The organism is Limimaricola variabilis, from assembly GCF_014195545.1.
Lineage (GTDB): Bacteria > Pseudomonadota > Alphaproteobacteria > Rhodobacterales > Rhodobacteraceae > Limimaricola > Limimaricola variabilis.
The window spans coordinates 55,964-112,098 of sequence record NZ_JACIBX010000007.1 but is presented as its reverse complement, the minus strand read 5'-3'; the positions used below and the strand labels follow the sequence as shown (position 1 = coordinate 112,098).

51 protein-coding genes and 4 tRNA genes (2 of these 55 running past the window's edge) are annotated in these 56,135 nt (G+C 68.4%); 24 read left to right on the top strand and 31 right to left on the bottom strand.

The window, feature by feature from the left end:
• The 3 genes from FHS00_RS10605 to FHS00_RS10595 form a co-directional block, all read left to right on the top strand.
• On the top strand, positions 1-276 hold the 3' portion of the coding sequence (locus FHS00_RS10605) for a cupredoxin domain-containing protein (RefSeq protein WP_183472867.1). The gene continues 90 nt to the left of window position 1, outside the view; only the last 276 of its 366 coding nucleotides appear in the window; the start codon falls outside the window, past its left edge; it ends in the stop codon at positions 274-276.
• A 67-nt stretch (positions 277-343) separates the two neighbouring features.
• The gene (locus FHS00_RS10600; protein WP_183472864.1) at positions 344-1,495 is read left to right on the top strand and encodes a carboxylate-amine ligase; all 1,152 of its coding nucleotides are present in this window, start codon (positions 344-346) and stop codon (positions 1,493-1,495) included.
• 67 nt (positions 1,496-1,562) lie between these two features.
• A complete protein-coding gene (locus tag FHS00_RS10595) occupies positions 1,563-2,216 on the top strand; it encodes a hypothetical protein (RefSeq protein WP_183472861.1) in 654 nt (217 codons plus the stop codon).
• Positions 2,217-2,285: 69 nt separating this feature from the next.
• Here the strand turns inward: FHS00_RS10595 and uvrA are convergent, their stop codons facing one another.
• From uvrA to FHS00_RS10560, 7 genes are all read right to left on the bottom strand, one after another.
• A complete protein-coding gene (uvrA, locus tag FHS00_RS10590) occupies positions 2,286-5,150 on the bottom strand; it encodes an excinuclease ABC subunit UvrA (protein ID WP_183472858.1) in 2,865 nt (954 codons plus the stop codon).
• 154 nt (positions 5,151-5,304) lie between these two features.
• Positions 5,305-5,655: a peptidoglycan-binding domain-containing protein gene (locus tag FHS00_RS10585; protein ID WP_183472855.1), complete on the bottom strand. Its 351-nt coding sequence runs from the start codon at positions 5,653-5,655 to the stop codon at positions 5,305-5,307.
• A gap of 105 nt (positions 5,656-5,760) precedes the next feature.
• Positions 5,761-7,155, bottom strand: a complete 1,395-nt coding sequence (gene lpdA / locus FHS00_RS10580) for a dihydrolipoyl dehydrogenase (protein WP_183472852.1) — start codon at positions 7,153-7,155, stop codon at positions 5,761-5,763.
• A gap of 99 nt (positions 7,156-7,254) precedes the next feature.
• The gene (locus FHS00_RS10575) at positions 7,255-7,866 is read right to left on the bottom strand and encodes a DUF924 family protein (protein ID WP_183472849.1); all 612 of its coding nucleotides are present in this window, start codon (positions 7,864-7,866) and stop codon (positions 7,255-7,257) included.
• 108 nt (positions 7,867-7,974) lie between these two features.
• The gene (locus FHS00_RS10570; RefSeq protein ID WP_183472846.1) at positions 7,975-9,252 is read right to left on the bottom strand and encodes an MFS transporter; all 1,278 of its coding nucleotides are present in this window, start codon (positions 9,250-9,252) and stop codon (positions 7,975-7,977) included.
• Positions 9,253-9,352: 100 nt separating this feature from the next.
• Complete coding sequence (gene queA, locus FHS00_RS10565; protein ID WP_183472843.1) at positions 9,353-10,411, bottom strand: tRNA preQ1(34) S-adenosylmethionine ribosyltransferase-isomerase QueA; 1,059 nt, start codon at positions 10,409-10,411, stop codon at positions 9,353-9,355.
• A gap of 13 nt (positions 10,412-10,424) precedes the next feature.
• Positions 10,425-13,727, bottom strand: a complete 3,303-nt coding sequence (locus FHS00_RS10560; RefSeq protein ID WP_183472840.1) for an AsmA-like C-terminal region-containing protein — start codon at positions 13,725-13,727, stop codon at positions 10,425-10,427.
• A gap of 94 nt (positions 13,728-13,821) precedes the next feature.
• Between FHS00_RS10560 and bcp the strand changes: the two genes are divergently transcribed.
• From bcp to FHS00_RS10540, 4 genes are all read left to right on the top strand, one after another.
• Positions 13,822-14,307, top strand: coding sequence for a thioredoxin-dependent thiol peroxidase (gene bcp, locus FHS00_RS10555; RefSeq protein WP_183472837.1), 486 nt, complete (start codon positions 13,822-13,824; stop codon positions 14,305-14,307).
• Positions 14,304-15,131 (top strand): DUF455 family protein, encoded by an 828-nt coding sequence (locus tag FHS00_RS10550; RefSeq protein ID WP_183472834.1) that lies wholly within the window; start codon positions 14,304-14,306, stop codon positions 15,129-15,131. Before bcp ends, FHS00_RS10550 begins: the two co-directional genes overlap by 4 nt.
• Positions 15,132-15,341: 210 nt before the next feature.
• Positions 15,342-16,673 carry a DUF5930 domain-containing protein gene (locus tag FHS00_RS10545; protein ID WP_183472831.1) on the top strand — a complete coding sequence of 444 codons (1,332 nt, stop codon included), beginning with the start codon at positions 15,342-15,344 and terminating at the stop codon, positions 16,671-16,673.
• Positions 16,663-17,172 (top strand): bactofilin family protein, encoded by a 510-nt coding sequence (locus tag FHS00_RS10540; protein WP_183472828.1) that lies wholly within the window; start codon positions 16,663-16,665, stop codon positions 17,170-17,172. Before FHS00_RS10545 ends, FHS00_RS10540 begins: the two co-directional genes overlap by 11 nt.
• Positions 17,173-17,706: 534 nt before the next feature.
• Here the strand turns inward: FHS00_RS10540 and prfB are convergent.
• Both prfB and FHS00_RS10530 read right to left on the bottom strand, forming a co-directional pair.
• Positions 17,707-18,831: a peptide chain release factor 2 gene (prfB, locus tag FHS00_RS10535; protein ID WP_183472825.1), complete on the bottom strand. Its 1,125-nt coding sequence runs from the start codon at positions 18,829-18,831 to the stop codon at positions 17,707-17,709.
• Positions 18,832-18,923: 92 nt separating this feature from the next.
• Entirely contained in the window at positions 18,924-21,446 is a 2,523-nt protein-coding gene (locus tag FHS00_RS10530) for a PBP1A family penicillin-binding protein (RefSeq protein WP_183472822.1), read from the bottom strand.
• Between the two features lie 154 nt (positions 21,447-21,600).
• Between FHS00_RS10530 and FHS00_RS10525 the strand changes: the two genes are divergently transcribed.
• Positions 21,601-22,281: a class I SAM-dependent methyltransferase gene (locus FHS00_RS10525; RefSeq protein WP_246391251.1), complete on the top strand. Its 681-nt coding sequence runs from the start codon at positions 21,601-21,603 to the stop codon at positions 22,279-22,281.
• A gap of 57 nt (positions 22,282-22,338) precedes the next feature.
• Here FHS00_RS10525 and FHS00_RS10520 read toward each other — a convergent pair whose 3' ends face one another.
• Positions 22,339-23,493, bottom strand: a complete 1,155-nt coding sequence (locus FHS00_RS10520; RefSeq protein ID WP_183473174.1) for an N-acetylmuramoyl-L-alanine amidase — start codon at positions 23,491-23,493, stop codon at positions 22,339-22,341.
• 56 nt (positions 23,494-23,549) lie between these two features.
• The gene (locus FHS00_RS10515; protein ID WP_183472819.1) at positions 23,550-24,710 is read right to left on the bottom strand and encodes a pyridoxal phosphate-dependent aminotransferase; all 1,161 of its coding nucleotides are present in this window, start codon (positions 24,708-24,710) and stop codon (positions 23,550-23,552) included.
• A 136-nt stretch (positions 24,711-24,846) separates the two neighbouring features.
• On the opposite strand from FHS00_RS10515, the gene FHS00_RS10510 reads away from it, so the two are divergent.
• Positions 24,847-25,596 (top strand): DsbA family protein, encoded by a 750-nt coding sequence (locus FHS00_RS10510; RefSeq protein ID WP_183472816.1) that lies wholly within the window; start codon positions 24,847-24,849, stop codon positions 25,594-25,596.
• Positions 25,593-26,042, top strand: a complete 450-nt coding sequence (locus FHS00_RS10505) for a GNAT family N-acetyltransferase (RefSeq protein WP_183472813.1) — start codon at positions 25,593-25,595, stop codon at positions 26,040-26,042. The genes FHS00_RS10510 and FHS00_RS10505 overlap by 4 nt, the downstream gene beginning before the upstream one ends.
• Before the next feature lie 62 nt (positions 26,043-26,104).
• Here FHS00_RS10505 and FHS00_RS10500 read toward each other — a convergent pair whose 3' ends face one another.
• The 4 genes from FHS00_RS10500 to hemA all read right to left on the bottom strand — a co-directional run bounded on the left by FHS00_RS10500 (position 26,105) and on the right by hemA (position 30,821).
• Positions 26,105-26,833, bottom strand: coding sequence for a DUF1236 domain-containing protein (locus FHS00_RS10500; RefSeq protein WP_183472810.1), 729 nt, complete (start codon positions 26,831-26,833; stop codon positions 26,105-26,107).
• A gap of 157 nt (positions 26,834-26,990) precedes the next feature.
• Positions 26,991-28,124 (bottom strand): flavodoxin-dependent (E)-4-hydroxy-3-methylbut-2-enyl-diphosphate synthase, encoded by a 1,134-nt coding sequence (gene ispG / locus FHS00_RS10495; RefSeq protein ID WP_183472807.1) that lies wholly within the window; start codon positions 28,122-28,124, stop codon positions 26,991-26,993.
• A 49-nt stretch (positions 28,125-28,173) separates the two neighbouring features.
• Positions 28,174-29,478: a helix-turn-helix domain-containing protein gene (locus FHS00_RS10490; RefSeq protein ID WP_183472804.1), complete on the bottom strand. Its 1,305-nt coding sequence runs from the start codon at positions 29,476-29,478 to the stop codon at positions 28,174-28,176.
• A 119-nt stretch (positions 29,479-29,597) separates the two neighbouring features.
• Positions 29,598-30,821 carry a 5-aminolevulinate synthase gene (hemA, locus tag FHS00_RS10485; RefSeq protein WP_183473171.1) on the bottom strand — a complete coding sequence of 408 codons (1,224 nt, stop codon included), beginning with the start codon at positions 30,819-30,821 and terminating at the stop codon, positions 29,598-29,600.
• 205 nt (positions 30,822-31,026) lie between these two features.
• Here hemA and FHS00_RS10480 point away from each other — a divergent pair, with 205 nt between their 5' ends.
• The gene (locus tag FHS00_RS10480; protein WP_183472802.1) at positions 31,027-32,409 is read left to right on the top strand and encodes a M20/M25/M40 family metallo-hydrolase; all 1,383 of its coding nucleotides are present in this window, start codon (positions 31,027-31,029) and stop codon (positions 32,407-32,409) included.
• A gap of 212 nt (positions 32,410-32,621) precedes the next feature.
• Here FHS00_RS10480 and FHS00_RS10475 read toward each other — a convergent pair.
• The 6 genes from FHS00_RS10475 to soxR all read right to left on the bottom strand — a co-directional run bounded on the left by FHS00_RS10475 (position 32,622) and on the right by soxR (position 35,129).
• A tRNA-Asp gene (locus FHS00_RS10475) sits at positions 32,622-32,698 on the bottom strand.
• 30 nt (positions 32,699-32,728) lie between these two features.
• Positions 32,729-32,805: transfer RNA gene (locus FHS00_RS10470), tRNA-Asp, on the bottom strand.
• A gap of 158 nt (positions 32,806-32,963) precedes the next feature.
• Positions 32,964-33,890 (bottom strand): pirin family protein, encoded by a 927-nt coding sequence (locus FHS00_RS10465; protein WP_183472799.1) that lies wholly within the window; start codon positions 33,888-33,890, stop codon positions 32,964-32,966.
• A 90-nt stretch (positions 33,891-33,980) separates the two neighbouring features.
• Positions 33,981-34,056: transfer RNA gene (locus FHS00_RS10460), tRNA-Val, on the bottom strand.
• A 12-nt stretch (positions 34,057-34,068) separates the two neighbouring features.
• Positions 34,069-34,665, bottom strand: a complete 597-nt coding sequence (locus FHS00_RS10455; protein ID WP_183472796.1) for a histidine phosphatase family protein — start codon at positions 34,663-34,665, stop codon at positions 34,069-34,071.
• Positions 34,662-35,129 carry a redox-sensitive transcriptional activator SoxR gene (gene soxR / locus FHS00_RS10450; protein WP_246391248.1) on the bottom strand — a complete coding sequence of 156 codons (468 nt, stop codon included), beginning with the start codon at positions 35,127-35,129 and terminating at the stop codon, positions 34,662-34,664. Before soxR ends, FHS00_RS10455 begins: the two co-directional genes overlap by 4 nt.
• Before the next feature lie 78 nt (positions 35,130-35,207).
• On the opposite strand from soxR, the gene FHS00_RS10445 reads away from it, so the two are divergent.
• The gene (locus FHS00_RS10445) at positions 35,208-35,465 is read left to right on the top strand and encodes a hypothetical protein (protein WP_183472793.1); all 258 of its coding nucleotides are present in this window, start codon (positions 35,208-35,210) and stop codon (positions 35,463-35,465) included.
• 79 nt (positions 35,466-35,544) lie between these two features.
• The gene (locus FHS00_RS10440; RefSeq protein WP_183472790.1) at positions 35,545-36,477 is read left to right on the top strand and encodes a 5'-methylthioadenosine/S-adenosylhomocysteine nucleosidase; all 933 of its coding nucleotides are present in this window, start codon (positions 35,545-35,547) and stop codon (positions 36,475-36,477) included.
• A 41-nt stretch (positions 36,478-36,518) separates the two neighbouring features.
• On the opposite strand, the gene FHS00_RS10435 is transcribed toward FHS00_RS10440, so the two are convergent.
• From FHS00_RS10435 to FHS00_RS10425, 3 genes are all read right to left on the bottom strand, one after another.
• A tRNA-Val gene (locus FHS00_RS10435) sits at positions 36,519-36,593 on the bottom strand.
• A gap of 106 nt (positions 36,594-36,699) precedes the next feature.
• Positions 36,700-39,111 carry an endopeptidase La gene (gene lon, locus FHS00_RS10430; protein ID WP_183472787.1) on the bottom strand — a complete coding sequence of 804 codons (2,412 nt, stop codon included), beginning with the start codon at positions 39,109-39,111 and terminating at the stop codon, positions 36,700-36,702.
• Positions 39,112-39,303: 192 nt separating this feature from the next.
• Complete coding sequence (locus FHS00_RS10425) at positions 39,304-40,401, bottom strand: alkene reductase (RefSeq protein WP_183472784.1); 1,098 nt, start codon at positions 40,399-40,401, stop codon at positions 39,304-39,306.
• 212 nt (positions 40,402-40,613) lie between these two features.
• Here FHS00_RS10425 and FHS00_RS10420 point away from each other — a divergent pair, with 212 nt between their 5' ends.
• On the top strand, positions 40,614-41,057 hold the full coding sequence (locus FHS00_RS10420; protein WP_183472781.1) for a GNAT family N-acetyltransferase: 444 nt from the start codon (positions 40,614-40,616) through the stop codon (positions 41,055-41,057).
• 19 nt (positions 41,058-41,076) lie between these two features.
• Here FHS00_RS10420 and tgt read toward each other — a convergent pair whose 3' ends face one another.
• A complete protein-coding gene (gene tgt / locus FHS00_RS10415; protein ID WP_183472778.1) occupies positions 41,077-42,201 on the bottom strand; it encodes a tRNA guanosine(34) transglycosylase Tgt in 1,125 nt (374 codons plus the stop codon).
• A gap of 82 nt (positions 42,202-42,283) precedes the next feature.
• Here tgt and FHS00_RS10410 point away from each other — a divergent pair, with 82 nt between their 5' ends.
• From FHS00_RS10410 to tpiA, 8 genes are all read left to right on the top strand, one after another.
• Positions 42,284-42,604, top strand: coding sequence for an ArsR/SmtB family transcription factor (locus tag FHS00_RS10410; protein ID WP_183472775.1), 321 nt, complete (start codon positions 42,284-42,286; stop codon positions 42,602-42,604).
• On the top strand, positions 42,601-43,275 hold the full coding sequence (locus FHS00_RS10405) for an aquaporin (protein ID WP_183472772.1): 675 nt from the start codon (positions 42,601-42,603) through the stop codon (positions 43,273-43,275). The genes FHS00_RS10410 and FHS00_RS10405 overlap by 4 nt, the downstream gene beginning before the upstream one ends.
• Positions 43,272-43,694 carry an arsenate reductase (glutaredoxin) gene (gene arsC / locus FHS00_RS10400; protein WP_183472769.1) on the top strand — a complete coding sequence of 141 codons (423 nt, stop codon included), beginning with the start codon at positions 43,272-43,274 and terminating at the stop codon, positions 43,692-43,694. Before FHS00_RS10405 ends, arsC begins: the two co-directional genes overlap by 4 nt.
• A gap of 202 nt (positions 43,695-43,896) precedes the next feature.
• Complete coding sequence (locus FHS00_RS10395; protein ID WP_183472766.1) at positions 43,897-44,253, top strand: SUF system Fe-S cluster assembly protein; 357 nt, start codon at positions 43,897-43,899, stop codon at positions 44,251-44,253.
• A gap of 102 nt (positions 44,254-44,355) precedes the next feature.
• On the top strand, positions 44,356-45,999 hold the full coding sequence (locus FHS00_RS10390; protein WP_246391246.1) for a mechanosensitive ion channel family protein: 1,644 nt from the start codon (positions 44,356-44,358) through the stop codon (positions 45,997-45,999).
• A 66-nt stretch (positions 46,000-46,065) separates the two neighbouring features.
• Positions 46,066-46,446 (top strand): HesB/IscA family protein, encoded by a 381-nt coding sequence (locus tag FHS00_RS10385; RefSeq protein ID WP_183472764.1) that lies wholly within the window; start codon positions 46,066-46,068, stop codon positions 46,444-46,446.
• A 183-nt stretch (positions 46,447-46,629) separates the two neighbouring features.
• Positions 46,630-46,812 (top strand): hypothetical protein, encoded by a 183-nt coding sequence (locus FHS00_RS10380; protein ID WP_183472761.1) that lies wholly within the window; start codon positions 46,630-46,632, stop codon positions 46,810-46,812.
• 70 nt (positions 46,813-46,882) lie between these two features.
• On the top strand, positions 46,883-47,632 hold the full coding sequence (gene tpiA, locus FHS00_RS10375) for a triose-phosphate isomerase (RefSeq protein ID WP_183472758.1): 750 nt from the start codon (positions 46,883-46,885) through the stop codon (positions 47,630-47,632).
• A 66-nt stretch (positions 47,633-47,698) separates the two neighbouring features.
• Here tpiA and FHS00_RS10370 read toward each other — a convergent pair whose 3' ends face one another.
• The 5 genes from FHS00_RS10370 to FHS00_RS10350 form a co-directional block, all read right to left on the bottom strand.
• Entirely contained in the window at positions 47,699-49,126 is a 1,428-nt protein-coding gene (locus FHS00_RS10370) for a TRAP transporter large permease (protein WP_183472755.1), read from the bottom strand.
• 2 nt (positions 49,127-49,128) lie between these two features.
• Entirely contained in the window at positions 49,129-49,821 is a 693-nt protein-coding gene (locus FHS00_RS10365; protein WP_183472752.1) for a TRAP transporter small permease, read from the bottom strand.
• An 88-nt stretch (positions 49,822-49,909) separates the two neighbouring features.
• Entirely contained in the window at positions 49,910-50,914 is a 1,005-nt protein-coding gene (locus FHS00_RS10360) for a DctP family TRAP transporter solute-binding subunit (RefSeq protein WP_183472749.1), read from the bottom strand.
• Between the two features lie 217 nt (positions 50,915-51,131).
• Entirely contained in the window at positions 51,132-52,379 is a 1,248-nt protein-coding gene (locus FHS00_RS10355; protein WP_183472746.1) for a sigma-54-dependent transcriptional regulator, read from the bottom strand.
• Complete coding sequence (locus FHS00_RS10350) at positions 52,376-54,091, bottom strand: sensor histidine kinase (RefSeq protein WP_183472743.1); 1,716 nt, start codon at positions 54,089-54,091, stop codon at positions 52,376-52,378. The genes FHS00_RS10355 and FHS00_RS10350 overlap by 4 nt, the downstream gene beginning before the upstream one ends.
• Before the next feature lie 59 nt (positions 54,092-54,150).
• On the opposite strand from FHS00_RS10350, the gene FHS00_RS10345 reads away from it, so the two are divergent.
• Positions 54,151-55,317: a cytochrome P450 gene (locus FHS00_RS10345; protein ID WP_183472740.1), complete on the top strand. Its 1,167-nt coding sequence runs from the start codon at positions 54,151-54,153 to the stop codon at positions 55,315-55,317.
• On the opposite strand, the gene FHS00_RS10340 is transcribed toward FHS00_RS10345, so the two are convergent.
• Complete coding sequence (locus FHS00_RS10340; RefSeq protein ID WP_183472737.1) at positions 55,314-55,775, bottom strand: Lrp/AsnC family transcriptional regulator; 462 nt, start codon at positions 55,773-55,775, stop codon at positions 55,314-55,316. The genes FHS00_RS10345 and FHS00_RS10340 overlap by 4 nt on opposite strands.
• A gap of 139 nt (positions 55,776-55,914) precedes the next feature.
• Between FHS00_RS10340 and FHS00_RS10335 the strand changes: the two genes are divergently transcribed.
• Positions 55,915-56,135: the 5' portion of a DUF2849 domain-containing protein gene (locus FHS00_RS10335; protein WP_183472734.1), read on the top strand. It continues 79 nt past the right edge of the window; only the first 221 of its 300 coding nucleotides appear in the window; it begins with the start codon at positions 55,915-55,917; its stop codon lies beyond the right edge, outside the window.

The window sequence follows — 56,135 nt, the reverse complement described above, 5'->3', positions numbered from 1 at the left end:
TCCCTGCCCCCGACCCCGGTCATGGGCCAGATGCACCAGGTCGACATCCAGGGCTTCGCCTTCCAGCCCGCCACGCTGACCGTCGCGCCGGGCGACACGGTGGTCTTCACCAACCGCGACGCCGCGCCGCATACCGTTACCGCCGATAGCGGCGCCTTCGACAGCGGCCGCCTCGCGACCGGGCAGACGATCGGGATGAGCTTCAACGCCCGCGGCGACTACAGCTATTACTGCGCTCTCCACCCCCGCATGCGCGGCAGCATAACGGTGGCCTGAGCCTTCTCGCGGACCTCGGACGCGCCGCGCCGCGTTGGCCCCGGACAACAATCCGGAGGCCCGCCCCATGTCAGATCCCGCCTTCAGCCTCGGCATCGAGGAAGAGTATCTCGTCGTCGACGCCGAGACGATGGAGCTCGCCGCCGTGCCCGATGAAATGCTCGCCGCTGCCAAGAAGCGGCTGGGCGACAATGTCAGCCCCGAATTCCGCGACTGCCAGATCGAGATCGGCACCTCTGTCGCCGCCGACATCTCCGAGGCGCGGGCCGATCTCGCGCATCTGCGCGGCGGTCTGGCCGAGGTGGCCGATGATTACGGCCTCGCCCTCGTCGCCGTCTCCTGCCACCCCTGGGGCGATCCCGAGAGCCGCGGCACCGGCAAGGGCGCGCGCTACGACAAGATCGCCGAGGATATCGGCGGCATCGCCGACCGTCTGATGACCTGCGGCATGCATGTGCATGTGGGTCTGGGCGAAGATCCGGAGCTGCGCACCGACCTGATGGCGCAGGCGAGCTACTTCCTGCCCTTCGTGCTGGCACTCTCCGCCTCATCCCCCTTCTGGCGGGGCGAGGACACGCGGCTGTCCTCCTGGCGGCTCAACGTCTTCGACCAGTGCCCGCGTTCGGGTCTTCCGCCGAAGATCGAGAGCTGGGCCGAGTACCGCAAGATGGTCGACACGCTGGTGAAGGCGGAGATCATCGAGGACGCCTCCAAGATCTGGTGGGACCTGCGCCCGTCGGAGGCTTGGCCGACGCTGGAGACCCGCATCGCCGACGTCATGCCGCGCATGGAAGAGGCGCTGTCGGTCGCGGCCTTCGTGCAATGCGTGATGCGGATGCTGTGGCGGCTCAAGACCGAGAACAAGCGGTGGCGCGTCTATGAGCGGTTCCTGATCGAGGAGAACCGCTGGCGGGCCCAGCGCTACGGCACGGAGGGTACGCTGCTCGACCTCGGGCAGGACCGTCTGCGCCCGATGGAGGAGCTGCTCGGTGAACTCGAGGAGATGATGGAGCCCGACGCCCGGGCGCTGGGTTGTCTCGACGAGCTGCGCGGCACGCGGCGGATCGCGCATCAGGGCTCGTCCGCCGTGCGGCAACGCCGCGCCTTCGATGCCGCCCGGGCCAAGGGCGCCGAGCCGCGCGAGGCGCTGCGCGAGATGCTGCGCGGCGTGTCGCGCGAGTTCATGGAGGGGGTACAGGGCGGAATGCCGCCCATGTGATGAGTGCCAAGGAACGCGGCACGGCACGCGCTGGTTGTCAATGCAAATCGGATCGGAGAGCAGTCTCATGAAGAACTTCATCGGCATCGGCACCGCGCTGACCCTCGCCCTCGCGCCCATGGCGATCGAGGCTAAACCGAAACTGAAGATCAACGGCAATGCCGCGGCGATGCTGCAGCTCCTCGACGCCAATGCTGGCGACAGGGCGAAGAAGGCCGCCAAGATCGAGAAGAAGCTGCGCAAGGCGGCGAAGAAAGCAGGCGTTCCGCTCGCCGTCGGGGCCGGGACCGCCGTGGCGGTCCAGCAGGTCCGCGCCCCCGCAGCGGAGCGGGTCGAGGCGGTGGTGCGCTATGCTCCCGAGACCGTAGGCCAGCGGCCCCGGCTGCGCCCGGAGACGGCCAGCTTTGCCACGCTCAACACCCCCGCCGAGGCGCCGCCGGTGACGACGCTGCAGGATGGCCGGCGCATCGAGACCTCGGAACTTGGCAACCGCACAACGCGGGACGGCGCGCGGGTGACCAGCACCACGACCGCTTCCGCCGGGCCGACGGTGATCACCATCGAGGGCGATCGCGTGTCGACCTCCGATAGCGCCTTCTCCGGCACCACGACCACCCGGACCTCGACCGTCGCCGCCGAGCCCGCATCCGTCACGGCCCCGGCCCAGACGGTATCGCTTGAGACCGACTCGTCGCTGTTCGGTGGCCCGACCGGCTACTGACAGGCCTCACTCCTGAACGCGAAAGGGCCGCCCCCCGGGGCGGCCCTTCTGTCTTGATCGTCGCGCCGGTTATTCGGCGGCCATCTTTCGGGATTTGAGCATCGGGCCGAGGTAGCGGCCGGTATGGCTCGCCTCGACGGTGCTGACCTCCTCGGGGGTGCCGGTCGCCACCACCGTTCCGCCGCCATCGCCGCCCTCGGGGCCGATGTCGATGATCCAGTCGGCGGTCTTCACCACGTCGAGATTGTGCTCGATCACCACGACGGTGTTGCCCGCCTCCACCAGCTCGTGCAGCACTTCCAGAAGCTTGCGCACATCCTCGAAATGCAGGCCGGTCGTCGGCTCGTCGAGGATGTAGAGCGTGCGCCCCGTCGAACGGCGCGCCAGCTCCTTGGACAGCTTCACCCGCTGCGCCTCGCCGCCCGAGAGCGTCGTCGCCTGCTGGCCGACCTTGATGTAGCCCAGACCGACCCGGCACAGGGCGTCCATCTTCTCGCGGATCGACGGCACGGCCGAGAAGAAGGCCTGCGCGTCCTCGACCGTCATGTCGAGCACATCGGCGATCGACTTGCCCTTGAACTTCACCTCCAGCGTCTCGCGGTTATAGCGCTGGCCCTTGCAGGTCTCGCAGGTGACGTAGACGTCGGGCAGGAAGTGCATCTCGATCTTGATGACACCATCGCCCTGGCAGGCCTCGCAGCGGCCGCCCTTCACGTTGAAGGAGAAGCGCCCCGGCTTGTAGCCGCGCGCCTTGGCCTCGGGCAGACCGGCGAACCAGTCGCGGATCGGGGTGAAGGCGCCGGTATAGGTGGCCGGGTTCGAGCGCGGCGTCCGGCCGATCGGCCGCTGGTCGATGTCGATCACCTTGTCGAGATGCTCGAAGCCCTTGATGGTTTCGCAAGGTGCGGGCGCCTGCCGCGCGCCGTTGAGCTTCATCGCCGCGTTCTTGTAGAGCGTCTCGATGGTCAGGGTCGACTTGCCGCCGCCCGACACGCCGGTGACGGCCACGAACTTGCCCAGCGGGTAATCGACCGTGACCTGCTTGAGATTGTTGCCGGTGGCCTTCACCACGGTAAGGGCCTTGCCGTTGCCCTCCCGCCGCTGGGCCGGCACGGCGATCTCGCGCCGACCGCTCAGATACTGGCCGGTGACCGACTCCGGGTCGGCCATGATCTCGGCCGGCGTGCCGTGCGACACGATTGCACCGCCATGCACGCCCGCGCCCGGCCCCATGTCGAAGACGTAATCCGCCTCGCGGATCGCTTCCTCGTCATGCTCGACCACGATCACCGTATTGCCCTGGTCGCGCAGGTTCTTGAGCGTGGTCAGCAGCCGGTCATTGTCGCGCTGGTGCAGGCCGATCGACGGCTCGTCGAGCACGTAGAGCACGCCGGTGAGGCCCGAGCCGATCTGCGAGGCCAGCCGGATGCGCTGGCTCTCGCCGCCCGACAGCGTGCCGGCGTTGCGCGACAGCGTCAGGTAGTCGAGGCCGACATTGTTGAGGAAGCCGAGCCGCTCGCGGATCTCCTTGAGGATGGCGCGGGCGATCTCGTTCTTCTGGTTGGTGAGGCTCGCGGGCACGGTTTCGCACCACTCATGGGCCTCGCGGATCGACATCTGCACCACCTGGCCGACATGCAGCCCGGCGATCCGCACCGCCAGCGCCTCGTCGCGCAGGCGGAAGCCGCCGCAGGCGCCGCAGGCCCGGTTGTTCTGGTACTGCTCCATCTCCTCGCGGACCCAGGAGCTGTCGGTCTCGCAGTAGCGCCGCTCGAGATTGGGGATCACGCCCTCGAAAGGGCGGCTGACCTTGTAGACCCTGCCGCCATCATCGTAGCGGAAGTCGATCTCCTCCTCGCCGGAGCCGCGCAGGAAGACTTCGCGCACGTTCTCGGGCAGGTCTTTCCAGCGCGCGGTCTTGGAGACGCCGTAATGCTTGGAGATCGCCTCGATGGTCTGCAGGAAATAGGGCGTCTTGCCCTTGCGCCACGGCGCGATCGCCCCGTCCGCGACCTTCAGCGTCACGTCGGGCACGACGAGCCGCTCGTCGAAGAACAGCTCGACGCCGAGGCCGTCGCAGGAGGGACAGGCGCCGAAGGGCGCGTTGAACGAGAACAGCCGCGGCTCGATCTCGGGGATGGTGAAGCCCGAGACGGGGCATGCGAACTTCTCGGAGAAGGTGATCCGCTCCGGCTCGCCCTCGCCCTCCTTGGGCGCGGTCTCGAGGATCGCAATGCCATCGGCGAGGTCGAGCGCGGTGCGGAACGAATCTGCTAACCGCGTCTCCAGCCCCTCGCGCACCACGATCCGGTCGACCACCACGTCGATGTCGTGGCGGAATTTCTTGTCGAGCGTGGGCGGGGTCTCGAGTTCGTGGAACTCGCCGTTGACCTTGACCCGCTGGAAGCCCTGCTTCCGGAGTTCGACGAACTCCTTCTTGTACTCGCCCTTGCGGTCGCGGACGATCGGCGCGAGCAGGTAGCCGCGCGTGCCCTCCTCCATCGCCATGACCCGGTCGACCATGTCCTGCACCTGCTGCGCCTCGATCGGCAGGCCGGTGGCCGGCGAATAGGGCGTGCCGACGCGGGCAAAGAGCAGGCGGAGATAGTCGTAGATCTCGGTGACGGTACCGACGGTGGAGCGCGGGTTCTTCGACGTCGTCTTCTGCTCGATCGAAATCGCGGGGCTGAGCCCCGAGATGTGATCGACGTCGGGCTTCTCCATCATGTCGAGGAACTGCCGTGCATAGGCCGACAGGCTCTCGACGTAGCGGCGCTGCCCCTCGGCATAGATCGTGTCGAAGGCGAGGCTCGACTTGCCCGAACCCGACAGCCCGGTGATCACGACGAGCTCGTCGCGCGGGATATCCACGTCGATGTTCTTGAGATTGTGCTCGCGCGCGCCGCGCACCTCGATCCGCTTCAATTCCGCCATTGCCCACCCCAGCGATGTCCAGCCCGGAACATAGGACTTCAGAGCCCGATCGCCAACCGCGAAATGAGAACGAGACATGAACGCATGGCAGGGCTGCGCGGTTTGCCGCAGCCCTGTTGGGCGCGGCAAACCTCACGCTTTCGTGCGGTGGTGTTCAGTAGCCGCCCATCCGCGATGGCCAGGCATGGCGTTGCCAGAACCCCATGCGGATCGGCGGTGGTGTGGAGAGAAAGGCGCGCCGCTCGTTGCCGGCGGCGAGCAGTTGCAGCACGGCCTGCAGTTCGGCGTCGGCCCGCCCGGTCACCGGCAGGCCCTGCTCTGCCTGAAAGGCGCGGATCGCGTGGGCGAGAGCCGGCCCCGCCACGCCGTCGATGCCGCCCGGGTCATGCCCCAGATGCCGGAGCAGGACCTGCACCTCGAATATGCCCTCGCGGTCGAGATCGGCTGCCTGTGCCGGTGCCACTGCGGCCACGGCCGCAGCCACGAGAAATGCCGGAAATCGCATGGTACCCCCTAAACTCCCGGGATGATCCCGAGGGGGGCAGTCTAACAGAAAATGCCCCCGGCCTTCCGGACCGGGGGCAAAAGTGATCCTGCGCTGCGGCGTCGCTCAGTAGTGGAGCGCCCGGCCATAGGCGTCGAGCACGCTTTCATGCATCATCTCGGAGAGCGTCGGATGCGGGAACACCGTTTCCATCAGCTCCTTTTCGGTGGTCTCGAGCGTGCGGCCGACGATGTAGCCCTGGATCAGCTCGGTCACCTCGGCCCCGACCATGTGGGCGCCCAGAAGCTCGCCGGTCTTGGCGTCGAACACGGTCTTGACCATGCCCTCGGCCTCGCCCAGCGCGATCGCCTTGCCGTTGCCGATGAAGGGGAAGCGGCCAACCCGGACCTCGTAGCCCAATTCCTTGGCCTTGGCCTCGGTGTAGCCGACGCTGGCGACCTGCGGCTGGCAATAGGTGCAGCCGGCGATGCTCTCGGGCTTGACCGGGTGCGGATGCTCGCCGGCGATCAGTTCGGCCACCATGACGCCCTCATGGCTCGCCTTGTGCGCCAGCCAGGGCGCGCCGGCGATGTCGCCGATGGCATAGAGCCCCTCGACACCGGTGCGGCAGTACTCGTCCGTCACCACGTGGGTGCGGTCGATCTTCACGCCCAGCTCCTCGAGGCCGAGGCCTTCGGTGTTGCCGACGATGCCGACGGCCGAGATCACCGTGTCGAACTCGTGGGTCTCGGTCTTGCCCTTGGATTCGATATGGGCGGTGACCTTGCCCTTGCCGCAGTCGAGCTGCTTGACCGTGGCCTTCTCCATGATCGTCATGCCCTGCTTGACGAACTGCTTCTTGGCGAAGGTGGAGATCTCGGCATCCTCGACCGGCAGGATCCGGTCCATCACCTCGACCACCGTCGTTTCGGCGCCCAGCGTGTTGTAGAAGCTGGCGAATTCGATGCCGATCGCGCCCGAGCCGATGACGAGCAGCTTCTTGGGCATGCGCGGCGGCACCAGCGCGTGGCGGTAGGACCAGACCAGATCACCATCGGCTTCGAGGCCCGGCAGGTTGCGGGCGCGGGCGCCGGTGGCGAGAACGATGTTCTTGGCGGTCAGCTCCTCGCTGCCCTTCTCGGTCTTGACCGTGACCTTGCCCTTGGCGGGGATGGTGGCTTCGCCCATCACCACCTCGATCTTGTTCTTCTTCATCAGGTGGCCGATGCCGGAGGACAGCTGCTTGGCCACCCCGCGCGAGCGCTTGACCACCGCGTCGAGATCGTAGCCGATGCTCTCTGCCTTGAGCCCGAACTCCTTGGCCCGGTGCATGAGGTGGAACACCTCGGAGGAGCGCAGCATCGCCTTGGTCGGGATGCAGCCCCAGTTGAGGCAGATGCCGCCCAGGTTCTCGCGCTCGACGATCACGACCTTCTTGCCCAGCTGGGCGGCGCGGATCGCGGCGACATAGCCGCCGGGGCCAGCCCCGATCACGATCACGTCGAAGTTCTTGGCGGCCATTCGGTGTTCCTCCTCGGCGGTCCGGCAAAATTGGTTTGACGCTAAACCACTTTCTGCCGGGCTTCCAGACGGGGAGACGCATGGCTGGTTTGCGTAGCGTCAGCTTTCGGATTTGAGCCGCTTTATCACCGCGCCGTAGCCGCCCGCTTCGAGCCATTCGCGCTCGGCATCCGTGGTTTCGCGGCCCAGCGCCGCGTTGCGGAAGGGGAAGCGGCCGAATTCGCGGATCACCTTGCGATGGGCGCGGGCGTGCAGAAGGTTGTCCTTGGCCTCGGGCATGCGCTCGTGGAACAGCCGCACCGCGCGGTCCTGATCGACGAGATTCTCGGAATGCATCAGCGGCAGGTAGAAGAACTGCCGCCCCGGCGGCACGATCTCGAGGTCCCAGCCATTGTCGATGGCGAGCTTGGCGACCGAGCGGGCCTGCTCATCGAGCTGGAAGGCACGGGCATCGTCGCGCCAGATGTTGCGCGCGAACTGGTCGGTGACGATGATATAGGCCAGCGCGCCGTTGGGTTCGGTCAACCAATGGCCCAGCGCACCCTCCTCGGCGCGGTCCCACAGCTTGCCGAAGCGGTCGCGAATCGTGGCGTCGAGCGCCTCGTCGGCGACGTACCACTGCCTCGGCTCGACCTCTTCGAGCCAGAAGGCGAGCACCTTCTCGGCCTCGGTCGGCGCCTCGGCCTGGGCGGTGACGGGGGTGGCGGTCATGGTGGTCCTCCTGATCGGTGGTGCCCACAAACCTGCCCCAACCCCGGCACGGGTCAAGCGCCGATGCGCGTTCCGTGACAATTACGCCTCGTTTCGGCGCATCGGCGGTCAGGCTGCGTCGTCGCGCGCCTCTTCCTGCTGCTCGATCTCGTGCTCGATATAGACCTCCTGCGCGACCTCGGCGGCGACCGCCGAGGCGGTGGCGGCGATCGGCGCGTAGCTGACCGTGTCGGCGACATCGACGCCGCGATCCGGACGGCGCAGCATCCGCCACAGCGCATAGCCCGCGAGACCCAGCATCAGCACGGCGATGAAGGCCCAGAAGCCATGCGCGCCGACATTGTCGAGCATCCAGCCCACCAGAAGCGGTCCCGCGATCGCGCCGACGCCGTTGATCAGCAGCAGGCCGCCCGAGGCCGCGGCCATGTCCTCGCGGTCGAGGTAGTCGTTGGCATAGGCGATCAGCAGCGCGTAGAGCGGGTTCGAGGTGCCGCCGACCAGCGCCGCCGAGATCAGGATCAGCGTCACATGGCCGGGCAGCAGGAAGGACATAAGCGCGCCTGCACCGCCCACCGCCGACAGGCCGAGGATCAGCCAGCGCCGGTCGATGCGGTCCGACAGCCAGCCGATCGGGAATTGCAGCACCAGCGCGCCGACATAGGTGATCGAGACCAGCAGCGAGATCTGCGCCACCGACAGCCCGGCCCGCGCGCCGTAAACCGCCGACATGCCGAACTGCGCGGCGAAGACGCCCCCGAGCAGGAACATCCCCATGCAGGCCAGCGGCGAGGCGTCGATCAGCCGCCGGATCGGCAGCGGCTTGGTGGTGTTGAACACCGGCGCCGGGCTGACCGAGAGCAGGATCGGCGCAAAGGCCATCGACACCAGCACCGAGGGGATGATGAACAGGATGAAGCCCGACACGTCGCCCAGCGTCACCAGGTACTGCGCCATGACGATGCCGGCCATCTGCACGATCATGTAGAGCGACAGCGCCTTGCCGCGATTCTCGTTGCTGGCGGCGTCGTTGAGCCAGCTCTCTGCGGTGATGTAGACGCCGCAGAAGCAGAAGCCGATCGCCACCCGGCCCAGCGTCCAGGCCCAGGGCTCGGCCAGGGTGGGATAAAGGATCAGCACCGCCGAGATGGTCGAGCCCAGCGCCGCGAAGACGCGGACATGGCCGACACGGCGGATCATCCTCGGCGCGTAGCGCGAGGCGAACAGGAAGCCCGCGAAATAGGCCGACATGATCACCGACATCTCGAGCGTCGAGAAGCCCTCGATCTCGCCGCGCAGGCCCAGCAGCGTGCCTTGCAGGCCGTTGCCGATCATCAACATGAACATGCCGATGAAGAGCGCCCAGGAGCTGCCCAGAACCTGTATCATGACTCTGCCTTTCCTGCCGTCGGCCTCGCCGGGCTAGCCGTCCGACTCGCCCCGCGTCTCGCATCAAAGCGACGTCTCATGAAGCTCTTGCGAAGCGCGCTCAGCCCTGACCGCGCGGCAAGAGAAGGGATGCGTCGCCATAGGAGAAGAAACGGTAGCGCTCGGCAATCGCGTGGGAATAGATCCTGCGGATCTCCTCCACCCCCATCAGCGCCGAGACCAGCATCATCAGCGTCGATTTCGGCAGGTGGAAGTTGGTCATGAGCCCGTCGGCCACGCGGAATTCGAAGCCCGGGGTGATGAAGATGTCGGTCTCGCCGCGCCAGGGCGCGATCTCGCCGCCGCGTGCCGCGCTCTCGATCAGCCGCAGCGCGGTGGTGCCGACCGGGATCACCCGGCCGCCGGCGGCGCGGGTGGCGGCGATCTCGGCCGCCGCGACCTCGGTCACCTCGCCCCATTCGGCATGCATCCGGTGCTCGCGGATGTCGTCGACCTTGACCGGCAGGAAGGTGCCGGCGCCGACATGCAGGGTGACATGGGTGAAGTCGACGCCGCGCGCGGCGAGCGCCGCCATCAGCGCCTCGTCGAAATGCAGGGAGGCGGTGGGTGCGGCGACGGCGCCGGGGCGCGCGGCCCAGACGGTCTGGTAGTCCTCGCGGTCGCTTTCGTCGGCAGCGCGCTTGGCGGCGATATAGGGCGGCAGCGGCATCGCGCCGACCTGCTGCAGCGCACGGTCGAAGGCGTCGCCCTCGAGATCGAAGCGCAGCACGCCCTGCCCCTCGTCACGCGCCACCAGCTCGGCCGAAAGCCGGTCGGAGAACTCGATCACCTCGCCTTCGCGCAGCTTCCGGAGCGGCTTGATCAGCGCGTTCCAGGTGCCGTCGGGGCGCGGACTCAGCAGAGTGACTTCGATCCGGGCCACGCCCTCGCCCGCAGCACCGGGGCGCGAGCGCTGCCCCGAAAGCCGGGCCGGGATCACCTTGGTGTCGTTGAGCACCAGCCGGTCGCCGGGCTGCAGGATGGAAGTCAGATCGGAGACGATGCGATCCTCGATCGCATCTCCCTGCGCCAGCAGCAGACGGGCCGAGCTGCGCGGCCGCGCGGGCCGGGTGGCGATCAGCTCCTCGGGCAGGTCGAAGTCGAAATCCGACAGCTTCATGGTCGTCCTCGGATCAGGTCGGCGGCGCCCTGCGAAAGATCTCGCGGAACATGCCGGGGGTGAGCGCCGAGAGCGGGTTGACCGAGACCTGTGGCGCCTCGGGCGTGCCGCCCAGCGTGTAGTTGAAGCCGATCAGGCCCTCGCCCGGCCGGGTCAGGAAGGAGCCCAGCGAATTGACGAGGTAGAAGGGCGAGACGACGCCTGCAAAGGCCATGCGCCGGGTGCCGAGGCTGTAGCGCCCGTCGAGCGAAATGCCAAGGCCCGGCCCGGTGGCGCTGGCCTGCGCGATGTCGAGCGTCTCGGGGGTCAGCCGGAACGAGGCGAGGATGCGGTCGAAGGCCAGCCCCTTGCCGTCGAGCTGCTGCAGCAGACCCACCACCGAGATCGCGTCCAGAAGCTGGGCGATGGCCGGCGCGTCGCGCACCCGCAGCCCGGCGACGTCGAGCGTGCCGCTGTAATGCCCCGGCGCGTCCTCCGGCAACAGCATCAGGTCGAGCACACCGCCCGTGGCGGTGCCGTAGAGCCCGGCAGCGCGCAGCACCGCGCCGGCATCGGCGCCGGTGACCCGCACCGCCGCGCGGCCGCCATCCGGGACCACCAGCCCCGAGACCGGCGCCGCGCCGTTGACCTGTGCGCCGAAGCGGCCCGAAAAGCCGCCGCGCGTCGAAAAGCTCCCCCGGAAGTCCGTCAGCGTCACCGCTTCGGTCACCCGCAACCGGTCGAGCGCGATCTCGACCGGGCCGCCATCGCCGCCGCCCCCCGATCCAAACGACGCGCGGCGCAGGTCGAGCGCGCCGCCGCGGATCTCGATCCCAACCGTCTCGCCTGCTCCGCGCCCGACCAGATCGGCCGTGACGTCGAGCCAGTCCGACAGCCGCAGCCGGTCGAACCGGGCGCGGTCGAGCCCGCCCTGGGGCCGCAGTCGCAGGCTGCCGCGCGCCGACAGCCCGCCCGCATCGAGCGCGATCCGGTCGACCCGTGGCGTCGCATCCAGCGTCGCCGCGACCTCGATCCGGCCGGTGGTGCCCGGTGCGATCGCCCACCCGAGGGCCGGGATCCGGAGCGCCACCCCGGCCAGATCGGAGGTCAGCTCGACCACGGGCGGCGCGCCGCGCGGCAGGGTCATCGACAGATGGGCATGGCCGCTGCCGCCGAGGCTGTCTTCGGGCAGGGCTATGCCGAAGGTGTCGAGAAAGCGCTGCGACAGCTCGACCGACCCGTCGAGCCGCGCCGCCTCGGCCGCTGGGCCCAGCGGCTGGAGATAGGTGACGTCGGCAGGCAGCCCGTCGAGGGTCAGAGGCCCCTTGATCTCCAGCCGCTCCGGCCCGGCCGTGACCTCGAGCCGCGTGGCCGCGATCCGCCGCCCGGGCAGGATCGCCCCGCTGGTGGCATCGCTCAGCACCCCGTCGACCGCCCAGTTCACCTGCTCGGGCGTGACCGGCCCGCCCAGCGGCAGTTCGATCACGGCGCGGGCCGAGGCTGTGCCGTCTATCATGTCGACCGGCTTGCCAGCCTTCTGCATCACGCGCAGCGGCGGCTGGTCGATCAGCGAGAGCATCGCGGTTGCGGCGCCCTCTCCCGCAAGCTCGATCCGCCCCTGGGGGCGCGACCCGCCCAGCTCAGGAATGGCAAAGCGCGAGCCCGCGAGGTCGATCCGCCCCCCTTCCGGCGCGGTCACCTCGCCCGCGTCGAGATCGACCTGCAAGGCCCCCTCGCCGAGCACCAGCCGACCCGCCGCGCCGGTGATCGGCGGCATTCCGTCGAGCGGCCGCAGCCGCGCCTCCTCGAAGCCGTGGCTGAGGCGGATCCGGGGCGCCTCGCCCGGCGCGCGGTCGAGCGTCAATGCGAGGTCGCGCAGCCGCGCCTCGGGGATCCGCCCGGCGATCCATTCGCGTGTGCCCGGCCTGAACCCGGGCGGCCAATGCGCCAGCAGCCGGTCGCGTCCGAGCTGGTCGGCATGGGCCTCAAGCGTCGCCTGCCAACCCGGGCCGTCATGGGTGACGCGCCCCGAGGCCGCGACCCGCGCGCCGCCGATCGCATCCGTAGCCGACAGGCTTTCGATCTCGAGGTCGAAGGGCGCGGGCCGCAGCCGCAGCGTGGCAGCGGCCTCGTCGAGCTCTACCGGCCCCGGCAGGCCGATCCGCTCGGACAGCGCCAGCCGGTCGAGCTGGAGCTCCGCCTCGACCGTCTCGGGCCAGCCGGACGCGAAGTCGCGCAGATAGGCCTCGCCATGGCCCTCGATGCGGCCCATCTCGCCGCGCGCGGCGACGCGGGTCAGAGCGAGATGCGCGGTGTCGGGATCGAAGCGCAGCGCCAGCTCCGCCCCGTCGAAGCGCAGCGGCTCGCCGCCCTGCCTCGGCGCCAGGGCACCCGCGTCGAGCCGCAGCGTGGCAGAAACGGGACCGGGCGTGCCATCCATGCCGATCCGCCCCCGCAGCCGCGCCGAGACCGGCGCATCGAGCACCGACAGTACGTTGAGCGCCGGGTGCTGCGTGGCGATGTCACGGCTCGACACCCGGTCGAGGATCAGCCGCAGTTCGGCATCCTCGGACCCCGCCGGGCGGTCATAGCTCAGCGCCAAAAGGCCGGGCCGGCCCTGCCCCGTCGCCGTCAATGGCAGCCGTCCCGTCAGCCGCATGCCCGCGCGCATGTCGAGCGCGAGCCGCCCGGTTCCGCTGGTCCAGCGCCGCCGCGCCCGGTCGTCGACATAGTCGATCGCCAGATCCTCGATCCGGATCCGCTCCAGCGCAGCGAGGCCGGGCCGTGCGGCCAGCCGGTCGATCCGGGTCAGCAGGCCGGCCAACCCCTCGCCGCCGGCCCCGCCCGCTGCCTCGAAGCGGAGCGCCAACCGGCCGTCCGGGTCGCGTCGCAGCCCGATCTCGGCCCCGCGCAGCACCACCTCCTGCGCCAGCACGCTGCGCTCGAAGAGCAGCCCGCGCGGGCTGAACAGCGCCTCGACCTCGGGGACCCGGGCCAGAACCCCGCCATCGGCGTCGCGCAGCACGGTGTCGTGCAGAGTCACGCGGGGATGCAGGTCGTGCCCGAGGGTCAGCGCGATCTCGCCGAAATCGATGCCGCCTCCGGCCAGCATGGTCGCAGCCTGCGCCTCGACCCGCGCGGTGATCCAGCCCGGCGCGGTCACCGTCTGGCCAACCAGCAGCAGCGGCAGGGTCAGCGCCAGCGCGAGCGGCAAGCCGATCAGCGCCGTCAGCAGCCCCGCCCCCGCACCGATCCCGCGCCGCAGCACCGTGGCAGCGCCGAGCCCGCGCGGACGGCGCGGGTGGGACGGTCGTGACCTGATCGGGTGGTGCGGCAAGACCGGCCTTGGCCTCTTGATTTCGTCTGCCACAGCGTAGATGCCTGAGCCCCCGAGGGCCACCGTTGCCCGTTCACGACAGCGAGGATGCGCCATGAGCGACACGATGACGGACCCCCGGCCGCTGGCGGGCCAACCCGCGCCCGACTTTTCCCTGCCGCGCGACGGCGGCGGCGAGGTACGGCTGTCGGCGCATCGCGGCGCGCCGGTCGTGCTCTATTTCTACCCGCGCGACGACACGTCGGGCTGCACCAAGCAGGCGCAGGCCTTCACCGCGCTGGGCTCGGAGCTTCAGCTCGCCGGGGCGCGGGTGCTCGGCGTGTCCAAGGACACGATCGCCAAGCACGAGAAATTCCGCGACAAATACGATCTCGGCGTGACTCTGCTGTCGGATGCCGAGAGCGACGTCTGCGAACGCTACGGCGTCTGGGTCGAGAAGAAGATGTACGGCAAGACCTTCATGGGGATCGAGCGGACCACCTTCCTGATCGATGCCGAGGGCAAGGTGGCGCGGGTCTGGCCCAAAGTGAAGGTGGCAGGCCACGCCGAAGAGGTGCTCGACGCGGTGCGCGCGCTGTGAGCCGCACCCTCACCGAGCTGGCGGTCGAAGTGCTGTCGACCGCCGACGGCCGTGAAAAGACCGCGCGTTCGCATGCGGCGGCGAAGCTTTGGCGTGAGAGCCGAGCCGCCGGCGCGCCGCTCGCCATCGGCGACGCCACCCCGCCCGATCGTCCGGCGCGACCGGCGCGGCCCGAGCTTCTGGCGCCGCGCGACATGCCGAAGCGCCGGCCCGGCTCGGAGCACGGGCGGATCGCGCTGATCCATGCCGTCGCGCATATCGAGCTGAACGCGGTCGACCTGCATTGGGACGTGGTGGCGCGCTTTGCCGCCACACCGCTTCCCTTGGGCTATTTCGACGACTGGGTGCAGGCGGCGGACGAGGAATCCAAGCACTTCAACCTACTGTGCGACCGGCTGGAGAGCTTGGGCAGCCATTACGGCGCCCTGCCCGCCCATGCCGGCATGTGGCGCGCCGCCGAGGACACCGCCACCGACCTGATGGCGCGGCTCGCCGTGGTGCCGATGGTGCTGGAGGCGCGTGGCCTCGACGTGACGCCGGGCATGATCGACATCTTTCGCAAGGCGGGCGACGCCGACACCGTGGCGGCGCTCGAGGTCATTTATGCCGAGGAGGTGCACCACGTCTCCTATGGCGCGAAATGGTTCAACTACCTCTGCGGCAGGCACGAGCTCGACCCGGCGCCGCTGTTTCGCGATCTGGTGCGGAAGCATTTCCACGCCAAGCTCAAGCCGCCCTTCAACGAGGAGAAGCGCGCCGAGGCCGGGTTGCCGCCGGACTTCTACTGGCCGCTGGCTGAAGAGACGCCGGGACGCCACAACTGACTGGCGGCAGGGACGAAGTTGCGGTTTTGCCACGACGCGTGACCCTGCCGCAGCATCGGCGGTATCCCGCCACTTTTCTACCCCCGTTCCCCTCCCGTTCCGCCGACTCGGGGCAAAGCAGTTGCGAGGCTTTCGAGCGGCCGTTAACACCTCGTTCGCGGCGCTCTCGAAAAAGAGAGGCTGTGACCGGGGCAACACGGGGACGGACGGGTGCGGACCAAACTGGCACAGAAACTTCACGCGGCGCTCGAGCGTCGGTTTCCCGAACGGCGGCTGTTTCTGCGCTCGGACACCGAAACCCGGTTCATCCGGCTCCACCCCTCCACCCAGCTGATCGCCTGGACCGGCACGACGCTGATGGTCGGCTGGACCATCACCGCGACCGCGATCGTGTTGATGGACTCGATCGGCTCCGGCAACTTCCGTGCCCAAGCCCAGCGCGATCAGATGATCTACGAAGAGCGGCTCAATTCCCTTTCGGCCGAGCGCGACCTGCGCGCCGCCGAGGCCGCCGCCGCCCAGGAACGCTTCTCCACCGCGCTCGAACAGATCTCGACCATGCAGAGCGAACTGCTGGCCTCAGAGGACCGGCGCCGCGAAATGGAGACCGGGCTCGAAGTGGTGCAGGCCGCGCTGCGCCGCACCATCCAGGAGCGCGAAGTCGCCCGTGACGCCGCCGAGGAAGCCCGACTGGCGCTGGCCGAGGGCGGCACCCTGCCCGGCGGCGCCGACGCGGCATCGGTCGAGGGCACGCTCGACATCCTGTCCGGCGCGCTGGCCGACACCGCCGAAGAGCGCGACCGGATCGCCGAGGACGCGCAGCTCGCTTTCGAGCAGGCCAACGAGATGCAGCTCGAGCTGCGGCTGATGACCGAGCGCAATGACGAGATCTTCCGCCAGCTCGAAGAGGCGATGACCGTCTCGGTCGAGCCGCTGGGCGAGATGTTCCGCGCCGCCGGCATGGACCCCGACGCCATGCTCCGGCAGGTGCGCAAGGGCTATAACGGCGTCGGCCCACTGACCCCGATCCAGTTCTCCACCATGGGCGCGCATGCCGACCATGGCGATCACGCCGCCGAGAACGCCGACCGGGCCAACGCCCTGCTCGGCAAGATGGACGAGATCAACCTCTACCGCATCGCCGCCTCCAAGGCGCCATTCGCCCAGCCGGTGAAGGACCGCTTCCGCTTCACCTCGGGCTTCGGGCAGCGTTGGGGCCGGCTGCATGCGGGCGCCGACTTCGCCGCCCCGATCGGCACCCCGGTCTATTCGACCGCGGATGGCGTGGTGGTCAGCGCCGGCTGGGCCTCGGGTTATGGCCGGCTGATCAAGATCCAGCACGAGTTCGGGATCGAGACCCGTTACGCACATCTCAACAAGATCCACGTCAAGGTCGGCCAAAGGGTATCGCGCGGCGAGCGGATCGGTGATATGGGCAACTCCGGACGATCGACCGGGCCCCACCTCCATTACGAGGTGCGCGTCGGTGGGACTCCCGTCAATCCCATGACCTACATACGAGCTGGAAAAGATGTTTTCTAAGAGCAAGATCAACGAGCCCGGACCGAGGACAGCCGAAGGGACCCCCCAGATGGACGCCACCACCAAGCCCGCGCAGCCGCAAGGATCGCAGGATTACCGTCCCGCCGCGCCCAAGGCCAAGCCGCCGGCATCGGTCCTCTCGGCCGACCTGCACATCAAGGGCAACGTCAAGACCACCGGCGACATCCAGGTCGAGGGTCAGATCGAGGGCGACATCCGCGCCCACCTGCTGACCGTCGGCGAAGGCGCCACCGTGCGCGGTGAGCTTGTGGCCGACGACGTCGTCATCAACGGCCGGATCGTCGGCCGGGTGCGCGGCCTCAAGGTGCGGCTCACCTCTACCGCCCGTGTCGAGGGCGACATCATCCACAAGACCATCGCGATCGAGAGCGGCGCGCATTTCGAGGGCTCGGTGCAGCGTCAGGAAGACCCGCTGAACACCACCGGCACGCCCAAGCCGCTGCCGAAGCCGTCGATCGCCGAGGGCGGTCACGACTGAGATCGATCACGGGATCGACGACAGGGGCGCGCCGGGACACCGGGGCGCCCTTTTTCTTTGGCGGCCGTCCTCCATCGCACCCCGCCGGAGCTTCTGATGAGCGAGGCCGATCATTTCCGTTCTGTGGCGGGATGCGCCGCCGCCGCTCGGCCTCGGCGGGCTCCGCTGACACGCTGCGCATGGCCGTAATTCTGTAAGTGGAGCGACCGGGCGCGGCGGCGCAGATCCTCGTGCTCAATGTGAGCGACGAACTCGCGCCGAAGGCATTTGCGCAGGCCCAGACCAACATAGCTGAGAGACCAAAGCCCGCGCCGCAGCCCCTGCCCTATCAGACCGCCTGCCGGAGTTGTCGTCCGCGCAGGAGGAGGCAACACCGGTCGAGGCCGATTTCGGGTCATCCAGCCGTTCAACGCCGAATTCAGTTTTCAGGGATTGGTCGTCTATACAGGCTGACCCCGCCGCCGGGCCGGGCCACACCTCTACACATCGCGAAACGGGCATGGGCATCGCACAGGCGGCCCTGCCCGGCGCCGATCACTCCTCGGCCGTGGCCTCGGCGCGGCTCTTGCCCGAGACCTGTCCGGCCAGCGTCGCGGCCATGAAGCCGTCGAGGTCGCCGTCGAGCACGCCCTGCGTGTCGGAGGTCTCGTGCCCCGTGCGCAGGTCCTTCACCATCTGGTAGGGCTGCAGCACGTAGGAGCGGATCTGGTTGCCCCAGCCCGCATCGCCCTTGGCGTCGTGCTGGGCGTTGATCTCGGCGTTCCGGCGGTCGAGCTCCATCTGGTAGAGCCGGGACTTCAGTGCCTTCATCGCGATGTCGCGGTTCTGGTGCTGCGACTTCTCCGACGAGGTCACGACGATGCCGGTCGGCATGTGGGTGATCCGCACCGCCGAGTCGGTCGTGTTGACGTGCTGGCCGCCCGCGCCCGAGGAGCGATAGGTATCGACCCGGATGTCGGAGGGGTTCACCTCGATCTCGATGTTGTCGTCGACCACCGGATAGACCCAGACGGAGGCGAAGGAGGTCTCGCGCGTGCCCTTGCCGAAGGGCGAGATCCGCACCAGCCGGTGCACGCCCGATTCCGACTTCAGCCAGCCATAGGCGTTGGGGCCGGAGATCTTGTAGGCGACCGACTTGATGCCCGCCTCGCCGCCAGCTTCCTCGGACTGCATCTCGACCTCGTAGCCGTGCTTCTCGGCCCAGCGCACATACATCCGCTGCAGCATCTGCGCCCAGTCGCAGGCCTCGGTGCCGCCGGCGCCGGCATTGATCTCGAGGAAGGTGTCGTTGGCGTCTGCCTCGCCGTCGAGCAGCGCCTCGAGCTCCTTGGCCCCGGCGGTCTGGCGCAGCGCCTTGAGCGCGGCCTCGGCCTCGGCGACGATTTCCTCGTCGCCCTCCATCTCGCCAAGCTCGATCAGCTCGACATTGTCCTTCAGGCCCTGGCTGATCTGGTCATAGGTGCCCATCTTGTCGAGCAGCGCCTGGCGCTCGCGCATCAGCTTCTGGGCCGCGGCCGGGTCGTCCCACAGGGTCGGATCCTCGACCCGCGCGTCGAACTCCTCGAGCCGATGCGCCGCGGTCTCGCGGCCCATGCGCTTGGCCAGGAGCCCCAGCGACTTCTCGATGGCGGCGATGTGGGCTTGCGTCTCTGCGCGCATGATCGGTGCCTCGCTGGCTGGATGGGCTTGGAATTGAGGGGCGTGATAGCGCGGCCCGCGCGCCCCGGCAAGCGAGGCGCGCGCCGAAGCGATCAGTAGAGACCGCCCGAGGACAGCGTGCCGAAGCTCGCCTTGGGGCCCACCGTGGCGGTGTTGCCGGTCGAGGTGGTGACCTTCTTGGCCGGCTTGTTGCCGCCGGCCTCCTCGTAGAGCGGCAGGTCGCCCGACATCTCGAAGCCGCCGTCGAAGGCCACGCCGAAGAGCGGCTCCTCGCCCATCCGGAAGCACTCCGAGATCACGTTGTCGCCCGCGGCGCCGTCGGGCAGCCGGGCACCCGAGAAGCGGTCGATCTTGATGAACTGGCATTCGTCCGGAACCGGGAACTCGGTGCCGCCGAAGCGCTCGATGGCGCTGCGCATGAAGCTTTCGAAGACCGGGCCGCAGATACCGCCACCGGAAGCCCCCGAGCCCAGCGAGCGCGGGTTGTCGTAGCCGATGTAGCAGCCCGCCACGATGTTCGAGGAGAAGCCCACGAACCAGACGTCCTTGGCGTCGTTGGTGGTGCCGGTCTTGCCGGCGATCGGCACCGGCAGGTTGACGCCGCGCGCCGTGCCGCGCTTGACCACCCCCTCCATCATCGAGGTGAGCTGGTAGGCGGTGACCGCGTTCATGATCCGCTCGCGGTTCGACTGGATGGTTGGCGCGGCGCCGGCCGGCAGCTCGGGCAGCGAGCAGTCGACGCAGTTGCGCTGGTCATGGCGATACAGCGTGTTGCCGTAACGGTCCTGCACCCGGTCGACCAGCGTCGGCTCCACCCGCTCGCCGCCATTGGCGAACATGGCGTAGGCCGCGACCATCTTGAACAGCGTCGTCTCCTGCGCGCCCAGCGCGTTCGACAGATAGGGGCCGAGATCGTCGTAGACGCCGAAGCGCTCGCCGTAATCGGCGACGGTATCCATGCCGACCTCCTGCGCGAGCCGGATCGTCATGATGTTGCGCGACTGCTCGATGCCGGTGCGGAGCGGGGTCGGGCCGTAGAACTTGTTGGAGGCGTTCTGCGGCCGCCACATGCCCTGCGGCGTGTTGATCTCGATCGGGGCGTCGACGATGATCGTCGCCGGGGTGTAGCCGCTGTCGAGCGCGGCCGCGTAGACGAAGGGCTTGAAGGAGGAGCCGGGCTGGCGCATCGCCTGGGTGGCGCGGTTGAACACGCTGTCCTGGTAGGAGAAGCCGCCCTGCATCGCCAGCACCCGGCCGGTGTTGACGTCCATCGCCATGAAGGCGCCCTGCACGCGCGGCGTCTGGCGCAGCGTCCAGCGGATGAAGCTGCCGTCGTCGTCGGAAACCATCCGGCGCACCAGCACCACGTCGCCGCGCTCGAAATTTTCGGCGAAGCTGCCCTTGATCCAGGAGATGTCGTCGCGCGGCACGACATGCGGCTCGGAGCCGTCATCGGCCAGCCCCTCGATGCCGAGGCGCATCTCGCTCTCGCCCACTTCCATCACCACGGCCGGCAGCCAGGGGCTCTCGAGCGTCACGTCACGGGGCACGTCGACCTCCGACAGCGCGGTGCGCCAGGCGATCTCGTCATCCAGCGTCTCGACCGGGATCGACTCGCCGGTGCCGCGCCAGCGGCCCAGCCCGCGGTCATACTGCTCGAGCGCGCGCTGCAGCGCATGCGCCGCCTCGATCTGCAGCTCGCCATCCAGCGTGGCGCGGATCGAGAGGCCGCCGCCGAAGAACTCGTCCTCGCCGAATTCGGCCGAAAGCTGGCGGCGCACCTCGTCGGTGAAGTAGTCGCGCGGCGGCAGGGCGGCGCGGAAGCTCTCGATGTCGCCCGACTGCACGGTGTTGAGCGGCAGGCCACGCCCCTCGCGATAGGCGGCCTCGTCGATATAGCCGTCCTCGTACATCCGGCGCAGCACGTAGTTGCGGCGGTTCACCGCGTCCGAATACTGCCGCACCGGGTGCAGGTTGCCGGGCCGCTGCGCCAGCGCCGCGAGATAGGCGGCCTCGCCCGGCTCGAGCTGCGCGAGCGGCTTGTTGAAATAAGTCTGCGCCGCGGCGGTGACGCCATAGGAGTTCTGACCGAGGAAGATCTCATTGAGATAGAGCTCGAGAATCCGCTCCTTGGGCATCGCGCCCTCGATCCGGACCGCGAGGATCAGTTCCTTGATCTTGCGCTCGAGGGTGCGCGAGCCGTCGAGCAGGAAGTTCTTCATCACCTGCTGCGTAATCGTCGAGGCGCCGCGGATGTCCTCGCCGCGCGAGCGCACAGCCTCGACCCCGGCGGCAACGATGCCCTTCACGTCGAATCCGGAGTGGACGTAGAAATTCTGGTCCTCGGCCGAGACGAAGGCGTGCTTGACCAGGTCCGGGATTTCCTCGGCGGGGGTGAAGAGACGCCGCTCGGTAGCGAACTCGTCGAGGATGTGCCCCTCGCCGTCATAGACCCGGCTGATCGTCGGCGGCGTGTACTGCGCCAGCGTCTCGTAGCTCGGCAGGTCGCGTCCGTAGACGTAGAAGATCGCGCCGAGCGTCAGCGCGCCCATGGCGAAGCCGAGGGTCAGCATCGAAAAGATGCCGCCGAGAAAGGACATGATGAAGCGCAGCACAGGGTTCTCCGGGAGGAATGTTCCGGCTTATAGGCAAGCGCCCGCTCCGGGTCAAAAGCGCAGGGCTTGAAATCGGCGGCAAAACGCCCGAAAGCGGGGTCACGCTTTGGCGAGGGGATTGCGCTCGCGCCAGCTCGAACCCAAAAGGGTGCACATGATGGCCACCGAAACCACACCGTCCCGCCGCGCCACGCCCGACGACGTGATCGCCACCTATGAACAGGTCGGGCCCGACTGGGCCAAGTCGCGCGACCGCCGCCTGATCGAGCGTCGCTGGGTCGACCGGATGCTGGCTGCCGCGCCGCGCAATGGCGGCCGGCGCCGGGTGCTTGACCTCGGCTGCGGCTCCGGCGCGCCGATCGCCCAGTACATCGCCGATCGCGGTGCGGAGGTGACCGGCGTCGACGCGTCGCGGGTGATGCTGGGCATGTTCCAGAGGAACCTGCCGCGCGCCCGTGCCTTCCACCACGACATGCGCGGGTTGCGCCTGTCCGAGAAGTTCGACGCGATCCTCGCCTGGGACAGCTTCTTTCACCTGTCCGGCCCCGATCAGCAGGCGATGTTCCCGGTCTTTGCCGAGCACGCGGCGCCGGGCTGCGCGCTGATGTTCACCTCCGGCCCCTCGGCCGGCACGGCGATCGGCGACGTGGCGGGCAAGCCGATCTTCCACGAAAGCCTCAGCCCCAAGACCTACAAGGGTCTGCTGGAGATGCACGGCTTCAAGCCGCTGGCCTTCATCCCCGAGGATCCCGATTGCGGCATGCATTCGGTCTGGCTCGCCCGCTTCGACGGCCTGCCGCGCGAGGAAGGTCCGAAGCCCGCCAAGAAGGGCTGACGGCCCACGCCCACAGCTTCGAGGACGGCCCGCGCCACGGCGCGGGCCGTTCGCGTTTCAGCGACGCCTGAGCGGCGCGCGCGCTGCTTCTTCGGCGGCCCAGGCGGACAGACCCGAGACCAGCCCGGCGACGATGCGCGCCCGGCTGGTAGGATTCGTCAGCCGGGCGCGGTCACCCGCATTCGACAGGAAGCCCACCTCGACCAGCACCGAGGGGAAATCGGCGGCGTTGAGCACGGCGAGCGGGGCGCTGCGGCGCGGCCGCGAGTTGAGATGCGCCCCCGCCGTCTCCAGCGCCGCGACCAGCGCCTGCGCCAGCCGCTCGCTCTGCGGTGCGGTGTCGAGCCGGGCTAGATCCATCAGCGCGGTGGCGACCCGGTCGTCCTGCCGGCTGAGATCGACGCCGCCCAGCAGGTCGCCCCGCTGGTGACGCTCGACCATGCGCGAGGAGGCGCGGTCCAGCGCTTCGGCCGAGAGCGTGTAGACCGAGCCGCCCGAGGCTTCGTCCTCCTCCAGCGCGTCGGCATGCAGCGACAACAGCAGATCGGCCCCCGCCGCCCGCGCGATGGTCATCCGCTCGGTGAGCGGCACGAAGGCGTCGGCGTCGCGGGTCAGCACGGCCCGCATCGTCCCGGTGCGGTTGATCGCATCGGCGGTTTCGCGCGCCAGCCGCAGCATCAGCTCGGCCTCCACCAGCCCCTCGCGCATCGCGCCCGGATCGACGCCACCATGGCCGGCATCGATCGCCACGACGAGGGGTCCGGGCGCTTCGGCCACGGGCGGCGGCAGCGCGGTCCCGGCCGGGTCCTGGGCGCGGGCGGTGGCGGCGAAATCGGCCTCGCTGACCGGCGAGAGGATCACGGTGAGCCGTGCCCCCTGCCCCTCCACCCGCATCCCGGCGCTGTCGACGCTCATCGGTGCCGCGAGGTCGAGTACGAGGCGCGACCAGCCCGGCCGCGCCTGCCCGAGCCGGACCGGACCGGCATTGTCGGCCGAGAGCAGCGCCGCCGGATCGGCCCCGGCCCAGTCCACCTCCGAGAAGTCGAGGACGAGACGGCGCGGCGCATCCAGCGTGAAGACCCGCCACGGCACGGCCTGGCTCAGCGCCAGCTCGATCTCGACCCCGCCGCCGCGCCGGTCGATCACCGCGCTCTCATCGGCGTCGAGCCGAGCGAGGCCGGTGAACTCCTGCGCCGCGAGTGGCCCGGCCATCAGCAGCGCCAAACCGATTGGCTTCACCGTCCGGGCGATGCGGCGACGCAGACGCCTCACGCGGCGCCTGCCCCGGCATGGCCCCGCGCCGCCATGAAGCGGGCGAGGCGCGCCAGCCCCTCCTCGATGTCGGCGGTGGCGCGGGCATAGGAGAAGCGGATCCAGCGATGTCCGTCGCGCGGATCGAAATCGAGCCCGGGCGTCACCGCGACATTCGCCTCATCGAGGATCTCGGCCGCGAAGGCGCGGCTGTCATCGGTGAAGTCCGAGACGTCGGCATAGACGTAGAAGGCGCCGTCGGGCGGCGCGAAGCGGGTGAAGCCCGCCTTGGGCAGGCCGTCGAGCATCAGCGCGCGGTTGGCGGCATAGACGGCGGCGTTCGCCTCCAGCTCTTCGGTGCAGTCCATCGCGTGCAGCGCCAGCCGCTGGGAGGCGTGCGAGGTGCAGATGAACATGTTCTGGGCGATCCGCTCGATGCCGCGCACATGCTCGGGCGGCACGATCAGCCAGCCCGCCCGCCAGCCGGTCATCGAGAAATACTTGGAGAAGGAGCCGATCACATGCGCCTCGTCGGTGACTTCCAGCACCGAGGTGCCGCGCCCGCCGATGCCGTGATAGATCTCGTCGGAGATCAGCGCGGCCTCGCCTTCGGCGCAGGCCCCCGCCAGCGCCTCGAGCCCGGCCCGATCAAGCATCGTGCCCGCCGGGTTGGAGGGCGAGGCCAGCACCAGCCCGTCGAGCACATGGGCTGCGATGTCACCGGGCACCGGCTGCATCCGGCTCTCCAGCGTGGTCGGGATGTCGATCGGCGCCATGTCGAGCGCCTTGAGGATCTGCCGGTAGGAGGGGTAGCATGGTGCCCCCAGTCCCACTCGCGCCCCGGTGTCGAAAAGCTGCGTGAAGCTGAGCAGGAACGCCCCGGAGGCGCCGGAGGTCACCACCACCCGCGCCGGGTCGAGATCGACATCGTACCACTCGCCGTAATGGCGCGCGATTCGCGCCCGCAGCTCCGGCAGGCCGAGCGCCACGGTATAGCCCATCGGCCCCGCCGCCATGTCGCGGGCCAGCCGCTCCACCGCCTCGCGCGGGGCGCCGGTGCCGGGCTGGCCGACCTCCATATGGATGACGTGGCGGCCCGCCTCCTCGGCCTGCCGCGCCGCCTCCATCACGTCCATCACGATAAAGGGATCGACCTGTCCGCGCCTTGAGTTCCGCATGATCCGCTCCGTATGGTTCGGCCGGGTTGTGCCAACCGCCCGCCCCCGCCGTCAATGCCCCCGATCACGGGTCCGCGCTTGGCAGCGCTGCGGCGATATGGTCTGCACCATCCCGACCCTGAGGAGAGGAAAGACCATGTTGCGCCAGACCCTTCGCGCCCTGCCCGTCACGCTGGCACTCGCCGCCCCCGCCGCCGCGACCGATCTCGAGACGCTGAGCGATGCCGAGCGTGATGCCTTCCGCGAGGAAGTGCGCGCCTATCTGCTCGAGAACCCCGAGGTGCTGATGGAGGCGATCGCCGTGCTCGACCAGCGCCAGGCCGAGGCCGCCGCGCAGGGCGACAGCGCGATGATCGCGAACCACGCCAAGGCGCTGTTCGAGAGCGAAGGCGACTGGGTCGGCGGCAACCCCGATGGCGACATCACCGTGGTCGAGTTCATGGACTACAAATGCGGCTATTGCCGCCGCGCCTTTCCCGAAGTCGAGGAGCTGGTCGAGAGCGACGGCAACATCCGCTACATCCTCAAGGAATTCCCGATCCTCGGCGAACAGTCTGTGATGGCGTCGCGCTTCGCCCTCGCGGCCCGGGCTGAGCTGGGCGACGAGGCCTACAAGCAGGCGCATAACGCGCTGATGACCATGCGGGGCGACGTGTCCGAGAAGTCCCTGACCGCGCTGGCCGAGAGCCTTGGCTCGGATTGGGAGACACTGAACGCCGCGATGGAGGCGCCCGAGATCGACCAGATCATCGCCGGCAACCACCAGCTGGCGCAGGCGATGCAGATCTCCGGCACGCCGAGCTTCGTGATGGGCGACGAGATGCTGCGCGGCTACGTGCCGCTGGCGCAGATGCGCGAGATCGTGGCCGGTCAGCGCAGCGAGTGAGCGCGCCCCATTTCCGAAAGGCCGATCGAGGCGATGTCGCCTCGATCGCAGCGCTGCTGGCCGAGGACGATCTGGGCCAGCACCGCGAGGGTGCACCGCTCCAGAGCTATCTCGATGCCTTCGACCGCATGAGCGCACAGCCGGGCAACATTGTCGTTGTCGGAGTGGTCGGTGACGACGTCGTCGCGTGCTACCAGCTCACCTTGATCGAGGGCCTGTCTCGTGGCGGCGCACGGCGTGCGCAGATCGAAGCGGTGCGGGTGGCAGCGAGCCAGCGTGGTGCCGGGATCGGTCGCCTCGCGCTGCAGGACGCCGAAACGCGGGCGCGCGCCGCAGGATGTAGGCTGATGCAGCTGACCTCCGACCGATCCCGCGAAGCGGCACATCGCTTCTACGAGAGCTTGGGCTTTGAGGCGACGCATCTCGGGTTCAAGCGGACCCTATAGGCTTAGGGTATGCAAAGAGGGCGGCCCGTCGGGCCGCCCTCTCATTCATCAACAAGTCCGGTTTAGCGGACGATGTGGACGATCCGACGCTCCTCGGGCTCGACCAGCACCGGGGTGCCGTTGAGATAGAGATAGCTGTACTCGGCGTCCGGGATGGCGGTCAGCTCGACTTCGCCCGGCACCGTGGCCCCGACCACGACTTCACCGCCGAGAATGACCGGCTCGACCGGGTTCTCACGCACATAGGTGATGGTCTGCTCGTCCGGCGTGGCCGAATCGCCCAGTGCGGCGCCAACCACGGCTGCGCCGAGGATGCCGATCGGGCCGGCGGCCAGGGCAGCGGCACCGGCAGCGGCGGTCGCGGCACCGGCAGCGGTCGCGGCGGCGTTGTTGGCCGCGTTGTCATAGGTCACGGTCTCGACCTCGAGCTCGGCGCGGTTCTCATAGAGCACGACCGGCTCGGGCGCCTCGGCCATCTTCACGGTGAGATAGTCGCCATAGGCCCAGCCGGTGGTGCCGTTCAGCGTCACCTTGCACCAGTTGGCGCTCTCGAGGCAGCCATCGACCATCACCTCGCCATCGGCAGGGATCACGTCGATGATCTCCATGTCCGGGCCGGGGCCTGCGCGCAGGTTCAGCTCGGTCGCGGCATGCGCGGTGGTGCCCGCCTGCGCGGTCTCGGCGCTGGCGGTGGTCTCGGTCGACGTCTCCGTGGTCGCGGTCTGGGCGAAGGCCGGCATCGCGGCCACGAGGGCGGCGGCGGTCGTCATCAGAAGCGATTGCTTGGTCATGTCAGTTCCATTCTCTATGAACACCGATCTTCCGACCGGCGATTGCACAAAGAACGCGCAGAAGGGCCTGAGAGGTCCGCCGGGGATCAGAAAATTCTCCCTGATAACAGCGGTTTCCCGCCGATCCCCCGGCAAGTTCCGACCGATGACGCGAGGGTCACTCCGCCGCTTCGGTCGCCGGCGTTTCGCGCGCCTCGATCTCGGCCGCCTTGGCCTCGACCTGCTCGACGATATGGTCGACCATCTGCTCGTTCGACATGCGATGGCTCTGCTTGCCGGCGAGATAGACCATGCCGTTTCCGGCCCCGCCGCCGGTGAACCCGACATCGGTCATCAGCGCCTCGCCGGGGCCGTTGACGACGCAGCCGATGATCGACAGCGACATTGGCGTCTTGATGTGTTCCAGCCGCTTTTCGAGGATCTCGACGGTCTTGATCACGTCGAAGCCCTGGCGCGCGCAGGACGGGCAGGAGATGATGTTGACGCCGCGATGGCGCAGGCCAAGGGATTTCAGGATCTCGAAGCCGACCTTCACCTCCTCGACCGGATCGGCCGAGAGGCTGACGCGGATGGTGTCGCCGATCCCCATCCACAGGAGGTTGCCCATGCCGATCGCGGATTTGATCGTTCCCGACATCAGCCCGCCCGCCTCGGTGATGCCGAGATGGATCGGCGCGTCGGTCGCATCAGCCAGCTGCTGATAGGCGGCAGCGGCGAGGAACACGTCGGACGCCTTCACCGAGATCTTGAACTCGTGGAAGTCGTGATCCTGCAAGAGCTTGATGTGATCGAGCCCGCTCTCGACCATCGCATCGGGGCACGGCTCGCCGTATTTCTCGAGCAGGTGCCGCTCCAGAGAGCCGGCATTGACGCCGATCCGGATCGAGCAGCCATGATCCTTGGCGGCGCGCACCACCTCGGCCACCCGCTTGGCGTCGCCGATATTGCCGGGATTGATCCGCAGGCAGGCCGCGCCCGCCTCGGCTGCCTCGATGGCGCGTTTGTAGTGGAAATGGATGTCGGCGACGATCGGCACCGGGCTTTCCCGCGTGATCTCGCGCAGCGCCCGCGTGCTGTCCTCGTCGGGGGTCGACACGCGCACGATGTCGGCGCCGGCATCGGCGGCACGGATCACCTGATCGAGCGTGCCGCGCACATCGGTGGTGTCGGTGTTGGTCATGGTCTGCACCGAGATCGGCGCGTCGCCGCCCACGGGCACGCGCCCGACCATGATCTGGCGGGACTTGCGACGCTGGATCTCGCGCCAGGGGCGGACGGCGTGAAGGGACATGTCTAACCTCTCGCGGATCAGGGCCGCGAGGCGGAGAACCGGCGCGGCGTCATTCGGTGGATGCGGCCTCGGCGACCCGGACGAACTCGGCCAGGTCGGAGTCGCGCTCCAGGTCGGCAACCTGATAGCTGGCGGTCAGATTGTCCACCGACAAGGCGAGGTTCGAGGTCACGGTGCCGGGATCGCCGGCCGGGCCGTAATGCTGGCCGTTGACGGCGAAATAGACGGCACCGGACTCGCCGACGCGCAAGGTCGGCGCCTGCTCGAGCGACGGCACCTGCCATTCGTCACCGGCATTCATGATGCCTTCATACAGCGTCGAGCCATCGGCGGATTTCACGCGCACCCAGGCCGGGCGCACGGCCACCATGGTGACACCCGGTGCCGGCGGTTCTGTCACGCGAACGACCGGCTCCCCGGTCGGGGTGTCGGCCCCGGCCTCGAGCAGGGCGAGCTCGATATCGGGCAAGGTGATCTCGGGCGTCTCTACCGGGGCGGCGTCGAGCGCCGCGAGCATCGGGCTGGTCCCCATGGAGGGCGTCGAGGTCGTTGCCGAGGCGAGCTGCGTCGAGGCGTCCTGCCCCGGGCGACGCGGCTGGGTGACCAGCGCGGCGATCGGGCCGTCGCGCGGAGTCATCACCGGCACGTCGAGCGCCTGCGGGCGATAGAGGCGGTCGAGCGCATCGGGCGCGGCGGGTGCCAGCGCCGCCAGCTCGGCCGCATCGCTGCCCGCGGCTTCGACCCGGCCACCGCCGGCCAGCGGATCAACCTGCGCCATGATCGCGGGGGTCTGCTCTACGGGGGCAAGACGGACCTTCTGGACCTCCTGTAGGATCGACCAGCCGCCATAGCCGAGCCCGCCCATCAGCACGAGCAGTACCGCCACGGAGCCCAGGGCGCGCGGCTCGAAGCCCGCGAGGATACGCTCGGCGGGCGGCAGGAAGGGGGTAGCCGACTCGGAGAAGATGTCCTTGCCGAGGCTGGTGCTCTGCGGCTTGGTGCTGCGCGGCCGGACCGTGGAGGCCGCTGCCGACATGCCATGCGCCGTGGTGAAGCCGGATTCGCGGCAGAACGTCTCGTAGGCGGTGTCCGGATCCATGCCGAGATAGCGGGCATAAGAGCGCACATAGCCAGCGATGAAGCCCGGCGTATCGAAGGCGGTGGGATCGGAATTCTCGATCGCGGCGATATAGGCGGCCTTGATCTTCAGCTCGCGCTGCACGTCCAGCAGGCTCTTGCCCATGGTCGCGCGCTCACCACGCATCAGGTCGCCCAACCGCAGTTCAAAAGCGTCGAAGCCCTTGGCCTCGACCTCCTGCGCTGCGCTTGCGCGCATGAAGCTCCGCCCGATCATATCGGTGTTCCCGTCTCTGCCCGCCCCCGGTAACCTCCGGGGCTATGTTTTCATAACTCCCGAAAGGTCTTGAGGTTCATTCTAGCATGAGCAGAGCCGCCCCGCACGGGGGTAAGTGGTCAACCGGCCAATTCGGCGCGATTCAGCGCACAATGCGACCAAAGCGCATCCAATGCGCGCACGAGCGCGTCCATTTCGCCCGGACCGTGCAGCGGAGAAGGCGTGAAACGCAGCCGTTCCGTGCCGCGCGGCACTGTCGGAAAGTTGATCGGCTGCACGTAGATGCCGTGATCGGCAAGGAGCATGTCCGAGATCAGCTTGGTGTGGATCGGATCGCCGACGATCAGCGGCACGATGTGGCTGCCGTGATCGATAATCGGCAGCCCGAGGCCCCGCAGCCGGGTCTTGAGGATCGCCGCTTGGGTCTGATGCCGCTCGCGCAGCGCATTGTCGGTCTTGAGATGCGCGACACTGGCAGCCGCCCCGGCAGCCACGGCGGGCGGCAGCGAAGTGGTGAAGATGAAGCCCGGCGCGTAGGAGCGCACCGCGTCCACCATCTTGGCCGAAGCCGCGACATAGCCACCCAGCACGCCGTAAGCCTTGCCCAGCGTGCCGTTGATCATGTCGACCCGGTGGGCGAGACCGTCGCGCTCCGAGACGCCGCCGCCGCGCGGACCGTACATGCCGACCGCATGCACCTCGTCGAGATAGGTCAGCGCGCCGAATTCCTCGGCGAGATCGCACAGCTCGCCGATGGGGCCGAAATCGCCATCCATCGAATAGACGCTCTCGAAGGCGATCAGCTTCGGCGCGGCCGGATCGTCGGCCTCCAACAACTCGCGCAGATGCGCCAGATCGTTGTGGCGGAAGATCCGCTTGGCGCCGCCATTGCGGCGGATGCCTTCGATCATGCTCGCGTGGTTGAGCTCGTCGGAATAGATGATCAGCCCAGGAAACAGCCGCGGCAGGGTCGACAGCGTGGCGTCGTTGGCGATGTAGGCAGAGGTGAACAGCAGCGCCGCTTCCTTGCCATGCAGATCGGCTAGCTCCGCCTCGAGCCGCTTGTGATAAACCGTCGTGCCCGAGATGTTGCGGGTGCCGCCGGAGCCGGCGCCGACCGCGTCGATCGCCTCGTGCATCGCCGCCAAGACGGCCGGATGCTGGCCCATGCCGAGATAGTCGTTGCCGCACCACACCGTCACCGGTGCCTCGCTGCCATCCGGCCGGTGCCAGGTGGCGTGCGGGAACTGTCCCTTGCGGCGGGCGATGTCGATGAAGGTCCGGTAACGTCCCTCGGCGTGCAGCCTTCCGATCGCGGCGTCTAGCCCTGCTTCGTAATCCACGGGCATGGTTCCCCTTTTCGTCTGGCGGGGCGGTTCACCCCGGCGCTGGCCGTCCGGCTCCATATAAGTGGTCGAACGGCCGAGCAATACGCTACAATTTGCCACCCCCCGGAGGACTGGATCGACGCATGACTCAATTTCGCCGCAATGCTGGACAGCGGTCAAGGGCGGGGTCAGGGTCTAGTGGATTATAACAGGAGCCCCCATGACACTCGACCCCGTTCTCGCACGCATCGACGCCGACCTCGACGCCGCGACCGCACGGCTCATGGATCTTCTGCGGATTCCCTCCATCTCAACCGATCCGGCGCATCGGGCGGAGTGCCGCGCCGCCGCCGAGTGGCTGGTCGATGACCTTCGCTCGATCGGCTTTGCCGACGCGGCGCTGCGCGACACGCCCGGCCATCCGATGGTCACCGGCGGCATGGGCGATGGCGGGCCGCATCTGCTGTTCTACGGCCATTACGACGTGCAGCCCGCCGATCCGCTCGAGCTGTGGAAGACCCCGCCTTTCGAGCCCTCGATCGAGGACACGCCCGCGGGCCGGGTGATCCGTGGCCGCGGCGCCTCCGACGACAAGGGCCAGTTGATGACCTTCGTCGAGGCCTGCCGCGCCTGGGTGGCGGTGCATGGCAAGCTTCCGGCCCGCGTCTCAATCCTGTTCGAGGGCGAGGAGGAGTCCGGCTCGCCCTCACTGGTGCCGTTCCTGCGCGAGAACGCCGCCGAGCTGAAGGCGGATCTCGCTTTGATCTGCGACACCGGGCTGTTCGACCGCGACACCCCCGCGATCACCACCATGCTGCGCGGCCTCGTGGGCGAGGAGGTGGTGATCACCGGCCCCGACCGCGACCTGCACTCGGGCGCCTATGGCGGCCCCGCTGTCAACCCGATCAAGGTGCTGTCGCGGATCATCGCGGCGCTGCATGACGATCATGGCCGTGTCACCCTGCCCGGCTTCTATGACGGCGTGCCGGAGATCACCCCGGAGCTGCGCGCGCAGTGGGAGGGCCTGGGCTTCGACGCGGGTGCCTTCCTGGGGGGCGTCGGCCTGTCGCACCCGGCCGGCGAGGCCGACCGTACCGCGCTCGAGATGATCTGGGCGCGGCCGACCTGCGAGATCAACGGCATCGCCGGCGGCTATGCGGGCGCAGGCTTCAAGACGGTGCTGCCGTCGAAGGCCAGCGCCAAGATCAGCTTCCGCCTCGTGGGGCAGCAGAACCCTGAGGCGATCCGGGACGCGTTCCGCGCCCATGTCCGCGCCATGCTGCCGCCCGACTGCAAGGTCGAGTTCCACGGCCATGGCGCGGCGCCTGCCAGCGTCATGGCGACCGACGACCCGGCCTTCGAGACGGCGCGACAGGCGCTGAGCGCCGAATGGCCCCAGCCCGCTGCCTTCGTGGGAGCCGGCGGCTCGATCCCGATCGCGGGATACTTCAAATCGGAGCTCGGCATGGATTCGATGCTGGTGGGCTTTGCCAATGACGACGACCTGATCCACAGCCCGAACGAGAAATACGACTTGCGTAGCTTCCACAAGGGCATCCGCAGCTGGGCGCGAATCCTCGCCGCCCTGGCCGAAAAGGGCTGAGCGCGAGAGGACAGGACCGGCACGCGTGGCGGCTTGCCGGTCGCCATGCGTATTTGGAGAATGGTGAAGGGAAGACGCGCGCCCGTGTTTCACCATTCCGAAAATACGCAAACCCGCCGGTAGCGGCTCGCGCCACGTTCGGCAGGGAAGACAGGGCCGAAACGCATACGGCCCCGCGCTCGACGGAGCGACGGGGCCGTGATGGCATTTTGTGGCGCGGTTGACGGGGCTCGAACCCGCGACCCCCGGCGTGACAGGCCGGTACTCTAACCAACTGAGCTACAACCGCACACGGTCGGACGTTTCGAACAGACGAGAATGGCGCGGTTGACGGGGCTCGAACCCGCGACCCCCGGCGTGACAGGCCGGTACTCTAACCAACTGAGCTACAACCGCGCATCTCGTCGTCCGGCAGCGCCGAACGTGAGGCGGGTTCTAGGCAGTGCGGCGGGGGGCGTCAAGCGCCGATCGGTGCAAAATCGTTCCGAGAGCGAGATTGTCGGACTGACCTCGGGGCATCGCCCCCGCCCGCCGTGCGACGGGCTGGAGCGCGGTCAGGGCAGCGGGATATGCTCGCTCTCGCCCGGCGGTAGCCGGAACCGTCCATGGGTGAAATCGCCCGCACGCCAAGCCGCCTTGGCCGCCTCGATCCGCTCCTGCGAGGAGGCGACGAAGTTCCACCAGATATGCCGCGGCCCCGGCATGGTCGCCCCGCCCAGAAGCGCGATCCGGGCCCCGATGGGTCCAGCACGCAGCGAGATCCGGTCGCCCGGGCGGAACACCATCATCCGGCCCGCCTCGAACACCTGACCCGCCACTTCGACGCTGCCTGACAGCACATGCACGCCGCGATCCTCGTGCTCGTCCGGCAGCGGCAGCCGGGCCCCCGGCGCCAGTTCCGCATCGGCGTGGAAAAGCTCGCCCGGCGCCGCCACCGGCGAGACGGTCCCGTAAGCGTTTCCCAGCATCAGCCGCAGGCGGACGCCGCCATCCTCGATCACCGGCAGCCGCTCGGCCGCCGCGTGCTCGAAACGCGCGGGCGCGTCCTCCATCTCGTCGGGGAGCGCCAGCCAGGTCTGCAGACCGAACATCCGGCCACCTTCGGCACGCGCGCGCCCGTCGATGCGCTCGGAATGGGTGATCCCCTGGCCCGCGACCATCAGGTTCACCGCTCCCGGCGCGATCCAGCTGTCGGTGCCGAGGCTGTCGCGGTGGTGGATCTGCCCCTCGAGCAGATAGGTCACGGTCGCCAGCCCGATATGGGGGTGCGGCCGGACGTCGAAGCCTTCGCCGCGCAGGAACTCGGCCGGGCCGACCTGATCAAAGAAGATGAACGGCCCGACCATCTGGCGGCGCGGCGCGGGCAGTGCGCGGCGCACCTCGAAGCCGCCGAGATCGCGGGCGCGCGGCACGATGACGGTCTCGATCGCGTCGGGATCGACGCTGATGTCGAGCGGGTCGAAGCTGGGGATCTGGCTCATCTCGGCCTCCTGTGCTTGCAGGAGCCAACATAGCATTTCGGCGCCCGCACGGTGAGGCGCAGGATCGCAGGCATGCTGTGCGGAAGAGCATGGTGGGTGGTGAGGGGCTCGAACCCCCGACATCCTCGGTGTAAACGAGACGCTCTACCAACTGAGCTAACCACCCGCGGAGGTCGGTCTACCCCTCCCCCCGCGCCGGTGCAAGCGGGGCGCGCAGCATGTCGTGGCGTCCATGCGCGATCCGGAACACCACCCCCTGCCCGCCCGGCAGCGCCGCGAGATCGGCACGGCCGCGCCCGGTGGCGATGGTGCGCAGCACCCGCGAGGTCATGCCATGGGTGACGAGGATCGTGGGCCGGTCCAGCGCGGCCAGCAAATCGGCGCAGCGCGCCCAGAGCGCGTCGAAGCCCTCGCCGCGCGGGGCACGGGCATAGAAGTCGAGGAAATGCTCGCCCTGCGGGCCGGGCCAGCGGGCGTCGATCTCGGCGCGGGTCAGCCCCGACCAGTCGCCCATCGCGATCTCGCGCAGCCGTATGTCGATCTCGGGCGCCACGCCGAAGGCCAGCCGCGCGGTTTCGACGGCGCGGCCCTGTGGCGACGACAGCAGGCGATGCGTCACCGTCGTGACCCCGCGCCCGGCCAGCATCGCCCCCATCGCTCGGGCCTGCGCCCGGCCATACTCGGTGAGCGGCGAATCGCGGCCGCCCTGCATCCGCCGCGCGGCGTTCCATTCGGTCTCGCCATGCCGCAGCACCAGAATTTCGGGAAGGATCACGCACGCTCCTCCGGGCTGCCGGTCCAGCGCCGCGGCCCCGGACCGCGTCCGCCCAGCCGATCCTCGGCGTTGTAGAGCGGGCAGCTGTCGAGCGACAGGCAGCCGCAGCCGATGCAGTGACCCATATGGTCGCGCAGCCGGGTCATGAGTGCGATCCGCGCGTCGAGCATGTCGCGCCAGGGCGCCGCGGCCTCGGCCCAGTCGCCCGCCGTGACCGGACGGTCGCGCGGCAGCCGGTCGAGCACCTCGCGGATCTCCGCAAGTGGCACGCCCACGGTCTGGGCGACGCGGATGATCGCCACGCGGCGCAGCTCCCGCCGGTCGTAGCGGCGGTGGTTGGCGGTGTTGCGCCAGCTTCTGATCAGCCCTTCGGCTTCGTAGAAATGCAGGGTGGAGACCGGCACCCCGGCGCGGTCCGCCATCTGGCCGACGCTGAGATCGGATGGGATGGGTTTTCTCGACATGGTGCTTGACCTCAACCTTACTTGAGGAAGCAGGTTGATGGCTCCCAATCGGAATCACAAGCCCCGAGGAGCCAGATCATGTCCATCACCCTGCCCCGCCCGCATTCCCCTCTCCGTGCGCTGCGCCGTCTGGCGGCATGGTTTGCGCCCAAGCACCGCGCCCGCGATCCGCTCGACGACGCGCTGTGCGAGGAGTTGCAGTCCATGCGCCATGCGGAGCAGGTCCTGCAGCTGCGCCAGCTGCGGCTCGATCCGCATCTGGCGCGCGATGTCGGGCTGGAGCCCGATCTTGCGCCCTGCCGGCCCGTGCCGGGGCCGGGCGGCCATCTGTTCTGAGGAGGGGCGGCGCGCGAACACTGGACGTGCGCCGCCCGCGCGCCGTAGCAGGGGCCGACAGACAAGCCTCGGAGAGCGCATGACCCAGTTTCCCATCGCCGCCGCCATCAGCTCCGCCACCAAGGATGCGGCCGAGGCCGCCACGCGCGCCATACCCGCCGCCACGACGCCCCCCGACGACCGCCCACGCGTCGCGGTGATCTCGGCCTTCGCGCCGGAGATCGCACTTCTGGAAAGCGCGCTCGAAGGCGCCGAGACCCGGCGCATCGGTCCCGCGACCTACGTCACCGGTGTACTCGAAGGCCGTGAAGTGGTGCTGTTCCTGTCGGGCATCTCCATGGTGAACGCGGCGATGACCACCCAGGCCGCACTCGATCATTTCAATGTCACCGCGATCCTGTTCTCGGGAATCGCCGGCGGCGTCGACCCGAGCCTCGGAATCGGCGATGTGGTGGTGGCCGAGCGCTGGGGCCACTATCTCGAAGGCGCCTTCGCCCGCGAGACGGAGCAAGGCTACGTCCTGCCAGCCTGGATGGGCGCGCCGGTCGCCAATTACGGCATGATCCACAGCCGCGGCGTCGACGTGGTGCCGCCCGGCGGCAGCACGCCCGAGAGCCGGTTCTGGTTCGACAGCGATCCCGCGCTGCTCGAGATCGCCCGCGCGGCGGCCGAAGGCATCGAGCTGCAGCGCTGCGGCCGGGAGTCTGCACCCCCACCGCGGGTGGTCGTCGGCGGCAATGGCGTCTCGGGGCCGGTGTTCATGGACAATGCCGGGTTCCGCGACCACGCCTTCACCTGCTTCGAGGCGCGCGTGCTCGACATGGAGAGCGCCAGCGTCGCGCAGGTGGCCTATGCCAACGCCGTGCCTTTCATCGCCTTCCGGTCGCTGTCGGACCTCGCCGGCGGTGGCGACGGCGAAAACGAGATCGCGGCCTTCCTGTCGGTGGCGGCGACGAACTCGGCGCGGCTGATGCGGGCGGTGCTGGCACGACTGCCGCGGGCCCAGGCCTGAAACGCAAAAGGCGCGCCCCATCGGGCGCGCCTTCCGTATCATGGTGGGTGATAAGGGATTTGAACCCCTGACATCTTCGATGTGAACGAAGCGCTCTACCACTGAGCTAATCACCCGTTGGCGCGTCATTTAGCGATCCCCGCCGGAGGGCGCAAGCCCTCCCCGGCGGCAATTTCCAGCAAATGCGAAAAGGGCGCCCCGTGGGGCGCCCTCGACTTGGGATCAGTGATGCGCCGAAGCGCCGGGGGCGTCGCGCGCCTCGAGCGCGCGGGCCGCGGCGGCGGCTTCTTCCGCCTCCTCGTCCCACTCGATCGGCTCGGGCTTGCGCACCAGCGCGTGCTCGAGCACCTCGGAGACGTGGGTGACCGGGATGATCTCCAGCCCGTCCTTCACCACGTCCGGGATCTCGGCGAGATCCTTCTCGTTCTCCTCCGGGATCAGCACCGTCTTGATGCCGCCCCGGAGAGCCGCGAGCAGCTTCTCCTTGAGCCCGCCGATCGGCATGGCGTTGCCGCGCAGGGAGACCTCGCCGGTCATCGCGATGTCCTTGCGGATCGGGATGCCGGTGAGCACCGAGACGATCGAGGTCACCATGGCGAGACCCGCCGAGGGGCCGTCCTTGGGCGTCGCGCCGTCGGGCACGTGGACGTGGATGTCCATCCGATCGAAGCGCGGCGGCTTGACGCCGATCTGGGGCGCGATCGAACGGACGTAGCTCGACGCTGCCTCGATCGATTCCTTCATCACGTCGCCGAGCTTGCCGGTGGTCTTCATCCGGCCCTTGCCGGGCAGCTTGAGCGCCTCGATGTGCAGCAGGTCGCCGCCCACGGAGGTCCATGCCAGACCCGTGACCACGCCCACCTGGTCCTCCTTCTCGGCCAGCCCGTAGCGGAACTGCTTCACGCCGAGATAGTCGGAGAGGTTCGCGGGCGTCACCTCGACGGCCTCGACCTCCTTGCGCACGATCTTGGTCACCGCCTTGCGGGCGATCTTGGCCAGCTCGCGCTCGAGGTTCCGAACCCCCGCCTCGCGGGTGTAGGTGCGCACCATTTCGGTGAGCGCCTCGTCGGTGATCGAGAACTCCTTCTCTTTCAGCCCGTGGTTCTTGAGAACCTTGGGCAGCAGGTGCTGGCGCGCGATCTCGCGCTTCTCTTCCTCGGTGTAGCCCGCGAGCGAGATGATCTCCATCCGGTCGAGCAGCGGCCCCGGCATGTTGTAGGAGTTCGCCGTCGTCAGGAACATCACGTTCGACAGGTCGTACTCGACCTCGAGGTAGTGATCCACGAAGGTCCCGTTCTGCTCGGGATCGAGCACCTCGAGCATCGCCGAGGCCGGGTCGCCGCGGAAGTCCTGGCCCATCTTGTCGATCTCGTCGAGCAGGATCAGCGGGTTCGAGGTCTTGGCCTTCTTCAGCGCCTGGATGATCTTGCCCGGCATGGAGCCGATATAGGTCCGGCGGTGGCCGCGGATCTCGCTCTCGTCACGCACGCCGCCGAGCGAGATGCGGATGAACTCGCGCCCGGTGGCCTTGGCGACCGATTTGCCCAGGCTCGTCTTGCCCACGCCCGGAGGGCCGACGAGGCACATGATCGGCCCCTTCAGCTTCTTCGAACGCTGCTGCACGGCGAGGTATTCGACGATCCGCTCCTTGACCTTCTCGAGGCCGAAATGGTCGTCGTCGAGCACCTTCTGCGCCAGACCCAGATCCTTCTTGGTCTTGGACGGGCTGTTCCACGGGATCGACAGCATCCAGTCGAGATAGTTGCGCACGACCGTGGCTTCGGCCGACATCGGGGACATCGACTTGAGCTTCTTGATCTCGGCCTCGGCCTTCTCGCGCGCCTCCTTGGAAAGCTTGGTCTCCTCGACCCGCTTCTCCAGCTCGGCGACCTCGTTGCCGCCATCCTCGCCGTCGCCCAGCTCCTTCTGAATGGCCTTCATCTGCTCATTCAGATAGTACTCGCGCTGGGTCTTCTCCATCTGGCTCTTGACGCGGGTCTTGATCTTCTTCTCGACCTGCAGGACCGACATCTCGCCCTGCATCAACCCGTAGACCTTCTCGAGCCGCTGCGCGATGTCGAGCGTCTCCAGGAGATCCTGCTTCTGCTTCACGTCGATGCCGAGATGGCCCGCGACCAGATCGGCAAGTTTCGCCGGATCGGTGGCCTCAGTGACGGCGGCGAGCGCCTCCTCAGGGATGTTCTTGCGGATCTTCGAATAGCGCTCGAATTCCTGCGCCACGCTCTGCACCAGCGCCGAGACGATCTCTCGGTCGCCGGGCATCTCGGTCAGGTACTCGGCCTTGGCTTCGAAGAAGGCCTCGTTCTCGATGAACTCGGCGATGCGGACGCGCGCCTTGCCTTCGACGAGCACCTTGACGGTGCCGTCGGGCAGCTTCAGCAGCTGCAGCACGTTGGCCAGCACGCCGGCCTTGTAGATGCCCTCGGCGGTCGGCTCATCGACGCTCGGATCGACCTGCGACGACAGCAGGATCTGCTTGTCGTCGGCCATCACCTCCTCGAGCGCGCGCACCGACTTCTCGCGGCCCACGAAGAGCGGCACGATCATGTGCGGAAACACCACGATGTCGCGCAGAGGCAGCACCGGGTAGGAGGGGCTGAGTGGCTCTTGCATGCTCTTGTATCCTTGTTCTTGGCAAGACGGTCCGGCCCCGCTGTGCGGCGACCTTCGGCCGTCTCCTGTCCGGGGTGTTACTTGGGTGACCGATCCGGTCAGTTCAAGCGCGGCCCCTGAGGCGTTCGCGCCAATGTGCCCCGGCAGGCGGCGACGGGCAAGGCATGGCCGCCTTGCCCGTCGCGGGACGGCTCAAGCCGCCTTTTGCGCTTCCAGCGTCGGGTAGTCGAGGTAGCCCTCGACGCCGCCGCCGTAATAGGTCGCCTGGTCGCCCTCGTTCACCTCGGCGTCCAGCTCGAGCCGCCGGACGAGGTCGGGGTTGGCAATGTAGGGCCGACCAAACGCCACGACGTCGGCCTGGCCGCTCGCGACCACGCGGATCGCGCTGGCGCGGTCGTAGCCGGCATTGGCGATATAGGCGCCGTCGAAGAGCTCGCGCAGCCGCGCGGTCTGCTGGCCCAGCTCCTGATCCATGTCGCCCTTCGTGCCCGGCTCGACCATGTGGAGATAGGCGAGGCCGCGGCGGCTCAGTTCGGGGATCAGGTAGGAATAGACCGTCATCGGGTCGCTGTCCTTCAGACCGGCCACCTCGATCAGCGGCGACAGGCGAATGCCGGTGCGCCCGGCGCCATAGACCTCCGTGACCGCATCGACCACCTCGAGGATCAGCCGCGCCCGGTTCTCGGGGCTGCCGCCATAGGCGTCGTCGCGCTTGTTCGCGCCGTCGCGGATGAACTGGTCGAGCAGGTAGCCATTGGCGGCGTGGATCTCGACCATGTCGAAGCCCGCCTCCTTGGCATTCTGCGCGGCCCGACGATAGTCGTCGACGATGCGGGGCATCTCGTCGGTCTCGAGCGCGCGCGGCTCGGAGACATCGACGAAACCCTCTTCGGTCACGGTCTGGGCATCAGCCTTGATCGCCGAGGGCGCGACCGGCTTCTGGCCGTTCTCCTGCAGCGAGACGTGGCTGATCCGGCCCACATGCCACAGCTGGAGCGCGATTCTGCCGCCCTCGCCATGCACGGCGTTCACGACCTTCTTCCAGCCGTCGATCTGCTCGCGGCTATAGATGCCAGGGGTCTGGATGTAGCCCTTGCCCTCGGGCGTGATCTGGGTCGCCTCGGTGATGATGAGGCCCGCCTCGGCCCGCTGGCGATAATACTCGACATGGATGTCGTAGGGCGCGTCACCCTGCTTGCTGGCGCGGTTGCGGGTGAGCGGCGCCATCACGACGCGGTTCTTGAGTTCGACGTCGCCCAGCTTGCCGGGGGTGAACAGCTTGTCGGTCATCTTCGGTCCTTTCCGAATGGGTCGGAGCCGAGCTATGCCACCTATGCCGCGCCGCAAGCTCATCAGGCGCGCGCCATCACTGTGCGCCTGCGCACCGCGGCTCCGGGAACCGGGGCGCGAAAACGCGATCCCATTCGCCCCGTTCGCAAATCGGCGCCGTCAGGCGTGTCGCCGAAGCGCCCGACTGTCGCGATTGACCAGGGCGCGACATAATGACCGGCATGAGTGACGCCGCGACCATCCATCGGCTCGGACCGCGCAACGCCCACCAGCTGCTGGGCTGGACGGTGTTCGATCACGCGGTCGACGCGGAGGAACTCGAGCGCTTCGTGGCCGATCCCGGCTGCGAACTGGTCTTCGCGACGGTCGAAGGTGTTGTGGTGGGCTTCTGCTTTGGTTCGGTGCTGCGCCATCCCGACAAGCCGCCCGCCTTTTTCATCAACGAGGTCGGAGTTCTCGAAAAGTGGCACCGCCGGGGCATCGCAACCGCCCTGTGCCGGGAGATGCTGCGTCTGGTCCGCGCGCGCGGCTGCAAGGGCATCTGGCTCGCGACCGAGGCCGGCAACGCCGCCGCGCGGGCGCTCTATCGCGGCCTTCGTGCCCGCGAAACCGAGGGTATCGTCGTTTATGACTGGGACGGCGCGATGTACGACTGACCGCCACCGCGCCATCGGATCAGAGCCGCTCGATGTCGCCCTCTTCGCGGGCCGCGTGGAAGCGCGCTTCGAAGCCTGCGAAATCGCCGGCGGCGATGGCGTCGCGCATCCCGCCCATCAGCTCCTGGTAATAATGCAGGTTGTGCCAGGTCAGCAGCATGCCCGCGATCATCTCGCCCGAACGGACGACGTGGTGCAGGTAGGCGCGCGAGTAGTTGCGGCAGGCCGGGCAGCTGCAATCCTCGTCGAGGGGGCGCGGGTCGTCGGCGTGGCGCGCATTGCGCATGTTGACCTGCCCGCGCCGGGTCCAGGCCTGGCCGGTTCGCCCCGAGCGCGAGGGCAGCACGCAATCCATCATGTCGATGCCGCGCTTCACGGCGCCGACGATGTCGTCGGGCTTGCCCACCCCCATCAGGTAGCGCGGCTTGTCCTCGGGCAGCTGGCCGGGCGCGTAGTCGAGGCAGCCGAACATCGCCTCCTGCCCCTCGCCCACCGCGAGGCCGCCCACCGCGTAGCCGTCGAAGCCGATCTCGCGCAGCGCCTCGGCGCTCTCCTCGCGCAGGTCGCGCTCCAGCCCGCCCTGCTGGATGCCGAATAGCGCGTGGCCCGGGCGGTCGCCGAAGGCGTCGCGCGAGCGCTGCGCCCAGCGCATCGACAGGCGCATCGATTCGGCGATGCGGGTACGATCGGCGGGCAGCGCCGGGCATTCGTCGAAGGCCATGACGATGTCCGAGCCCAGAAGCTTCTGGATCTCCATCGACCGCTCGGGCGTGATCTCGTGCTTGGAGCCGTCGATGTGGCTCTTGAAGGTGACGCCCTTCTCGGTGAGCTTTCTCAGGCTCGCGAGGCTCATCACCTGGAAGCCGCCCGAATCCGTAAGTATCGGTCGCTCCCAGTTCATGAACTTGTGCAGCCCGCCGAGCCGGTCGATCCGCTCGGCCGTCGGGCGCAGCATCAGGTGGTAGGTGTTGCCCAGCAGGATGTCGGCGCCGGTCTGGCGGACGCTTTCGGGCATCATCGCCTTCACCGTGGCGGCGGTGCCGACGGGCATGAAGGCAGGCGTGCGGATCTCGCCGCGCGGGGTCGAGATGACACCGGTGCGGGCGGCGCCGTCGGTGGCGTGCAGGGCAAAGGAGAATTTCATGGCGCTGGCGATAGCGCGCGCCGCGGCGTGGCGCAATCGCCAAGGCTTGACCCCCACAGCTTGCATCGATAATTCGAGATACATGGAACAAACAGATGCCATCGCGGCCTTCTCCGCCCTCGCCCAGCCGTCGCGGCTCGACGCCTTCCGCCTTCTGGTCAAGGCGGGCCCGGAGGGCATGGCCGCGGGCGAGATCGCCGAAGCGCTGGGCGCGCGGCAGAACACCATGTCGGCCAATCTCTCGGTGCTGCACGCCGCTGGGCTGGTCGAAAGCCGCCGCGAGGGGCGCTCGATCCGCTACTTCGCGGCGATGGGCCGGGTCGGTGCGCTGGTGGATTTCCTGATCGAGGATTGCTGCGGCGGCCGGCCGGACCTGTGTCGCTCCCTGGGAGACTGCGCATGAGCCTGTCACGTCGCCTCTTTGCCGAAGCGCTGGGCACCGGGCTTCTGGTCTGCACGGTGATCGGATCGGGGATCATGGCCGAGAGCCTGACCGGCGACGTCGCGCTGGCGCTCCTGGGCAACACGCTGCCCACTGGCGCGATCCTCGTCGTGCTGATCACCATTCTCGGCCCGGTCTCGGGCGCGCATTTCAACCCGGCCGTGACGCTGGCCTTTGCCGTCCGGCGCCAGGCTCCCTGGGGCGAGGTCGCGCCCTATATCCTCGCGCAGATCGCGGGAGGCATCGCCGGGGCCGCACTGGCGCATGGCATGTTCGATCTGCCGATGCTGCAGACCGCGACCAAGATCCGCACCGGCGGGCCGCAATGGCTGGCCGAGGTGGTCGCCACTTTCGGTTTGGTCTTCACCATCTTCGCCGGGATCCGCCAGGCCCCCGCCGCGATCCCGTGGCTGGTCGGCCTCTACATCACCGCGGCCTACTGGTTCACCGCCTCCACCAGCTTTGCCAACCCCGCCGTCGCCATCGCGCGCAGCTTCACCGACACCTTCTCGGGCATCCGGCCCTTCGACCTGCCCGGCTTCGTGACCGCCCAGTTCGCCGGCGCGCTGATCGGCGTGGCGGTGGCGGCGTGGCTTTTCACCCCCGAACGCCCCAAGGAACAGACAGCATGAGCATCGTCATTCACCACAACCCCGCCTGCGGCACCTCGCGCAACGTGCTGGAACTGATCCGCGCCTCGGGGACCGAGCCGGTGGTGATCGAGTATCTCGAGACCGGATGGACCCGGCCGCAACTGCTGGCGCTGTTCGCCGCGGCCGACCTCACCCCGCGCGCGGCGCTGCGGACCTCGAAGTCGCCCGCCGCCGAGCTTGGCCTGCTTGACGAAGGGGTGAGCGATGAGACGCTGATCGAGGCCATGATCGCGCATCCTGTGCTGGTGAACCGCCCGATCGTCGCCTCGCCCAAGGGGGTGCGGCTGTGCCGGCCTTCCGAGGCGGTGCTCGATCTTCTGGACGCGATGCCGCCCGGCCCGCTGGCCAAGGAGGACGGCACGCTGGTGATCGACGCCGAGGGCCGCCGAGTCGGCTGAGGAGCCGGAGGGCTCCGGTAGGGCCGCGTTTGCAACGGGGCGATGCCTTCCCTCGGGCGACTGCCCCTTTCGTCAAACGGACCCGCTGGCCGTAGCAGGAGCGGGTACAGCTCCCACCCTTTACCCCGCCCCCCGCTTTTCCTATATGATCGCTCAGGTATCGGCGCCGTCGCGCGCCCCCGTTCCAGACCAAGGACAGCCCATGCCCGACACCCAACTCGAAGGCACGCCGCTGATCGCGCCCTCCACCACCGATCACGCGCTCTACGACCAGGTGGTCGAGGCCTGCCGCTCGGTCTACGACCCCGAAATCCCAGTGAACATCTACGATCTCGGCCTCGTCTACACGATCCATATCGACGACGAGAACGCCGTAAACATCAAGATGTCGCTCACCGCGCCGGGCTGCCCGGTCGCGGGGGAGATGCCCGGTTGGGTCGCCGACGCGGTCGGCGCCGTGCCCGGGATCAAGCAGGTCGATGTCGACCTCGTCTGGGAGCCGCAATGGGGCATGGAGATGATGTCCGACGAGGCGCGGCTGGAGCTCGGCTTCATGTGATCGGCGCGGGCGGGCCGCCTGCCCGCCCCTCGCCCGCGACCCGCTCGCCGGAACCGGCGCGGTCGCCCTAGGTTGGGTCGGCGACATCGCCGGAGATCCGCCTTGCCCCTCAAGACCCTCATTCGCGCGCTGGTGCTGCTGATCTGGCTGCCGGTCGCGGCGCTCGCGCAGGACATGACCGTCTTCGAAGTCGAGACGCTGAACCAGGGCCTGCCGCCCGCGCCGGAGGATCTCGACCGCACGACGCCGCAATCCAGCATGGAGGCGTTGTTCGAGCTGGTGGAGACGGGCGAGCGCGAGACCGCGGCGCATCTGCTGGATCTGACCGGCATCCCCCCATCCGAGCAGGTCAGGCGTGGCGCCCGGCTCGCCGCCGATCTGGTCGAGGTGCTGGACCGCACCGCGATCATCAACTGGACCGCGCTGCTGGAGCGGCCCGACGCGCTCGACGCCAATGCTAGCTCGGAAAGCGCGGTGGCGGGGCAGCCGCAGCGCTCGATCCTGATCGACGTGGTCGAGCTGGACGAACGCGCCGTGGCGATCCGCCTCAACCGCCTCAAGCCCAAGAACGGCGATCCGGTCTGGGTCTTCTCGCGCCAGACGGTGGACAACATTCCTGCGCTGCACGCGCTCTATGGTCCGACCCGCTTCGAAGAGGAGATGCCCGAGACCTGGCGCGAGCAGGCCTTCTGGGGGCTGAGATGGTGGGAGCTGGTGGCGTTCCCCGCCATGCTGGCGCTGGTCGGGGTCGTCGGATGGATCGTCGGGCGGCTGCAGGACAAGATCGCCCAGCGCGCCGAACGGCGGACCACGCGCGACGTGCTCTGCGCCACCCGGATGCCGATCATCCTCGCCGCCTGCTCGGGTCTGACGGCGGTGCTGAGCCATTCGCTGTTCATGTTCTCTGGGCGGATCAACACCGTGCTGACGCCACTGATCGCGCTGGGCTTCACCGCAGCGGCGCTGATCTTCGTGCTGAACGGCGTCGATGCGGTGCTGAACCGCATCGTTCCCTTCGACGACGACACACTGTCCGATCCGCGCATGGAGCAGCGCCGCAACATCGCGACGCGCATCGCCGCGTGGCGCCGGGTGCTGATCGTGGCGATCGTTCTGATCGGCGGCTTCATCGTGCTGCGCGAGGCGCAGCTCTTCGGCAGCCTCGGCCTGTCGGTGCTGGCCTCGGCGGGTGCGCTGACGCTTCTCATCGGCTTTGCCGCGCGCCACATCCTCGGTAACATCCTCGCCAGCCTGCAGATCGCGATGAACCGCTCCGCCAAGATCGGCGACAAGCTCGAATATCGCGGCCACATCGTCACCGTCGAGCGGATCAACTTCACCTATGTCCAACTGCTCGACTGGACCGGCGTGCGGCTGGTGGTGCCGGTGTCGGAATTCGTGGCGGAGCCGTTCGAGAACTGGACCATGCGCACGCCCTCGATGGTCCGGGTGATCAAGGTCAGGCTCGCCCATGACGCCGAGGTCCAGCCGCTGCGCGAGGCGTTCTTCGAGATCATCGCCGAGCAGGACGAGGACGAGGTGCAGCCGCCCGAGGAGAGCTATGTCATGGTCGCCGATCAGGACGTGTTCGGGCAGGAGGTCTGGTTCTGCCTCGCCTGCGCCCGGGCCGACACAGCCTGGACGATGTCCTGCGTGGTGCGCGAGGCGCTGCTCGAGAAGGCGCGCCAGCGCGCCGCCGAGGGGTATGCGGTCTTCCCGCAGGTCAACCCGGCCGAGGCCGCCTGACGGCATCGGCTTGAGCCGCGCCCGACACACTCCTATGTAGAGGGGGCGCCGCAACAGGAGGCTTTCATGTTCTCGATCCCCGGCAAACCGGCCGTTCGCCTCTCCCCTGCCGCCGCGCGGCAGATCGCCCGTCTCATGGAGAAGGGCGGACACGCGGGCCTGCGCATCGGGCTCAAGAAGGGCGGCTGTGCGGGCATGGAATACACCATGGAATACGTCGACGCCGCCGATCCGAACGACGAGACGGTCGAGCAGGACGGCGCACGGGTGATGATCGCACCGATGGCGCAGATGTTCCTGTTCGGCACCGAGATCGACTACGAGACGTCGCTGCTCGAAAGCGGATTCAAGTTCCGCAACCCGAATGTCGAGGATGCCTGTGGCTGCGGCGAATCGATCAAGTTCAAGGATATCGAAGAACTGACCGCTGAGCGCAGCAACAGCTAAGCCCCCATGACCTTTCCGCCCGGTTTCGGCCCGCATGAAGGGCGCGAGATTACCCTGATGTGCGCAGGCGCCAAGCAGTTGGCGCTGTTCGTGGATATCTAGCCGGACGATCTCGATGTTTTCCTCAGCGAGGGCATCTTCGGCAGTCTGGATTTCGCATCACCCGCCAAGCATGGCATCCGCATGCCTGTCCGCATCGTCCACGCCCCGGGACATGAGGTCGAGGCCGCGCTGCTTCGAGAGCTCTACGAGGCGGCGACAATGGCGCCGTTCGAGGCGGAACGCGAGCGCCGGATCGGTCGACAGTCGGGCTACGACGAAGGTGATATCGAGGCCTACCTGGAGCATGTGGCCCGCCCGCGCTGACGGGATGGTTTCGACTTCGGCCGTTCCGGTCTACACAGGCTGCAACTCTTCACACATGAAAGGACGCCACATGGGTCGCAAGCTGGTCGCGGGAAACTGGAAGATGAACGGCACCAACGCCGATCTGAAGGAGATCGAGGCGCTGGGCATCGCCTGGGCGGCGCCGCGCGTCGATATCGTCATCTGCCCGCCCGCGACGCTGGTCTCGCGCATGGCCTTCGCGCTTGGCGGCCAGCCGATCCGGGTCGGCGGCCAGGACTGCCACGCCGAGGAGAGCGGCGCCCATACCGGCGACATCTCGGCCGAGATGCTCAAGGATGCGGGCGCCCGTTACGTGATCGTCGGCCATTCCGAGCGCCGCGCCGATCACCATGAGACCGACGAAATGGTCCGCGCCAAGGCCGAAGCCGCGCACAAGGCCGGTCTCACCGCGATCATCTGCCTCGGCGAAAGCCTCGAGCAGCGCGAGGCGGGCGAGACCCTCGACGTGGTCGGCCGCCAGCTCGCGGCCTCCCTGCCCGACGGTGCCACCGCCTCGAACACGGTCGTCGCCTACGAGCCGATCTGGGCGATCGGCACCGGCAAGGTGCCGAGCGTCGAACAGATCGCCGAGGTGCATGGCGCATTGCGCGCCGGTCTCGCCGAGCGCTTCGCCGGTGAAGCGGATGGCATCCGCCTGCTCTATGGCGGTTCGGTCAAGCCCGACAACGCGGCCGAGATCTTTGGCGTCGAGAATGTCGACGGCGCGCTGGTCGGCGGCGCGAGCCTGAAATCGACCGATTTCTCGCCCATCGTCTCGGCGCTCGAATCCTCGCTCTGAGCCCCGGCTGCAGGCAAAAAAAGGGCGCCCCGAGGGGCGCCCTTTCGCGTGGTACCGGCGGGATCGTCAGTTGACGATGATCTCCGGCCCCATCGTGGCGTTGGGCAGCGCGGTCGAGATCCACGGCACGTAAGTGACGATGATCAGGAACACGCCGAGCACGGCGAGGAACGGCAGTGCCGCACGCACCACGCCCATCACCGACATCCCCGCCACGCCCGAGGTGACGAAGAGGTTGAGGCCCACCGGCGGGGTGATCATGCCGATCTCCATGTTGACCACCATGATGATCCCGAGATGGATCGGGTCGATGCCGAGCTGGATCGCGATCGGGAACACCAGCGGCGCGACGATCACCAGAAGGCCCGAGGGCTCCATGAACTGGCCGCCGATCAGCAGGATCACGTTGACGACGATCAGGAAGGTGATCGGGCCGAGGCCGGCGCCCAGCATCGCATTGGCGATGTGCTGCGGGATCTGCTCGTCGGTCAGCACGTGCTTGAGGATCAGCGCGTTGGCGATGATGAACATCAGCACGATGGTAAGCTTGCCGCCCTCGAACAGCGTCTTGCGGGTGTCGCGATGCACGAAGCCGGTAACCAGCGCCCAGGGCGCGCGGTAGAGCGGCGTCGGGCGTCCGCCCGGCTCGCGCGCCGCCAGCGGCCCCATGTCGCGATAGACGAAGGTGGCGACGAGGAAGGCGTAGACGGCGGCGACGGCGGCGGCTTCGGTCGGGGTGAAGGCGCCGGGCGCCCAGGTGATCGGGAAACCGCCCGAGAAGTCGACCCAGGGGTGGCCGTAGATGCCGCCCATGATGATCGCGATCAGGAACAGCCCCCAGAACGCATCGCGGAAGCTGGCCCAGATCTCGCCCCAGCCGAGCCAGTCACCCGCCGGCATGTCCTTGATCCGGGCCATCACGTAGATGGTGATCATCAGCATGACGCCGGCGAGGATGCCGGGGATGACGCCCGCGAGGAACATCCGCCCGACCGAGACGTCGGTGGCCGAGGCATAGACGACCATCACGATCGAGGGCGGGATCAGGATGCCCAGCGTGCCGGCGTTGCAAATGACACCGGCGGCGAAGTCACGGGTGTAGCCCACCTGCCGCATCGCCGCGATGACGATCGAGCCGATCGCGACCACCGTGGCGGGCGATGAGCCCGAAAGCGCCGCGAACATCATGCAGGCGAGCACGCCGGCGATGGCGAGGCCGCCCTTGAAGTGGCCTACGCAGGCGATCGCGAAGCGGATGATCCGCTGCGCCACGCCGCCCGTCGACATGAAGGACGAGGCGAGGATGAAGAACGGGATCGCCAGCAGCGAGGGATGCCCGGCCATCGCCTGGTAGAGCGACTGCGCGATCGAGGCCAGCGAGGTCTCGGAAAACAGGAGCTGGAACACGATCGAGGACAGGCCGAGCGCGATGGCGATCGGCACGCCGATCAGCAGCAGCCCGACGATCATGAGAAAGAGAAGCGCGACTTCCATGGTCAGGAGAGCTCCCGGTTGAGATGCGCGGCGTCGGCCACCGCCTCTTCGGCCTCGTGGCTGACGATTAGGCTGTCGGATTCGCCCTTCCAGACGCGGATCGTGGCCTGGATCAGCCGGAACAGGATCAGCACGGCCGAGATCGGCAGGATCAGGTAGGGGATGACGCGCGGCATCTTGGAATAGCGCTCGTCGTAGTTGATCCAGCCCTCAAGGAAGCGCAGCCAGTCGAACATCGGGATCTGGTCGGTCTCGAAATACGAGGTGGTGCGCGCCTGGGTGTCGAAGCCGGTGGGCAGCCAGGTGCCGGTGGTCTTGGGCAGGTCGGCGAAGGGCGCCCAGTAGTCCCACGCCCCCTTCAGCAGCAGAATGCCATAGGCCAGCGAGGCGGCGCAGGCGATCAGCGCCACGACCCGGCGGCCACGCGGCGGCAGCAGGTTGATGACCGCGTCCACGCCCAGATGCGCGGTGATCTTGAAGCCGTAGGCGATGCCGAACAGCACCAGCCAGGCGAACAGGACCAGCACGGTCTCGAGGCTCCAGATAATCGAGCTGTTGAAGCCGTAGCGCATGATGACGTTGGTGCAGGTCAGCAGCGTCATCGCGCCGAGCAGGAAGGCGATGATACCCTCCTCGAACTCCTCGACGATGCGCGCCAGACGCCCCCTGCCGGGCTTGGTGTGGACGGCGTTCATCCCCTCTGTCCCCTCATTCGGCTGTGTTGCGGATATGCGAGGGGCCGGGCCGCGCGGCGGCGACCCGGCCCCTTTGCGTGCGTGGCGCTTACTTGTTTGCGTTCTGCGCGGCTTCGATCATTTCGGCGCCGACCTCTTCCTCGAACTGCGCCCAGACCGGCTTCATGGTCTCGACCCAGGCCGCGCGCTGCTCCTCGGTCAGTTCGCGGATCTCGCTGCCGGCGTCGAGGATCGCCTGACGCGCCTCGGCATCAACCTTGTTCACCGCGGCGTTCCGCTCGGTGGAGACCTCCTCGACGATCGTGACCAGCTGGTCACGGACAGCCGGGTCGAGGCTGTCGAGGAAGTCGACGCTGGCGATCACCATGTAGTCGATCACGCCGTGGTTGGTCTCGGTGATGCCGTCCTGCACCTCGAAGAACTTCTGACCGTAGATGTTCGACCAAGTGTTCTCCTGCCCGTCGACGACGCCGGTCTGCAGCGCACCATATACCTCGGCGAAGGCCATAGGCTGCGGGCTGGCATCGAGCGCCTCCATCTGCGCGACCAGCACGTCGGAGGGCTGGACGCGGAACTTCAGCCCGGCCGCGTCGGTCGGCTCGATCAGCGGCTTATTGGCCGACATCTGCTTCATGCCGTTGTGCCAGTAGGCGAGGCCCTGGATGCCGCGTCGCTGCATGCCGTCGAGCATCTTCTGGCCCTCCTCGGAGGCCTGGAAGGCATCGACATGATCGATGTCGTCGAACAGGAAGGGCAGGTCGAACAGGCGGTAGGCCTTGGTGATCGACTCGAAGAGCGACAGCGACGGCGCCGCCATCTGCACGTCGCCGCGCAGCATCGCCTCGATCACCTGCTCGTCGGTGTAGAGCGTGGAGTTCGGGAAGACCTCCATGCACATCGTGCCGTCCATCTCCTCGTTGACGCGGGTCTTGAGAAGCTCGGCGGCGATGCCCTTGGGGTGCTTGTCGGTGTTGGTGACGTGGCTGAACTTCACCACCGTCTCGCCGGCGTCGCAGCCCATCGGATCGGCCTGTGCGGCCTGCGCGGCGATGGCGAGGGCGGCGGCGGTGGCAGCGAGCGAAAGGTATTTCATGAGGGTCTCCTCCCGAGAGACTTGGTTTCGGTTGCGCCGAGGAAACAGGCAGCTTGCCCACCGCTCAAGCAGGAATCCGCTCAATCACCGAGCACGGTGGAAATCGTTATTTTACAAAATATTAAGAACCGAACCCGAAGCGTATGCCTCGTAGCTCGGCTGGCGTTGCGCGGCGCGCCGCACACTCCGTCACGGCATTGTGCGGAAAACCGCACAGCTAGTCGCGCCTGTAGTCCTCGGGCTTGAGGCCGTGCCGCGCCAGCTTGTCGTAGAAGGTCTTGCGCGGCAGCTTCAGCGCTTCGGCAGTGCGGGTGGCATGCCCCTCGTGACGGCGGAGCGCCTCGATCAGGAGCGAGCGCTCGACGCGGGCCAGCTGCTCGGCCAGCCCTAGCTCGTCCCCGGTATCAGCCTCGCCCAGCCCCGGATCGAGACCCATCGCCACTCGCATCGCCACCGAGGTCAGCGCGCGGGCATTTCCTGGCCAGTCCTGCGCCATCAGCCGCGCCACCAGGTCGGGGCCGATTTCCGGCATCGGCAGGTTGGCCTGCTCGCAGGCCTGGGCGACGTAGTGGCGAAACAGGACCGGGATATCGTCGGGCCGGTCGCGCAGCGGCGGGATGGAAACGCGCATCAGGTCCAGCCGCCAGAACAGCTCGGGATTGAGACGGCCCGCATCGGCCTCGGCAGCCGGATCGCGGGTGGTGCCGCCGATCACCCGGGGCCGCGTTCCCGCGTCGCTCTCCAGCCGGTCGAGCAGCGCGTATTGCGTCCCAGGTGGCAGGGCCGCGATCTCGTCGAGATAGAGCGTGCCAGCGCCCGCCTCCTCGAACGCTGCAGCGAGCCCGGCCTCGTCGAGGGCGGCCGCCGCGCGCTTCACGAATGGCGCACGGGCAGAGGCCGAAAGCAGGTGGATCACCTCGGCCACCTTCGAGGTGCCGCTGCCCGGGGGGCCGCAGACCAGCGCTTCGGCGCTGGCGCGCGCCACCGCGCGAACCCGCTCGCGCAACGCCTCGGCCTGGACCGAACGGCCGACCAGCATCCGGCTCGCCGCATCGCCCGCCACCTTGGCCGCGCGCGCTTGCCGCGCGGCCAGCACCTCTGCCCGCAGACCGAGCGCCTGCCGCACCGTGCTCACGAATTCCTTCGGCCCGCAGGGCTTTTCGAGAAAGGCATGGGCGCCCTGCTCCATCGCCCGGACCGCCATCGGGATGTCGCCCTCGCCGGTCAGCAGGATCACCGGCAGTTCGGGATCGACCTCCCGGGCCCGCTCCAGAAGGTGGAACCCGTCGCGCCCCGGCATCCGGATGTCGGTGACTATGACGCCGTCGAAGTCAGGTGCGATGTGGTCCTTGGCCGTGATATAGGAGCCCGCGAGGATGGGCTCGAGATCCGCCAGCTCCAGCGTCTGTCCCAGCGCCTCGCGCACCGCGCGATCGTCGTCCACCAACAGAACCCTGTTCGTCATGCCGCCTCGCTTTCACGCGCCAGATCGAGCTCCACCGTGAACTCGGCCCCGCCCGCCTCGTGGTTGCGGCCCCGGATCGCGCCGCCAAAGCTCTGGACGAGCCCATAGGAGATCGACAGCCCGAGGCCCATCCCCTCGGCGGCGCCGACCTCCTTGGTGGTGTAGAACGGGTCAAAGATCCGGTCCGGCTCACCGATCCCCGGCCCACTGTCGCGCACCGTCAGCCGGGCGCGACCGCTGGCGCGGCTCAGGCCGATGACGAGGCGCTTGTCCTCGCGCCCCTCCATGGCGTCGATCGCGTTGCCGATGAGGTTCAAGAGCACCTGCTGCAGCCGCACCTCGCCGCCGCGGACCACGACCGGGGTCCCGGGCGGGGTCCAGTCGATCGTCACATCCGCCTGCCGGGCCCGGGCGCTTGCCATTTCCAGCGCCGCCTCGACCACGGCGACGAGATCGACATCGACCACCGCCGCGCTTTCCTGCCGGGCAAAGGCGCGCAGGTTGCGGATGATCCGGCCCATCCGGCGCGCCAGCTCGGAGATGCGTTCGAGATTGCGGCCCGCCGCCTGGGTGTTGCCGCGCTCCAGAAAGGTCTCGGCATTCTCGGCAAAGCTGCGGATCGCCATCAACGGCTGGTTCAGCTCGTGGCTTATTCCGGCCGACATCTGGCCCAGCGCCGAGAGCTTGCCCGCCTGCACCAGATCCGCCTGCGCCCGCCTGAGCCGTTCCTCGGCCGCCGCACGCTCGGCCACCTCGCGCTGCAGATCGGCGTTGACGGCCTGCAACGCCACGGTCCGCCGCGCCACCCGTTCCTCGAGCCGGGCATTGGCGCGGGCCAGCGTGTGCCGCCTGATCGTCGCGAGAAACAGCAGCGCACCGAAGGCGAGGCAGAGCGCCGCCGCCGCGGCCGCCTGCAGCAGCGCGATGCGCCGCGCCGGCGCGGTGTCGAGCAGCGCCTCGCCGGTCAGGCCGATCACCGGGAGCGGCTGCGCCAGATGCAGGCCACGCTCTGGCAGATAGGGGCCGGCCCTCATCCGCCAGATCTCGTGCCCCGCCTCGCGATGGCGCGCCACCAATCCCAGATCGGCGCGGCCAACCAGTTCCGAGCGGTTCGACACGAAGACACGCCCGGTCTCGTCGGTGAAGAACAGCGCCGGGCGGTCGCCCCGCCAGCTCGCCTCGATCGCCTCGACATCGGTGACCACCACGACCACGCCCGCCACCGGCCCCTCGGGGGCGAAAAGCGGCGCCGCGAAGAGGAAGATGCGCCGCCCGTAGCGGCCGCTCGACAGATGCGCGACGCCCAGCGCGCCGTCCATCGCCCGCTCGAACCAAGGCGTGCCGATATGGCCCCGGCGTGGCCCCTCGACCGCAGCCGCCACCTCGCGGCCGCGCGCGTCGAGCAGGACGATGTCGAGCGCCCCGGTCATGTCGGCGGTCTGTCGCAGCAGCGCTTCGGCGCGACCGCCATCGGGCCCGTCGAGCCGCGGGGCAAGATCGGGATGGCGCGCGGTCAGCACCGCGAGCTGGCGATAGCGCTGCAACTCGCCGGTGAGCCGGTCCGAGGCCAGCGCCAAGTCGGACACGCCGCGCCGCGCGGCCTCGTTCAGCGCTGCGCGGAATCCCCAATGCTGCACGGCCAGCGCCAACGCCGCCACCAGTGCAAGGAAACCGAGCACCCCGAGGGCGCGCCTGATCCGCGATCCAATCATCGGCGCATCATACCGTCTGCGCGCTTGCCAAGACCAGAGTGGCGCGGCACGCTCGCCTCATGCAGGTATTGAACCAATCCCCCACCGACCCGGAATTCGTCCAGGACCCCTACCCGTTCTACGACCGGGCGCGGGCCGCCGGGCCGCTGTTCCATTGGAGCGAATACGACCTGCCCTGCGCCACCTCGCATGCCGCCGTCTCCGCGATCCTGCGCGACCGGCGGATGGGCCGCGAGGCGCCGGTCGAGAATGCGCCCGAGATCCCCGGCCATCTCGCTGCCTTCTACGCCTGCGAAGCGCATTCGATGCTGGAACTGGAGCCGCCGACGCATACCCGGCTGCGCAAGCTGGTGCTGCACGCCTTCACCTCGCGCCGGATCGCGGCGCTGGAGCCGGAAATCGAGGCGCTGTGCCACCGGCTGATCGACGGCTTTCCGCAGGGCGCGTTCGACCTGCTCGACGCCTATGCCCGCAAGGTGCCGGTGGTCGTCATCGCCCGGCTGATGGGCCTGCCCGAAAGCCGCGCCGACGACCTGCTGGCTTGGTCCAACGCCATGGTCGGCATGTACCAGGCCGGACGCACCCGGACGATGGAAGACGCGGCCGAGATGGCGACGCAGGCGTTCTGCGATTTCCTCGCGGTCTATATCGCCGAGAAGCGGCGCAACCCGGCCGACGACCTGATCTCGGAGCTGATCGCCGCCGAGGAGGCGGGCGAGAAGCTCACCACCGAGGAGCTGGTTTCGACCTGCATCCTGCTGCTCAACGCGGGCCACGAGGCGACGGTGCATTCGCTGGGCAACGCGGTGCGCACGCTGCTGGCGCATGATCATCGCGAGATCGACGGCCCATGCATCGAGGAGCTGCTGCGGCTCGACCCGCCGCTGCACATGTTCACCCGCTGGGTCTACGAGGATCTGGAGGTCTTTGGTCACCGCTTCGTACGCGGCGACCGGATCGCCTGCCTGCTGGGCGCGGCCAACCGCGACCCGGAGGCCTATGCCGATCCCCATCGCTTCGACCCTGCCCGCAAGGGGCCGGCGCATCTGGGCTTCGGCGCCGGCATCCATTTCTGCGTTGGCGCACCGCTGGCGCGGCTCGAGATGCGGGTGGCGCTGGCCTCGCTTCTGCGCCACTGCCCCGAGCTGCGGCTCGCGGAGCCGCCGCGCTATGCCGATCTCTACCATTTCCACGGGCTGGAACGGCTAATGGTGCGCGCCTTCTAGAGCGGCAGCGCCACCGTGGACTTGATCTCCTCCATCGACAGCAGCGCCGTGACGCTCTGCACCCGCACCTCGGCGATCAGCGCCTGGTAGAAGGCATCATAGGCACGCGCGTTGCGCACCCGCACCTTGAGGATGTAGTCGATGTCGCCCGCCAGCCGGTGCGCCTCCTGCACCTCGGGGCGGTCGCGCAGCGTGGCGAGGAACCGCGCCTGCCAGTCGGCCTCATGCGCGCTGGTCCGGATCAGCACGAAGAAGCAGGCTTCGAAGCCCAGCGCCTCGGCGTCGAGCACCACGGTCTGCGGCCCGATGATGCCGCGCTCGCGCATCTTGCGGATCCGGTTCCACACCGGCGTCTTCGACGACCCCACCGATTTGGCGATTTCGTCGAGCGAACGCGACGCATCGCGCTGCAACTCGATCAGGATCTTCCGGTCGATCTCATCGGGCTGGAACGACATTCGCGGCACTCCTTGAATTCGGAACGCATGTCCGCCGAACGGCGCCAGCGGAAACACGCATTCCTTATCTGCCGCGACCGGTAGCCAAAAGCAAGACACCTGTCCTATATCAGCCTGACACTTGAAGACGGAGACAGCCATGCCCCGCAAGTTCACGCCCAAGGTCGTGACCGCCAACCGCCTCCTTGAGGGCGATGCCGTCTGGCTGACCGCCGACGGGCGCTGGACTCCGGACATGCGCGAGGCCGAGCTGATCGACGAGGAGGCGCATGCCGAGCTGCGGCTGCTGGCGGCGCAAAGCCAGGCCGATATCGTCGTCGGTCCCTATCTCGCCGATGCCAAGGCCGGCGCCGAGGGCCC

What these genes read in the sequence shown, in the direction of transcription:
- FHS00_RS10360 (WP_183472749.1), bottom strand. Translation starts at nt 50,914, where the DNA reads ATGAAATACCTTTCGCTCGCTGCCACCGCCGCCGCCCTCGCCATCGCC.
- soxR (WP_246391248.1), bottom strand. Translation starts at nt 35,129, where the DNA reads ATGTCGAGAAAACCCATCCCATCCGATCTCAGCGTCGGCCAGATGGCG.
- FHS00_RS10480 (WP_183472802.1), top strand. Translation starts at nt 31,027, where the DNA reads ATGACACTCGACCCCGTTCTCGCACGCATCGACGCCGACCTCGACGCC.
- FHS00_RS10500 (WP_183472810.1), bottom strand. Translation starts at nt 26,833, where the DNA reads ATGACCAAGCAATCGCTTCTGATGACGACCGCCGCCGCCCTCGTGGCC.
- FHS00_RS10345 (WP_183472740.1), top strand. Translation starts at nt 54,151, where the DNA reads ATGCAGGTATTGAACCAATCCCCCACCGACCCGGAATTCGTCCAGGAC.
- lpdA (WP_183472852.1), bottom strand. Translation starts at nt 7,155, where the DNA reads ATGGCCGCCAAGAACTTCGACGTGATCGTGATCGGGGCTGGCCCCGGC.
- FHS00_RS10365 (WP_183472752.1), bottom strand. Translation starts at nt 49,821, where the DNA reads ATGAACGCCGTCCACACCAAGCCCGGCAGGGGGCGTCTGGCGCGCATC.
- FHS00_RS10350 (WP_183472743.1), bottom strand. Translation starts at nt 54,091, where the DNA reads ATGATTGGATCGCGGATCAGGCGCGCCCTCGGGGTGCTCGGTTTCCTT.
- FHS00_RS10385 (WP_183472764.1), top strand. Translation starts at nt 46,066, where the DNA reads ATGTTCTCGATCCCCGGCAAACCGGCCGTTCGCCTCTCCCCTGCCGCC.
- ispG (WP_183472807.1), bottom strand. Translation starts at nt 28,124, where the DNA reads ATGTCCCTTCACGCCGTCCGCCCCTGGCGCGAGATCCAGCGTCGCAAG.
- FHS00_RS10405 (WP_183472772.1), top strand. Translation starts at nt 42,601, where the DNA reads ATGAGCCTGTCACGTCGCCTCTTTGCCGAAGCGCTGGGCACCGGGCTT.
- FHS00_RS10540 (WP_183472828.1), top strand. Translation starts at nt 16,663, where the DNA reads ATGTTTTCTAAGAGCAAGATCAACGAGCCCGGACCGAGGACAGCCGAA.
- queA (WP_183472843.1), bottom strand. Translation starts at nt 10,411, where the DNA reads ATGAAGCTGTCGGATTTCGACTTCGACCTGCCCGAGGAGCTGATCGCC.
- arsC (WP_183472769.1), top strand. Translation starts at nt 43,272, where the DNA reads ATGAGCATCGTCATTCACCACAACCCCGCCTGCGGCACCTCGCGCAAC.
- FHS00_RS10510 (WP_183472816.1), top strand. Translation starts at nt 24,847, where the DNA reads ATGTTGCGCCAGACCCTTCGCGCCCTGCCCGTCACGCTGGCACTCGCC.
- FHS00_RS10395 (WP_183472766.1), top strand. Translation starts at nt 43,897, where the DNA reads ATGCCCGACACCCAACTCGAAGGCACGCCGCTGATCGCGCCCTCCACC.
- FHS00_RS10515 (WP_183472819.1), bottom strand. Translation starts at nt 24,710, where the DNA reads ATGCGGAACTCAAGGCGCGGACAGGTCGATCCCTTTATCGTGATGGAC.
- FHS00_RS10440 (WP_183472790.1), top strand. Translation starts at nt 35,545, where the DNA reads ATGACCCAGTTTCCCATCGCCGCCGCCATCAGCTCCGCCACCAAGGAT.
- FHS00_RS10425 (WP_183472784.1), bottom strand. Translation starts at nt 40,401, where the DNA reads ATGACCGACAAGCTGTTCACCCCCGGCAAGCTGGGCGACGTCGAACTC.
- tgt (WP_183472778.1), bottom strand. Translation starts at nt 42,201, where the DNA reads ATGAAATTCTCCTTTGCCCTGCACGCCACCGACGGCGCCGCCCGCACC.
- FHS00_RS10355 (WP_183472746.1), bottom strand. Translation starts at nt 52,379, where the DNA reads ATGACGAACAGGGTTCTGTTGGTGGACGACGATCGCGCGGTGCGCGAG.
- prfB (WP_183472825.1), bottom strand. Translation starts at nt 18,831, where the DNA reads ATGCGCGCAGAGACGCAAGCCCACATCGCCGCCATCGAGAAGTCGCTG.
- tpiA (WP_183472758.1), top strand. Translation starts at nt 46,883, where the DNA reads ATGGGTCGCAAGCTGGTCGCGGGAAACTGGAAGATGAACGGCACCAAC.
- FHS00_RS10575 (WP_183472849.1), bottom strand. Translation starts at nt 7,866, where the DNA reads ATGACCGCCACCCCCGTCACCGCCCAGGCCGAGGCGCCGACCGAGGCC.
- FHS00_RS10490 (WP_183472804.1), bottom strand. Translation starts at nt 29,478, where the DNA reads ATGATCGGGCGGAGCTTCATGCGCGCAAGCGCAGCGCAGGAGGTCGAG.
- FHS00_RS10585 (WP_183472855.1), bottom strand. Translation starts at nt 5,655, where the DNA reads ATGCGATTTCCGGCATTTCTCGTGGCTGCGGCCGTGGCCGCAGTGGCA.
- FHS00_RS10600 (WP_183472864.1), top strand. Translation starts at nt 344, where the DNA reads ATGTCAGATCCCGCCTTCAGCCTCGGCATCGAGGAAGAGTATCTCGTC.
- FHS00_RS10465 (WP_183472799.1), bottom strand. Translation starts at nt 33,890, where the DNA reads ATGAGCCAGATCCCCAGCTTCGACCCGCTCGACATCAGCGTCGATCCC.
- FHS00_RS10595 (WP_183472861.1), top strand. Translation starts at nt 1,563, where the DNA reads ATGAAGAACTTCATCGGCATCGGCACCGCGCTGACCCTCGCCCTCGCG.
- bcp (WP_183472837.1), top strand. Translation starts at nt 13,822, where the DNA reads ATGAGCGACACGATGACGGACCCCCGGCCGCTGGCGGGCCAACCCGCG.
- FHS00_RS10445 (WP_183472793.1), top strand. Translation starts at nt 35,208, where the DNA reads ATGTCCATCACCCTGCCCCGCCCGCATTCCCCTCTCCGTGCGCTGCGC.
- FHS00_RS10520 (WP_183473174.1), bottom strand. Translation starts at nt 23,493, where the DNA reads ATGGCCGGGCCACTCGCGGCGCAGGAGTTCACCGGCCTCGCTCGGCTC.
- lon (WP_183472787.1), bottom strand. Translation starts at nt 39,111, where the DNA reads ATGCAAGAGCCACTCAGCCCCTCCTACCCGGTGCTGCCTCTGCGCGAC.
- FHS00_RS10340 (WP_183472737.1), bottom strand. Translation starts at nt 55,775, where the DNA reads ATGTCGTTCCAGCCCGATGAGATCGACCGGAAGATCCTGATCGAGTTG.
- uvrA (WP_183472858.1), bottom strand. Translation starts at nt 5,150, where the DNA reads ATGGCGGAATTGAAGCGGATCGAGGTGCGCGGCGCGCGCGAGCACAAT.
- FHS00_RS10570 (WP_183472846.1), bottom strand. Translation starts at nt 9,252, where the DNA reads ATGATACAGGTTCTGGGCAGCTCCTGGGCGCTCTTCATCGGCATGTTC.
- FHS00_RS10410 (WP_183472775.1), top strand. Translation starts at nt 42,284, where the DNA reads ATGGAACAAACAGATGCCATCGCGGCCTTCTCCGCCCTCGCCCAGCCG.
- FHS00_RS10370 (WP_183472755.1), bottom strand. Translation starts at nt 49,126, where the DNA reads ATGGAAGTCGCGCTTCTCTTTCTCATGATCGTCGGGCTGCTGCTGATC.
- FHS00_RS10420 (WP_183472781.1), top strand. Translation starts at nt 40,614, where the DNA reads ATGACCGGCATGAGTGACGCCGCGACCATCCATCGGCTCGGACCGCGC.
- FHS00_RS10525 (WP_246391251.1), top strand. Translation starts at nt 21,601, where the DNA reads ATGATGGCCACCGAAACCACACCGTCCCGCCGCGCCACGCCCGACGAC.
- FHS00_RS10380 (WP_183472761.1), top strand. Translation starts at nt 46,630, where the DNA reads ATGCCTGTCCGCATCGTCCACGCCCCGGGACATGAGGTCGAGGCCGCG.